This window comes from Rhizobium sp. NZLR1b, assembly GCF_019685155.1.
Taxonomy (GTDB): Bacteria; Pseudomonadota; Alphaproteobacteria; order Rhizobiales; family Rhizobiaceae; genus Rhizobium.
In genome coordinates this window covers 1-56,175 of record NZ_JABDWC010000002.1, presented here as the reverse complement: position 1 = coordinate 56,175, position 56,175 = coordinate 1, and the positions used below count along the sequence as shown (strand labels likewise).

Genomic DNA, 56,175 nt, shown 5'->3' with positions numbered 1-56,175 from the left:
CTTGTGCTCGGTATGGATCATGTGGGTGAGCAGGTCGTCGCGTGGCTCGGCGCGGCGCTCTGCGATCACCGTCCGGACATAGTCGGAAAATTCCTTCGCCGCCCGTTCGGCCTCGTCTTCTTGCTCGCGCGTGCGGCCGAACATGTACATGCGGACGTAGGCGTGCGACCAGGCAAGCAGCTGCGGCCCCATTTCCTCGGGAATGCCGATCATCCGGGCGATCATCGTCACCGGTATGATGTCGGCAAAGGCAGAGAGCAGCTCGACCTCACCCTTTTCCGCGAAGCCGTCGATCAGCCGGTTGGCCAAATCGGTAAGCTCTGGTTTCATCTTCTCGACATGGCGGGAGACGAAGGCGCGGTTGACCAGCGTGCGCAGCCGTGTGTGCTCCGGCGGTTCGAGTTCGAGCAGGGAATAGCGTTCCGAGAGATCGAAACTGGCAAGATGCGGCATCGGCTCGGCAAGCCCGAGCTCCTCGCGGCTGGCGATATGCAGGATCTGCCGGCCGAAGCGGCGATCGCGCAGCAAACCGTTCACATGGTCGTAGCCGGTGAAGAACCACTGCTTCTGCTCGCTCCAGTAGAACGTCGGACAATGCGCATGAAGTGCGGCATAGACGGCATTCGGATTGCTGTAGAAGGCCGGGTTGCGGGCGTCCAGCGACACATGGCGGCGGGCCGGATCGATCGAGAGAAAGGGCGGTATCATCATGCCCGAAGGCTTAGCGGATTTGCTCGGCCTCGGAAAGGTGCGGGGTGAGGGCGAGCCGCCCGGAAGCGATGCGCGCCCGGCCGGGCGCGTCAATCACTTTAAAATCTAAGTCTAACCCCGAGGATTGATTCCGGTTTTCACCGTTACCGCTAGCCGGCCCGCGACAGCGTGCCCATGCGCCGCAGGGCCTCGATCTGGTCGTCGACCGTCGGCACGAGTTCGCCGGCGGTGTTGCTCGGCGCGGCCGGCGCCGGCGCTGCTGCCTCGGCTTCTCCGAAGGTGACGGTGCAGTTGCGGCCTGCGCCCTTTGCCGCGTAGAGCGCCCGGTCGGCGGCCGAGATCAGCTTGTCGATATTGGCTTCGACCGAGGAAGCAAGCGCGATGCCGATGCTGACGGTGACGGGAACGATTGCTTCGCCGGTGCTGACGGGAAGACGGCAGAATTCGGTGCGGATCGCTTCGGCGATCGCTTCGGCCTCGGTCTGGTCGGTGACCGCGGCGAAGGCTGCGAATTCTTCGCCGCCCATACGGCCGAAGATGTGGTTCGGAATATACTGGCGGGCCATTCGCGCGAATTCGGTCAGCACGGCATCGCCGGACTGGTGGCCGAAACGGTCGTTGACGCGCTTGAAATGGTCGAGATCGAAGAGTATCACTGCGACCTGGCGCTGGTCGTCATGAGCTTTTTCCTGGATGGCGTTGAAATAACCGAGCAGGCCGCGGCGGTTGAGCACGCCCGTCAGCGAATCGGTCAGGGTGAGGGCGCGCAGGTGCCGTTCGGAGCGCTCCATGATCAGCCGGCAGGTGAACGCGAAGGCGATGGTCAGCAGGAAGGCGCTTGCCATGGCGGAGGCGCCGCCGAGATTGGTCGCCTCGACATCGCTCGGCAGCGTTAGCGCCATCGTCACCGCCGAGCCGAAGCACAGGCAGCCCTGGATGACGAACACACCCATCAGCTTGACGCGGGTACGCTCGCGGCGCATGTCGCCGGCGGCGACCGCAAGGGCAAGCGCCGTCGCACCCGTCGCCGAAGCGAGATTATAGAGCACCACCCGGTTTGAATAGTCGCTGTTGACCCAGGGCAGAAAGACCCCGGCGAGCCAGATCGCCGGCGGCAGCAGCGCCCACCATTCGATCCGTTTGCGGTCCAGCGCCAGAAAACCCGCCACCCAGGCGCTCTGGCCGAGCAGCGCAATGGCATTGCCGATCTCTATGGACAACAGGCTGGGCACTTGGCCGCGCAGCGCGATCATCGCAAAGCCGATGCCGGTCAGCAGAAAGCCGATGCCCCAATAGAGGTAGGCCTCGTTTCTGACATTGTGGCGCCAGGCGACGAACAGCACCAAAGCGAGCGTCATCGCCTCCGAACACCAGATGGCGAGACCTGTAGCAATATTGAACACGGCAGCAACCCCTTGCCCGTCGGCCTTATCTGTCGGCCGCTATTTGTTGGCCTTTATCCTTGCCGATGAAGCTCGCCACTTCCTTAATGCTTTTGCGCCGCAGCACGCTTTTGCGCTGATATCTGCCGGTAGGCTTTCTGTCGGGTAAACGCTTATAAGCGCTCTCGAATGAAGTAAGCATTCCTTCATCCTGTCGTAGAGAAAAGCCGGGGGCGATGCTGCCAGGGCCTCGCCGTTAACAGGCGTTTGGGGGAAAGAGGCTGCCAGCTAGAGCCGCCTTGCCCCGCCATCTTAACGTTATCCTCATGCGTGTCTTGAAGAGGAGGGCAGTGACACTCTATGTAGGGATAGACATTTTCTTTGATTCCCGGCGCCGGCCGGCGAGACGTTGACAAAGGACGCACATGAGAAACCCAGTCGATACCGCAATGGCCCTCGTGCCGATGGTCGTGGAACAGACCAACCGCGGTGAACGCTCCTACGACATCTATTCCCGCCTGTTGAAGGAACGCATCATCTTCCTGACGGGTGCCGTCGAAGACCATATGGCGACGCTCGTCTGCGCCCAGCTTCTCTTCCTCGAGGCCGAAAACCCGAAGAAGGAAATCGCCCTCTACATCAATTCGCCCGGCGGCGTCGTCACCGCCGGCATGGCGATCTACGACACGATGCAGTTCATCAAGCCCGCGGTTTCGACGCTCTGCATCGGCCAGGCCGCATCCATGGGCTCGCTGCTGCTGGCTGCCGGCCACAAAGATATGCGCTTCGCCACGCCGAATTCCCGCATCATGGTGCATCAGCCCTCGGGCGGCTTCCAGGGACAGGCTTCGGACATCGAGCGCCACGCCCGCGACATCCTCAAGATGAAGCGCCGCCTGAACGAGGTCTATGTCAAGCACACCGGCCGCACCTACGAGGAAGTTGAAAAGACGCTCGATCGTGACCATTTCATGGATGCCGACGAGGCCCAGACTTGGGGCGTGATCGACAAGGTTCTGACCTCGCGCATCGAAATGGAAGGCGAACAGGCCTAGTAATTAATAGGGATGGTGTTTTCGTCGCCACAGTTCTATCCCATTTGTGATTGAACAAGGGCTTTCAACAGGCGACGAAGACGCTAATAGTAACTATTAATGCTATGTTGAATTTTTATGACATAGCATTCGGCATTCGAAGGGGATTCGTTGCCGCCGGGAGCCGGACATGATTTGTTGGGCCTGGTTCGTAGCCCCTGAAGCCCTTCTCGGCAAAGGCTCCGGAAACGGAGTGCCGCCAGGAGCTGATAGAGTGGACCGCGATTTCGCCTTGAAATGCGGCGTGCTGGAAGGAAAGTGAAATGAGCAAGGTCAGCGGCAGCAACGGCGGCGACTCCAAGAACACACTCTATTGTTCGTTCTGCGGAAAGAGCCAGCACGAAGTCCGGAAACTGATTGCCGGACCGACCGTCTTCATCTGCGATGAATGCGTCGAATTGTGCATGGACATCATCCGCGAGGAGAACAAGTCCTCGATGGTCAAGTCCCGCGACGGCGTTCCGACGCCCCAGGACATCATCAAGGTCCTCGACGAATATGTCATCGGCCAGCGGCAGGCGAAGAAAATCCTGTCGGTCGCCGTTCACAACCATTACAAGCGCCTGGCGCACGCCTCGAAGAACGGCGAAGTCGAGCTGGCGAAATCGAACATCATGCTCGTCGGCCCGACCGGCTGCGGCAAGACCTATCTTGCCCAGACGCTCGCCCGCATCATCGACGTTCCCTTCACCATGGCCGATGCGACGACGCTGACCGAGGCCGGCTATGTCGGTGAGGATGTCGAAAACATCATCCTGAAGCTGCTGCAATCGGCCGACTACAATGTCGAGCGTGCGCAGCGGGGCATCGTCTACATCGACGAAGTCGACAAAATTTCGCGCAAGTCCGACAACCCGTCGATCACACGCGACGTCTCGGGTGAGGGCGTGCAGCAGGCGCTGCTGAAGATCATGGAAGGCACGGTCGCTTCCGTTCCGCCGCAGGGCGGCCGCAAGCACCCGCAGCAGGAATTCCTGCAGGTCGACACGACCAACATCCTGTTCATCTGCGGCGGCGCCTTCGCCGGCCTCGATAAGATCATCTCCGCCCGCGGCGAGAAGACCTCGATTGGCTTCGGCGCTACCGTCAAGGCCCAGGACGATCGCCGCGTCGGCGAAGTCCTGCGCGAACTGGAGCCGGAAGACTTGGTCAAGTTCGGCCTCATCCCCGAGTTCATCGGGCGTTTGCCGGTTCTGGCGACCCTCGAAGACCTCGATGAAGATGCGCTGATCCAGATCCTGTCCGAGCCGAAGAACGCGCTGATCAAGCAATATCAGCGCCTGTTCGAGATGGAAGACGTGGAACTGACCTTCCACGAGGATGCTCTGCGCGAAACAGCCCGCAAGGCGATCGTCCGCAAGACCGGCGCCCGCGGCCTTCGCTCGATCATGGAGAAGATCCTGCTCGACACGATGTTCGAACTGCCGACGCTCGAAGGCGTGCGCGAGGTCGTCATCTCCGAGGAAGTGGTTCGCGGTTCGGCCCGTCCGCTATACATCTATGCCGATCGTCAGGAAGAAAAGGCCAACGCTTCGGCGTAACCTTTGCGCTTTCGCACGATTATTTTGGGGGCTTGCCATCGGCGGGCCCCTTTCTATTTGAAAAACCATCCGAGGCACTGTTAGTATTTTGCCGGTGGGAACCGGAATTGCCTTTGCCGATGTTGCGCAAGGGAGAGTGCTTGGCAATGATGCCGTGATTCCGTAAGCCTATTGCTGGCGTTTGTATTTTAGCCGGGTCGGAAGTGGTAAGCGCCGGTCCAGCCACGCGCTTCATAGTGTTGGCGTTCCGTTGTAATGAAGCTGTCACATCCGGGGAACGCGGGCGTTAGCGTGGCTTGAAAAGCGTAGTCAGAACCTCCACTTGTAGAGCCAAGTGAGAGTGCCGGCCGGTCCCAAGCGGCCGCGCAGAGAGCCCGGTAACGGGACGATGGAAAGGACTTAAAATGACGAAGAAAACGTCTGTAGCGAGCAGTACTGCCTACCCTGTTCTGCCCCTGCGCGACATCGTGGTTTTCCCGCATATGATCGTGCCGCTGTTCGTCGGACGGGAAAAGTCGATCCGTGCGCTCGAAGAGGTCATGGGTTCCGATAAGCAGATCATGCTTGTGACGCAGATCAACGCCAGCGACGACGATCCGGATCCCTCCGCGATCCACAAGGTCGGCACCGTGGCGAACGTGTTGCAGCTGTTGAAGCTGCCCGACGGCACCGTCAAGGTTCTGGTCGAAGGCCGCGCCCGCGCGGAGATCGACACATATACCAGCCGCGAGGATTTCTATGAGGCGCTCGGCCATGTGCTCGAGGAGCCGCACGACGATCCGGTCGAACTGGAAGCCTTGTCGCGTTCGGTCGTCTCCGAATTCGAGAGCTATGTGAAGCTCAACAAGAAGATTTCGCCCGAAGTGGTCGGCGCCGCCAGCCAGATCGACGACTATTCCAAGCTCGCCGATACGGTCGCCTCGCATCTGTCGATCAAGATCACCGAGAAGCAGGAGATGCTGGAAACCACCAGCGTCAAGGCTCGCCTCGAAAAGGCCCTCGGCTTCATGGAAGGCGAGATTTCGGTCCTGCAGGTCGAAAAGCGCATCCGTTCGCGTGTCAAGCGCCAGATGGAGAAGACCCAGCGCGAATACTACCTGAACGAACAGATGAAGGCGATCCAGAAGGAACTCGGCGACGGCGAGGAAGGCCGCGACGAGATGAGCGAGCTGGAAGAGCGTATCTCCAAGACCAAGCTGTCCAAGGAGGCCCGTGAAAAGGCCGATGCGGAGCTGAAGAAGCTGCGCCAGATGAGCCCGATGTCGGCCGAAGCCACCGTCGTGCGCAATTATCTGGACTGGCTGCTCGGCATTCCGTGGGGCAAGAAGTCGAAGATCAAGGCCGATCTCAACAATGCCGAGAAGATCCTCGAAGCCGATCACTTCGGTCTCGACAAGGTCAAGGAGCGCATTGTCGAATATCTGGCCGTGCAGGCTCGCGCCACCAAGATCAAGGGCCCGATTCTCTGCCTCGTTGGCCCTCCGGGTGTCGGCAAGACCTCGCTCGCCCAGTCGATCGCCAAGGCGACCGGCCGTGAGTATGTCCGCATGGCGCTTGGCGGCGTTCGCGACGAAGCCGAAATCCGCGGTCACCGCCGCACCTATATCGGCTCGATGCCCGGCAAGGTCATCCAGTCGATGAAGAAGGCGAAGAAGTCCAACCCGCTCTTCCTGCTCGACGAGATCGACAAGCTCGGCCAGGACTATCGCGGCGATCCGTCTTCGGCCCTGCTCGAGGTACTCGATCCGGCACAGAACTCGACCTTCATGGACCATTATCTTGAGGTCGAATACGACCTGTCGGATGTGATGTTCATTACGACGGCGAATACGCTGAACATCCCGGCGCCGCTGATGGACCGCATGGAGATCATCCGTATCGCCGGCTACACCGAAGATGAAAAGCGCGAGATCGCCAAGCGGCATCTGCTGCCGAAGGCCATCAAGGAACATGCGTTGCAGCCGGAAGAATTCTCGGTCAACGACGACGCCCTGATGTCCATCAGCCAGCACTACACCCGTGAAGCCGGCGTACGCAACTTCGAGCGCGAACTGATGAAGCTTGCCCGCAAGGCGGTCACCGAGATCATCAAGGGCAAGACGAAGTCCGTGCATGTGACGGCTGCCAACATCTCCGACTATCTGGGCGTCCCGCGCTTCCGCCACGGCGAAGCCGAGGGCGAGGATCAGGTCGGCGTTGTCACAGGTCTTGCCTGGACGGAGGTCGGCGGCGAGTTGCTGACCATCGAAGGCGTGATGATGCCGGGCAAGGGCCGCATGACGGTCACCGGCAATCTGAAGGAAGTCATGAAGGAATCGATCTCGGCGGCGGCCTCCTATGTCCGCTCGCGCGCTGTCGATTTCGGCATCGAGCCACCGCGCTTCGACAAGAGCGACATCCACGTGCACGTGCCGGAAGGCGCGACGCCGAAGGATGGCCCCTCGGCCGGCGTCGCCATGGCGACCGCGATCGTCTCGATCATGACCGGTATCCCGGTGAACAGGCACGTGGCCATGACCGGTGAGATCACCCTTCGCGGTCGTATTCTGCCGATCGGCGGTCTCAAGGAAAAGCTGCTCGCAGCCCTTCGCGGCGGCATCAAGAAGGTGCTGATTCCGGAGGAGAACGCCAAGGATCTGGCGGAGATTCCGGATAACGTGAAGAACAGCATGGAGATCATCCCGGTATCCCGCATGGGCGAGGTGATCAAGCATGCGCTGATCCGGCGGCCGGAGCCGATCGAATGGGACGGCACGGTGGAAACGCCGGTCATCGCATCGGTCGAAGGCCTCGACGAGACGGGCGCAACCATAGCGCATTGAGTGGCCTCGGCCACATTTATGCCCCATTGGCTGAAAACTCGGAAAAAGGCTGGCGAAAACGCCAGCCTTTTTTGTGAAAACGTCATGTAGACGCTTGCTTTTCCTTGATTTGCAGGGCTTTTGGGTTCCCGGCGGGCCTGATGATACCTATTCGGCGCCTAGCTTATATTGAGTCGTTTCGTACCATTTAGAAAGGGGTGGAAACATGAACAAGAATGAACTCGTGTCCGCAGTCGCCGAAAAGGCAGGACTGACGAAGTCTGACGCGGCTTCCGCTGTTGACGCGGTTTTCGACGTTGTCCAGGGTGAACTCAAGAACAAGGGCGACATCCGCCTTGCAGGGTTCGGCAGCTTCACCGTTTCTCATCGTGCCGCATCGAAGGGCCGCAACCCGTCGACGGGCGCTGAGGTAGACATTCCGGCTCGCAACGTGCCGAAGTTCACGCCCGGCAAGGGCCTGAAGGACGCCGTCAACGGCTGATCTGAGATTATCCGCCAGCCGTAAAGGAGACCGGCTGTGCAGGATTTGGAAAGGGGTTCGGCTTTGTCGGACCCCTTTTGCTTTGCTGGGCCCTTGCTTTCGTGGCTTGCCGCCATGCGGGCTTTGATCTACGACATTTCTGTTCTCAGGGCGGGGTGAAACTCCCCACCGGCGGTATGGGTTTCTGCCTGAGCCCGCGAGCGCCGCCTTCCGCGCCAATGCTGGGGGAGGGTCAGCAGATCCGGTGCGAATCCGGAGCCGACGGTTAAAGTCCGGATGGAAGAGAATGAGTGTCGGCCGTGCGAAGGGCGGGGTGTCCTGCGTCGCCTGTTCGTGGCTCATGCGTCCTGATTTATGTTGGTCCCTGGTTTTGGATGAAAGACATGAGTCAGAATTCTCTTGCGGTCGAGCCGTCCCGCGCCATTGTCGGTGCACTCTGGATGGTCCTTGCCGGCATCGCCTTTTCGCTTCTTAACGTCGTCACCCAATGGCTGACGATGAAGCTTGCCTTTCCCTCGGCCTCGGCCGCCTTCTGGCAATATGGCTTCGCCTTCCTGTTTTCGCTGCCGTTCCTGCGCAGGCTCGGCCTGGCGGCGATGCGCACGCACTATCCCTGGCGTCACCTGGCGCGCGTCGTGCTTGCCGCGCTCGGGGTCGAGGCCTGGGTCGCCGGCCTTGCCGCGGTGCCGATCTGGCAGGCGATCGCGCTGGTGATGACCTCGCCGTTCTTCATCATTCTCGGCGCCCGGCTCTTCCTGGGTGAGCGCGTCGGTCCGGCCCGCTGGGCGGCGACCGCAGCCGGTTTCACCGGCGCGATGATCATCCTGCAGCCATGGTCGGACGGCTTTGGCTGGGCAGCACTCTTGCCGGTGCTCTCGGCGCTGCTGTGGGGCGCCTCGTCGCTGATCACCAAGAGCCTGACGGGCATCGAACGACCGGAGACGATCACCGTCTGGCTGCTCGTTCTGCTGACGCCGATAAACGGAGGGCTGGCGCTTGCGGCAGGCTTTGCAGTGCCGACGGGTACAACACTTGCCTTGTTCCTGCTGGCGGGGCTGCTGACCGCCGCAGCGCAGTATTTCCTGACGCTTGCCTATTCCGCAGCGGATGCCGCCTACATTCAACCTTTCGACGATCTGAAGCTGCCGCTGAATGTGCTGGCTGGCTGGCTGTTCTTCGGTTATGCGCCGGCCGGCTACCTCTGGCTAGGCGCAGTGCTCATCCTTTCCGCCTCACTCTTCATCATGCGAAACGAGATGCGCAAAGAGCGGAAACCCGCCTGAGGTACCCTAACCTTCTCCCCCGGAAAACGGGGAAAAGGGGAGGTGCCATGCTAGATGTGGGCAGGGAACCGAGTGGTTGCGGCACATCCCCTTCGTCTCGTTTACGAGGGACGGGCCGAAACCCATGGCTCGACCCCGGCCGGTGGCGGCAGCCGGATGAGGGCCTGACTCGACTTGCCGCAGCCCTGACAAAATAGCGACGCTCCAGCCCTACCAGCGCTGATGCACATGCGGCGCGATCAGCCGCGTGTAGATCTCGCGTGTTGCCGCCATGACACCGGCCGTAAGGGGCGCCAGATCGGCTGCGGCCGCATTGGCTTTGGCTTGTTCGGCATTGCGGGCGCCGGGGATGACGACGGTGACGGCTTCAGCCATCAGGATCCAGCGCAGCGCAAAGGCCGCCATGGTGGCGCCCTGAGGCACCAGCTTGCGCACCTCTTCCACCGCTTGCAGGCCGACCTCGAAGGGCACGCCGGCAAAAGTCTCGCCGACATCGAAGGCTTCGCCGTTGCGGTTGAAATTGCGATGGTCGTCGCTGGCAAAGTGGGTGTCCCGGGTGATCTTGCCGGAGAGAAGGCCGCTGGCCAGCGGCACGCGGGCAATGATCGCCACGTTCCTGCGGCGAGCTTCCTGGAAGAACAGGTGGTCGGGACGCTGGCGGAAGATATTGTAGATGATCTGGATGCTGACGACGCCAGGATATTCGATCGCCTTCAGCCCGTCTTCGACCTTTTCGACGCTGACGCCGTAACCTTTGATCTTGCCGGCCGCCTGCAGCGCGTTCAGGTTCTCGAAGACCTCAGGCTGGTAAAACACCTCGCGCGGCGGGCAGTGCAGCTGCACGAGGTCGAGGCTGTCGACGGCAAGATTCTCACGGCTGCGGTCGATGAAGCCTTCGAGGTTCGCTTTGGTATAACCTTCGGCGACATGCGGGTTGAGCCGGCGGCCGGCCTTGGTGGCGACCATCGGGCGCTGGCCGCCGCGCGCCTTCAGCACGTCGGCGATGATTTTTTCCGAGCGGCCGTCGCCATAGACGTCAGCCGTATCGATGAAGGTCATGCCGGCATCGAGTGCGGCGTTAAGCGCCGCGCGTCCATCCACCTCGCTGATATCGCCCCAGGAGCCGCCGATCTGCCAAGCGCCGAAGCCGACATCGGTGACGGTGAAAGGCATGCGGCCGAAAGCATGGTGTTTCATGAAAAATCCTCCAGGTGATGAAAGATATTGGCCTATCAGGCGGACAACTATGCGGCAATTGTCAATCCGGCCTTGATTGGTTGCCTCGATGAAATATCGTTCCGCGACAAGGCTTCAACCGCAATGAATGGAAAAGGAAAGATCATGGAGATCAAACCTGTCGGCTCTCGCCCTTCGATGAAGCCGCCGGCCGATTATTTCACCGGCGCCGTTCGCCAGGATCCGTTGATGGAGACGCCCGAACCGGCCCGGATGCGGGCAACCTCGGTCACCTTCGAACCCGGCGCCCGCACCGCTTGGCATACGCATCCGCTCGGCCAGACGCTGATCGTGACCTCTGGCAGGGGCCTCGTCCAGAGCTGGGGCGGTGAGATAAGCGAGATCCGCGCCGGCGACACGGTATGGTTTTCGCCGGGCGAAAAACATTGGCACGGTGCCGCCGCGGACACGGCGATGACGCACATCGCCATTCACGAGGCGCTGGACGGCAAGCATGTCGACTGGTTGGAGCAGGTCACCGACGCGCAATATTCCGGCATGAGCTAAATCACAGCCGCTTCAGGCAATAGGAAAAATGCGCGTGTGATTCGACCGTCAGGAACTCGAATTGCCAGCGGTAATCCTTGCAGAATTTGGTGACCGCCTCGACGACGCCATAGACGATCGGCTTGACGGTATTGCCGGTGCAGAAATCATGCCCGGCAATCCGCCCCGTCCGCTTCACCTTCTTGTCGCAAAGCAGCAGTTCCTGCCAGGTGAGCTCGAAGGAATGGTCGGTATCGATATAGGCCCAGTCGAGGAAATCGTCTTCGAACTCGGCGAGCTTGTCGAGCGATGTGCCCTGCATCAGATGCAGCCTGCCGGCCTCGATCTCGGCAGAAAACGTCGTGTGGATTGCGTCGAGGCCGGAGCTGTAGCGATCCATCGACCAGGGATCGACGAGGTAGAGCTGCGCCGGGCGATTCTTTTCCAGGATCTCCGCCGTATATTCGCCGAAGGCCGCTCCCACTTCGACGCCGATGCCGCCGTTCGGGATTCGGTAGAGCAACTCGCCACGATCCGGCAGCAGACGGGCGTTTTCCATATGATGGGCGCTGAGCGGAGTGCGCGGCGTGCTCGCCCGGAGCGCCTGCCTGTCTTCACGTGTCTTCATCTCTGATCTCGGGATTACGGGCGTCTGACGGCCCTGATGTGGTTTGCGGCGAACGTAGGAGCAGCCGACGCCGATGACAACCACATGACGGGAATTTGCTTCTTTCGAACAAATCGCTAAGTTTCACATGTGGACTGACGAGAGCTCGGGAGGAGCGATTTCATGAGACGCATGTGGCCTGAAGAGTTCAACGCCATCGTTAACGGGGCCGAGGAGGTGATGTTAGAATCACCGGCCGAGGCCGGCGAAGCACCGCTGCACCGCAAGGCGCTGAAGGCACGCATCAGCATGGAGGATTACGAACGGATCTGGCCGTTTGCCGAGATGCGCTTCCGGCTTGGTGAGGAAGCCCTAGAAGGCAAGGCCATCACGCTGATCACCACCAACCCGCATTACCACACCTGGCACCCGAAGGACGGCGGCAGCGTCGAATCCGTGTCGGACAGCGGCCGCCATTTCAAGACGGATTATATCATTGTGCACTTCCTGCTCGACGACGTGAAGGAAACATCCCCCGCCTGAGAGGTCTCATCCCGGCACAGGCCGCTAAAGCGCATCGCGTGGAACTGATTCACGCGGCGCTTTAGCTCTTCGTTTTGATGCATGTCGCTATCCCGGAACCGCTGCTGACGCGGAATTGATTCCGACGCTGATGACAACGGCGGCGATATCGCTAAGTTTGGCGAATATGTTCCCACAAAATTGGAGGTTCCCGTGACGGCGAACGTGTTGGATATTCCTGTGAAAACAGTGGATGGTCGTGAAACCGCGCTCAACGAATACAAGGGTCGCGTGCTCCTGGTCGTCAATGTCGCCTCGAAATGCGGGCTGACGGTTCAATATGAGGGGCTCGAAAAGCTCTATGGCGAAAAGCGCGAACGCGGCTTCGTCATCGCCGCTTTCCCCGCCAACGACTTCAAGGGTCAGGAGCCCGGCACCGATGCCGAGATCCTCGATTTCTGCACCAGTACCTACGACGTCACCTTCCCGATCTTCTCGAAGATCTCGGTCAAGGGCGAAGCCCAGCATCCGCTCTACCGGCAACTGACGAAGTCTGGCGTGAAGACGACAGGCGAGGGCCCGATGCGTGAACGGCTGAAATCCCACGGCATGTCAGGTGGCGACGAGGATGACATTCTTTGGAACTTCGAAAAATTCCTGATCGGCCGCGACGGCAAAGTCGCCGCCCGCTTCGCGCCGGATGTGACGGCGGATGATTCGCGGCTGGTTTCGGCGGTGGATAAAGAACTGGCGAAGGGGTGAATGGTGGGCGATGAGCCTCGACTGTCACGATTCTAGAACGCCACTTCGGAATCCCGAAATTCCCCGCTTCGGGATTCCGAAATCCGCGGCGCTTCGCGAGGTGCCGACAGAAAAAAACATGCAATGATTTCAATCCCGCAACCAATTTCGGGATTCCGAAGTGCTATATAGAGTCTGGTGGGGAGTTCAGAGCAAAGGCGTTCGACCACGATCAGAGACTCTGTCGCAGTCAAAGAGCATGGATCCCCTCGGGCTACCAAGCGCGTCTGGACCGCGATGATTCGCAAAGAGGCTGAGCAGGATCTTCAGATCCCAAGCACGGTCACAAGCGGGGGCGTAAAGTCCTTGAAGCCCACTCTCGGCCAGTCGCACCTTCTGTCGAATCGCGTCTTCGGTTCGTGGCGCTCGCATGCCGGATTCGTCTTGAATGCGTATCCGGGCAGGCTGACGTATCTGGCGCTTGGCGTGCTAAGGGCGATTGCGATGCACAACGTCAATGCGGAGCAGAGAGTCCTCATGGCACACCTCTAGGCGTCGTAAGCCTTCAAGCGCGGAGATTTTCCGGGCGACGAATTCTCCCACTTTTGCCGGCCCCCATCCATTCGCCCAATAGGAGGTGGCTGCAGCGGCCGGGAGTAGTCCGTTTTGGTGGAGCGTTGGCTTTAGACGGCGCGCCGCATCTGGCCCTGCTGGGCGCTTCCACTGGATCAGTGGCCGATTAGAATTCCAAATAGGTGACAAAGCCATGCGGGCGTCTGCCTTCGAAGCCTCAACATCACACCAGCTATTTGACACTTTAGGGGAAGAATAAATGGTGGGCGATGAGAGACTCGAACTCCCGACATCCTCGGTGTAAACGAGGCGCTCTACCAACTGAGCTAATCGCCCATCGCAAACGAAGCCGGATCGGCCTGCCGCGTTGGTGGCCGTGATCTATGCGGATCGCGGCAAAACCGCAAGAGTGTTTGTGAAGATTTTTTGATTTTTTTGACAGCGCTCCTGTCCCTTGCGGGGCAGGTGGGCGCGGCAAGGCTGTGGATAAAGGGGAGGGGGCATGTCGGCTTCGACTGTGCCGGCGGCTTCGATCCGGCCTCGGTGCTGCAGCGGGAAACGGAATTGACGGCTTTTCCTTCATTCCGCGCGGCCTTGCCAAAACAATTCAACGGCTGTCATGGTTTTGTCTCCAAACCTGCTTGACACTAAATGGCGAACCCCGTAGTTAGCCGCTCATCGAAACGGGCAGCCGTTTTGGTAAGGGTGCGAAGGCATCCGGACTGCTTGAAATGAATTGCGGGTGTAGCTCAGTTGGTTAGAGTGCCGGCCTGTCACGCCGGAGGTCGCGGGTTCGAGCCCCGTCACTCGCGCCATTTCAAGTCTTGTAAAAACGCAAAGCGATTTGTCGTTTGTCCGGTTTTCTTCATCCTCGCGGCCGCAAATGGCCGATTAATGCGCGGGTGTAGCTCAGTCGGTTAGAGTGCCGGCCTGTCACGCCGGAGGTCGCGGGTTCGAGCCCCGTCACTCGCGCCATTTTCTTCACCAAGCCATGCAGTTTCCAGTGGTCAGACATGCAGCTTCACACGGCTTGGGCGGATTTGTCGCGACATCGTTGCATCTGCTTGATAATGTCCGCGCGCCACGCGTCGAATTGCCTCTGTAAATCTCTTGCGCCGGGGCTTCGGCTGCGCTAACCACGGCTTGTTGCAACGCACGTTCGCTTGCCGGGCATTTGCCCAAATGTGCCGTCTGGCGCCTCCGGCAAGCAGGGATGAACATGATGACTGAACTGCTCAGTTCCTATATTCCGATCGCTATCTTCATCGCTATCGCGCTTGTTATCGGCCTGGCGCTGCTTATTGCGCCGTTCGCCGTGGCTTTCAAAGCGCCTGATTCGGAAAAGCTCTCGGCTTACGAATGCGGCTTCAACGCGTTCGACGATGCCCGTATGAAATTCGACATTCGCTTCTACCTCGTGTCGATCCTCTTCATCATCTTCGATCTTGAAGTCGCTTTCCTCTTCCCCTGGGCCGTTTCCTTCGGCGCCATCGGCTGGTTCGGCTTCTGGTCCATGATGGTCTTTCTCTTCGTGCTGACCATCGGCTTTATCTATGAATGGAAGAAGGGAGCCCTGGAATGGGAGTAGCCCCTGTGAGCAATCAGCCGCTCGTTGCCCAGCAGCCGAAAGGGATCATCGATCCCTCGACCGGCAAGCCGATCGGCAGCAACGACGCATTTTTCGGCGAGATCAACAATGAGCTTGCCGATAAGGGTTTCCTCGTCACCTCGACCGACGAGCTGATCAACTGGGCCCGTACCGGCTCGCTGATGTGGATGACCTTCGGCCTTGCCTGCTGCGCCGTCGAAATGATGCAGCTGTCGATGCCGCGTTATGACGTCGAGCGCTTCGGTTTTGCGCCGCGCGCTTCGCCACGCCAGTCCGACGTGATGATCGTTGCCGGCACGCTGACCAACAAGATGGCGCCGGCGCTGCGCAAAGTTTACGACCAGATGCCCGAGCCGCGCTACGTCATCTCGATGGGCTCCTGCGCCAATGGCGGCGGTTATTATCACTATTCCTACTCGGTGGTGCGCGGCTGCGACCGCATCGTGCCGATCGACATCTACGTGCCGGGCTGTCCCCCCACGGCAGAGGCGCTGCTTTACGGCGTGCTTTTGCTGCAGAAGAAGATCCGGCGCACCGGCACGATCGAACGCTAAGGGTTAAGGACAAGGCATATGAGTGAAGCCCTGACTGAGCTTGCGTCCTACCTTGGCGAAGCGCGCGGTAACCTGATCGCCGCATCGCAGATGAAGTATGGCGAGCTGACGCTGACCGCAACGGGTGAAAACCTGATCCCGCTTTTGACCTTCCTGCGTGACGACGCCAAATGCGGTTTCGTCAACCTGATCGATATTTGCGGTGTCGACTGGCCGCAGCGCGAGCTGCGTTTCGACGTCGTCTATCACCTGCTGTCGCCGAAGCAGAACCTGCGCGTCCGCGTCAAGGTGGCAACCGACGAAGATACGCCGGTTCCCTCGGCCTGCGGCGTCCATCCCGGCGCCGACTGGTTCGAGCGCGAAACTTGGGACATGTACGGCGTGCTCTTCACCGGCCATCCGGACCTGCGCCGCATCCTGACCGACTACGGCTTCGAAGGCCACCCGCTGCGCAAGGACTTCCCGACCACCGGCTTCGTCGAGGTTCGTTATGACGATGCGGCAAAGCGCGTCGTTTACGAGCCGGTCGAACTGAAGCAGGAATTCCGCAACTTCGACTTCATGTCGCCCTGGGAAGGTACTGAATACGTGCTGCCTGGGGATGAGAAGGCCAAGCAGTGAGTGGTGATTAGTCGGTAGTGAGTAGTGGGCAGATATTTGGGTGACGAACGGGAAAATCAGCTCCTATCGTGATTTGAAAGTCTGGCAATTTGCTATCGAGCGATCTGTTGTTTGTTATGAGGTGACGAGAACCTTCCCGCGGGAAGAGATCTATGGAATGACCAGCCAGATTAGACGATCTTCCGCTTCCGTGACCGCGAATATCGCGGAGGGATATGGAAGAGAAAATCGAGGCTCGTTTGCCCAATTTCTCAAGATCGCACAGGGCTCGTTGAAAGAGTTGGAGACGCATTTGATCATCGCCGGACGATTTGGCTTTCTTCAAGCCTCGGCTTTGAACGAATTGCTCGACCGATGCGACGAAATTGGAAAGATGCTGGGATCGCTTATCCGAAGCGTTCAGCACAGGAAAGCTGACGAATAGTGAGCGGATGAAAACTAACTACTACTCACTAATCACTACTCACTCTAAGCGAGTTAATCGCCATGACCGAACATAACGTCCGCAACTTCAACATCAATTTCGGACCGCAGCATCCGGCGGCGCATGGCGTTCTTCGTCTTGTCCTGGAGCTTGACGGCGAAATTGTGGAGCGGGTTGATCCGCATATCGGCCTGCTGCACCGCGGCACTGAGAAGCTGATCGAGACCAAGACCTATCTTCAGGCCTTGCCCTATTTCGATCGGCTCGATTACGTCGCGCCGATGAACCAGGAACATGCCTATGCGATGGCTGTGGAAAAACTGCTCGGCATCGACATCCCGATCCGCGGCCAGCTGATTCGCGTCCTCTATTCGGAAATCGGCCGTATCCTCTCGCATCTGCTGAACGTCACGACGCAGGCCATGGACGTCGGCGCGCTGACGCCGCCGCTCTGGGGCTTCGAAGAGCGTGAAAAGCTGATGGTGTTTTATGAGCGCGCCAGTGGCTCGCGCATGCATGCCGCATATATCCGTCCGGGCGGCGTTCATCAGGACCTGCCGGAACAGCTCGTCCAGGATATCGGCGACTGGTGCGACCCGTTCCTGAAGGCGCTCGACGACATCGACAATCTGTTGACCGGCAACCGCATCTTCAAGCAGCGCAACGTCGATATCGGCGTCGTCTCGCTGGAGGATTGCTGGGCCTGGGGCTTCTCCGGCGTCATGGTGCGCGGTTCGGGCGCTGCCTGGGACCTGCGTCGCGCCCAGCCTTACGAATGTTATTCCGATCTCGAATTCGACATTCCGATTGGCAAGAACGGCGATAATTATGACCGCTACCTGATCCGCATGATCGAGATGCGCGAATCGGTCCGCATCATGAAGCAGTGCGTCAATCGCCTGCTGTCGGATGCCAAGACCGGTCCTTTCTCGTCGATCGACGGCAAGGTCGTGCCGCCGAAGCGCGGTGAGATGAAGCGCTCGATGGAAGCGCTGATCCACCACTTCAAGCTCTATACCGAAGGCTACCATGTGCCGGCCGGCGAGGTTTACGCCGCCGTCGAGGCGCCGAAGGGCGAGTTCGGCGTCTATCTCGTCTCCGACGGCTCCAACAAGCCGTATCGCTGCAAGATCCGCGCTCCGGGTTATGCGCATCTGCAGGCGATGGACTTCATGTGCCGCGGCCACCAGCTTGCCGACGTCGCGGCCGTGCTCGGCTCGCTCGACATCGTCTTCGGCGAGGTGGACCGCTGATGCAGCGTCTGCCGCTTGCCGTCGCCCTTCTTCTTGCGGCATCCGGGGTTTCGGCCCAGGAGACCGATACGCTCGGCACGCCGCTGGGTCGTAAGGAAGTGACGCCGCCGGCGGCGCAAACATCCATGGGCGATCTTTTGTCCAAGGGCTATCAGATCAAGGCTGCCATTCCGAATGGCGGCAAATTCGTAGTGTTTATGCAGAAAGACCAGTCGGCCTATGCCTGCGAAATGCAGTCTTTGACCGCTTCGCGGTGTGGAACCCTAAACTGACAAGGCGTGAGGAAGAATGTCCGTTCGTCGATTAGCCGAAGATCAATTTCAGCCTGCCGCATTCGCTTTCAGCGATGAAAATGCGGTCTGGGCGGACAAGACGATCCAGAAATACCCCGCCGGCCGCCAGCAATCGGCGGTCATCCCGCTGTTGATGCGGGCGCAGGAGCAGGATGGCTGGGTCACGCGCGCGGCGATCGAAAAGATCGCCGACATGCTCGACATGGCCTATATCCGCGTGCTCGAGGTCGCGACCTTCTATACGCAGTTCCAGCTGCATCCCGTCGGCACCCGCGCCCACGTCCAGGTCTGCGGCACGACGCCCTGCATGCTACGCGGCTCGGAAGCGCTGATGTCGGTCTGCAAGAGCAAGATCCACGCCCATGCCTTCGAGCGCAATGCCGAGGGAACACTGTCCTGGGAAGAGGTCGAATGTCTTGGCGCCTGCGTCAACGCCCCCATGGTGATGATCGGCAAGGACACCTATGAAGACCTGACGCCGGCGCGCCTCGAAGAGATCATCGATACCTTTGCCGCCGGCAATGGCGCGAGCATTAAGCCGGGCACCCAGATCGACCGGGTATTTTCGGCGCCGGAAGGCGGCTTGACCTCGCTGACGACGGCAGAGCCGAAGACAAGGACGCGCGCCAAGAAGGCCGATGCCGAAAGCGTGTCGGCTCCGGTCGTCGACGCCGCTCCGATCCCGCCCTCCGAGGCCGCCCGCCCGAAGAGCACCGATGCCGAGACCAATGCCGCGCTGAAGACGCCGGCAACGGCGCCGAAGGCGGCTGCCAGGAATGCCAAGGCAGCCGAGCAGCAGCCGGTTTCCGGCACCGCGGCTGCCGAACCGGCGCCGGCACCCGCCGTCAAGGCCGAAGCCGCCCCGGCGGCAAAGCCAGCGCTCACCGACAAGAACCGTCCGGCCGGCATCGAAAAGCCCGCCGCATCGGATGATCTGAAGATGATCTCGGGCGTCGGCCCGAAGATCGAGGCGACGTTGAACGAGATCGGCATCTTCACCTTCTCGCAGGTCGCGGGCTGGAAGAAGGCCGAGCGCGAATGGGTCGACGGCTACCTGAACTTCCGCGGCCGCATCGAGCGTGACGACTGGGTCAAGCAGGCCAAGGCGCTCGCCAAGGGCGGCGAAGCGGAATATATCAAGGTCTTCGGCAAGAAGCCGCGGTAAAGAGGTGAAGCATGTTACAAGATAAAGACCGCATCTTTACCAACATCTACGGCCTCAAGGACAAGTCCCTGAAGGGCGCGATGAGCCGCGGCCACTGGGACGGCACCAAGCAGATACTCGAAAAGGGCCGCGATTGGATCATCAACGAGATGAAGGCGTCCGGCCTTCGCGGCCGCGGCGGCGCCGGATTCCCCACGGGTCTCAAATGGTCCTTCATGCCGAAGGAAAGCGACGGTCGCCCGCACTACCTCGTCGTCAATGCCGACGAATCGGAGCCCGGTACCTGCAAAGACCGCGACATCATGCGTCACGATCCGCATACGCTGATCGAAGGCTGCGTCATCGCCAGCTTCGCCATGGGCGCAAATGCGGCCTACATCTATGTGCGCGGCGAATATATCCGCGAGCGCGAAGCGCTGCAGGCGGCGATCGACGAATGTTATGATTATGGCCTGCTCGGCAAGAACAACAAGCTCGGCTGGGACATGGACATCTACGTCCATCACGGCGCCGGCGCCTATATCTGCGGCGAGGAAACAGCCCTCCTCGAAAGCCTCGAGGGCAAGAAGGGCCAGCCGCGCCTGAAGCCGCCTTTCCCGGCCAATATGGGCCTTTACGGTTGCCCGACGACGGTCAACAACGTCGAATCGATCGCCGTTGCGCCGACGATCCTGCGCCGCGGTGCCGGCTGGTTCTCGGCCATCGGCCGTCCGAACAATGTCGGCACCAAGCTGTTCATGCTCTCCGGCCACGTCAACAAGCCGTGCACGGTCGAAGAGGAAATGGGCATCACCTTCCGCGAACTGGTCGACCGCCATGCCGGCGGCATCCGCGGCGGCTGGGACAATCTGCTCGCCGTCATTCCGGGCGGAGCATCCTGCCCGATCGTTCCGGCCAAGGACATCATCGACTGCCCGATGGATTTCGACGGCCTGCGCGGCGTCGGCTCCTCCTTCGGCACAGCCGCCGCGATCGTCATGGACAAATCCACCGACGTGATCAAGGCGATCGCCCGTATCTCCGCCTTCTTCAAACACGAGAGCTGCGGCCAGTGCACGCCTTGCCGCGAAGGCACCGGCTGGATGTGGCGGGTGATGGAGCGCATGGCCAAGGGCAATGCCCAGAAGCGCGAGATCGACATGCTGTTCCAGGTGACCAAGCAGATCGAAGGCCACACCATCTGCGCGCTCGGCGACGCCGCCGCATGGCCGGTGCAGGGTCTGATCCGTAACTTCCGTCCCGAGATCGAAAAGCGCATCGACCAGTATACGGCAAGCGCCCTTGATCACGGCGCGGTTCTGGAGGCGGCTGAATAATCATGGCGGACAACGCATCGAAGAGTGGAAAGAAGGAAGACGCCGCCGATTTCGCGGCCGGCTTCGGCCGTCTTGCCGCCGAGATGCTGGAAAATGCGCGGGCAATGCCGATGCATCCGCTGATGGCGCATCCCGCCGCAGCCTTTGCCGCCGCAACAGCGATCGGCTTCGGTCTCTCGACCCAGATGGCGGGCGCCTTTTTCGGCGCCTTCCAGAGCGCGCTGGAAACGACCGGCAAGGTCGCGGCAGCGCTCGATGATACGCCGCCGGACGAGCCGATGCCCGCCGTCGATATCCGGCCGGAGAATATCCGCCCTGAGGTCAAGGCTGTGGTCAAGCCGGTGGCCGCGAACAAGCCGGCGGCGGAGACCAAGCCTGATGTCGAGAAGAAGACAAGGCCGAAACTGACTGTTGTAACACCGGTCAGCGAACCGGTCCCTGCCAGCCAGCCGGCTGTGAAGGCAAAACCGGCCCAGCGGGCGAAAAAGGTCGACGATCTGAAGCTGATCGCCGGCATCGGCCCGAAGCTGGAGCAGGTGCTGAACGACAGGGGCATTCGCAGCTTCGCCGAGATTGCTGCCTGGAGCACCGAGGACATCGCCCGGCTCGACGCCGAGCTTGGCGTCAACGGCCGCATCGACCGTGACGACTGGATCGGCCAGGCAAAAGTTCTGGCAGGGCGGGCGCGCCGAAGGAAATGAACTGTCCGGCCGTGCAATCGGCCGGAAATATGGGCAGATCGGCGGACGGGCGGGGGCCCCACGCCGCAGATGCCGGTGCGGGTTCCGGACCTGGAACGCGCGACAGAGAATTTGGGCGACATCAAATGTCGGCAGGACGAAAGATCCGGCTTGGCAATGAGAGTGTTGCAAAAATAGGTTTGTTTGCCGTCATCAGGCAAACGGGAAACAGGACTGAGCGACGATGGCAAAACTGAAGATTGACGGCAACGAAATCGAGGTTCCGGATCACTACACGCTGTTGCAGGCGTGCGAGGATGCCGGGGCCGAAGTTCCGCGCTTCTGCTTCCATGAGCGGCTGTCGGTTGCCGGCAATTGCCGCATGTGCCTTGTCGAGGTGAAGGGCGGCCCGCCGAAGCCCCAGGCTTCCTGCGCCATGAGCGTGCGCGACATCCGCGGCGGCCCGAACGGCGAACTGGCCGAGGTCTTCACCAACACCCCGATGGTCAAGAAGGCCCGCGAAGGTGTGATGGAATTCCTGCTGATCAACCATCCGCTTGATTGCCCGATCTGCGACCAGGGCGGCGAATGCGATCTGCAGGACCAGGCGATGGCCTTCGGCATCGACACTTCGCGTTACCAGGAAGACAAGCGCGCCGTCGAAGACAAGTATATCGGCCCGCTGGTCAAGACGGTGATGAACCGCTGCATCCATTGCACGCGCTGCGTCCGCTTCACCACCGAGGTCGCCGGCATTTCCGAACTCGGCCTGATCGGCCGGGGCGAGGATGCCGAGATCACCACCTATCTCGAACAGGCGATGACCTCCGAGCTGCAGGGCAACGTCGTCGACCTTTGCCCGGTCGGTGCACTCACCTCCAAGCCCTTCGCCTTCACCGCGCGCCCCTGGGAATTGAACAAGACCGAATCGATCGACGTCATGGATGCCGTCGGTTCGGCGATCCGCGTCGATACCCGTGGCCGCGAAGTCATGCGCGTCCTGCCGCGAGTCAACGAGGCGATCAATGAAGAGTGGATCTCCGACAAGAGCCGCTTCATCTGGGACGGCCTGAAGACCCAGCGCCTCGACCGGCCCTATGTCCGCCGCGACGGCCGCCTGCAGCCTGCCAGCTGGGCAGAAGCCTTCGGCGCCATCAAGGCTGGCGTTGCCGCTACCTCCGGCGACAAGATCGGCGCAATCGCCGGCGATCTTGCTTCCGTTGAGGAAATGTATGCGCTTTCCGAACTGGTGAAGTCGCTTGGGTCGACCAATCTCGACTGTCGCCAGGATGGGGCGGCGCTCGATTCGTCGCTCGGCCGCGCAAGCTATCTCTTCAACCCGACCATCTCGGGCATCGACCAGGCCGACGCGCTGCTGATCATCGGCGCCAATCCGCGCTTCGAGGCGGCAATCCTCAATACCCGCATCCGCAAGCGCTGGCGCCGCGGCAAGTTCCCGATCGGCGTGATCGGCGAGCCGAGCGAATTGCGCTACACCTATGACTATCTCGGCGGTGGTCCGGACACGCTGAAGGATCTGGTCGACGGCGGTCACGCCTTTGCCGAGGTCCTGAAGAACGCCGCCAAGCCGATGATCATCATCGGCCAGGGCGCGCTGTCACGCACCGATGGCGCCGGCGTACTCGCCAGTGCCGCCAAGCTTGCCGGTTCGGTCGGCGCGGTCGTTGAAGGCTGGAATGGCTTTGCCGTCCTCCATACGGCCGCCTCCCGTGTCGGCGGCCTCGACCTCGGTTTCGTGCCGGGTTCCAAGGGCGTCAATGCCGCCGAAATGCTGACGGCGATGGATGTGCTCTTCCTGCTCGGCGCCGACGAACTCGACTTCACCGCCAAGAAGGCCAAGCTCACCGTCTATATCGGCTCGCATGGCGATAACGGCGCGCATCATGCCGACGTCATCCTGCCGGCCGCAGCCTATACCGAAAAGTCCGGCACCTGGGTCAACACCGAAGGCCGCGTCCAGATGGGCAATCGTGCAGGCTTTGCACCGGGCGATGCCCGCGAAGACTGGGCGATCATCCGTGCCCTTTCCGACGTGCTCGGCAAGAAGCTTCCCTTCGATTCGCTCAGCGAATTGCGCGTCCGGCTCTATGCCGCTTTCCCGCATTTCGCCGCCATTGACGAGATCGCCGAAACCGATAGCGCCCAAATTGCCGCAGTTGCGAAAAAAGCCGGCAAGATGAACAAATCCGGGTTTGCGTCGCCGGTGAAAGACTTCTATTTGACGAACCCGATAGCGCGTGCCTCGGCTGTCATGGCGGAGTGCTCGGCATTGGCCCGCAACAACTTCAAAGTCGCGGCAGAGTAAGGGCAGGGGACTATGGATTCTTTCTTTTCGACCTATGTCTGGCCGGCGATCATCATGATCGGTCAGTCGCTGCTGCTTCTCGTCTGCCTGCTTATCTTCGTCGCCTATGTGCTGCTCGCCGACCGCAAGATCTGGGCGGCCGTGCAGCTGCGCCGCGGCCCGAACGTCGTCGGCCCCTTCGGCCTCTTCCAGTCCTTCGCCGACCTTCTGAAGTTCGTCTTCAAGGAGCCGGTCATTCCGGCTGGCGCCAACAAGGTGGTATTCCTGCTCGCCCCGCTGGTGACCGTGCTTCTGGCGCTTGCCACCTGGGCGGTGGTGCCGTTGGCTGATGGCTGGGTGATCGCCAACATCAATGTCGGCATCCTCTATATCTTCGCGATCTCCTCGCTCGAGGTCTACGGCATCATCATGGGCGGCTGGGCTTCGAACTCGAAGTATCCGTTCCTCGGCGCCCTGCGCTCGGCGGCACAAATGGTGTCCTATGAAGTCTCGATCGGCTTCGTCATCGTCACCGTGCTGCTCTGCGTCGGCTCGCTGAACCTGACCGACATCGTCAATGCGCAGCATACCGGCCTCGGCACCATGCTCGGCCTGCCGTCGTCGTTCCTCGACTGGCACTGGCTGTCGCTTTTCCCGATGTTCATCATCTTCTTCATTTCAGCACTTGCCGAGACGAACCGTCCGCCCTTCGACCTTCCGGAAGCCGAATCCGAACTCGTTGCCGGCTTCATGGTCGAATACGGCTCGTCGCCATACATGATGTTCATGCTCGGCGAATACGCGGCCGTCTGCCTGATGTGCTCGCTGACGACGATCCTCTTCCTCGGCGGCTGGTTGCCCCCGGTCGACATCTGGATCCTCAACTGGGTTCCGGGCATCATCTGGTTCATGCTGAAGGCCTGCTTCGTGTTCTTCATGTTCGCGATGGTCAAGGCTTTCGTCCCGCGCTACCGCTATGACCAGCTCATGCGCCTCGGTTGGAAGGTCTTCCTGCCGCTGTCGCTCGCCATGGTCGTCATCGTTGCATTCGTGCTGAAACTGATGGGTTGGGCATGATAATGTCAGCTCTCGTTTCCGGCAATATTGGAGGTTGAAGATGGCAAGCTTGTCCGGCTCCATCAGCTCGCTGTTTCTCAAGGAATTCGTCGGCGCGTTCTTTCTGTCGATGCGTTACTTCTTCCGCCAGAAGGCGACGATCAATTATCCCTTCGAAAAGGGCCCGGTCTCCCCGCGCTTTCGCGGCGAGCATGCGCTGCGCCGTTATCCGAACGGCGAAGAGCGCTGCATCGCCTGCAAGCTCTGCGAGGCGATCTGTCCTGCCCAGGCGATCACCATCGAAGCCGGTCCCCGCCGCAATGACGGCACCCGCCGCACGGTGCGTTACGACATCGACATGGTGAAGTGCATCTATTGCGGCTTCTGCCAGGAAGCCTGCCCGGTCGACGCCATCGTCGAAGGCCCGAATTTCGAATTCGCGACGGAAACCCGCGAAGAGCTTTATTTTGACAAGTCGCGGCTTCTGGATAACGGAGACCGGTGGGAGCGCGAAATCGCCCGCAACATCGCGATCGACTCGCCGTACCGCTGATCGAGTTTTTGAAATGCCGTAAGGGAGCTTAGCTGCTTCGGTCGCGGTCAATATGCACAGGAGCTTTGCCGGTCAGCCGCGCAAAACTCTATCGGGCAGAAAAACTCCCGGCTGCCCGGGGGGAAGATGAAAAAGGCACCAACATGGGTCTGCAGGCTCTATTTTTCTACCTTTTCGCCTTTGTCGCGGTGGCGTCGGCGTTCATGGTCATCTGGGCGAAGAACCCGGTTCACTCGGTTCTGTTCCTGATCCTGGTGTTCTTCAATGCGGCCGGCCTCTTCCTGCTGCTCGGTGCCGAATTCCTGGCGATGATCCTGCTCGTCGTCTATGTCGGCGCCGTTGCCGTGCTCTTCCTCTTCGTGGTGATGATGCTCGATATCGACTTCACCGAACTGAGGGCCGGCGTTCTCGAATATGCGCCGATCGGCGGGCTGATCGGGGTGATCCTCGCGGCCGAGCTGATCGTCGTCATTGGCGGCAGCGTCATCTCGCCCGAGATCGCCAAGACGGTCGCCATGCCGATCCCGGCGCTGACGGAACGCACCAATACGGCTGCCCTCGGCGACGTGCTCTACACCAACTACGTCTATTTCTTCCAGATCGCCGGTCTGGTGCTGCTGGTCGCCATGATCGGCGCGATCGTGCTGACGCTGAGGCACCGCACCAACATCAAGCGGCAGAATATTCCCAGGCAGGTTGCCCGCACGCCCGCCACCGCCGTCGAGGTGGTTTCGGTCAAGCCCGGGCAGGGCGTTTAAGGCAGGTCAAGGAACAAAGAACATGGTCATCGGACTTTCCCACTACCTGACGGTCAGCGCCATCCTCTTCACGCTCGGCGTCTTCGGCATCTTCCTGAACCGGAAGAACGTCATCGTCATCCTGATGTCGATCGAGCTGATCCTGCTTGCTGTCAACATCAACATGGTCGCCTTTTCCTCCTTCCTGAACGACATCGTCGGCCAGGTCTTCGCGCTGTTCATCCTGACGGTCGCGGCTGCCGAAGCGGCGATCGGTCTTGCAATTCTCGTTGTCTTCTACCGCAACCGCGGCTCGATCGCGGTCGAAGACGTCAATATGATGAAGGGCTGAGTGGCTCATGTTCCTCTATAAGGCTATCGTCTTTCTTCCCTTGATCGGCGCGATCGTCGCCGGCCTTTTCGGCCGCGCCATCGGCGCCAAGGCTTCGGAATATGTCACCAGCGGCCTGATGATCATCGCCGCCATCCTGTCCTGGGTGGTGTTCTTCACCGTCGCCATGGGGCATCCTGAAGGCGGCCCGATCAAGGTCGAGGTGCTGCGCTGGATCCAGTCCGGCGGCATCGACGTCTCCTGGTCGCTGCGCGTGGATACGCTGACCTCCGTCATGCTGATCGTCGTCAACACGGTCTCGACGCTGGTTCACGTCTATTCGATCGGCTACATGCATACCGATCCGCATCGCCCGCGCTTCTTCGCCTATCTCTCGCTTTTCACCTTCGCCATGCTGATGCTGGTGACCGCCGATAACCTTGCCCAGATGTTCTTCGGCTGGGAAGGCGTCGGTCTCGCCTCCTACCTGCTGATCGGCTTCTGGTTCAAGAAGCCGTCGGCAACGGCTGCGGCGATGAAGGCCTTCATCGTCAACCGCGTCGGCGACTTCGGCTTCGTGCTCGGCATTGCCGGCGTCTTCGTGCTGTTCGGTTCGATCAATCTCGACACGATCTTCGCCAATGCCTCGAACTTCGCCCCGCATGAAGGCGGCGGCGAGGCGAGCGAAGTGATCCTCAACCTCTTCGGCATGCAACTCGACAAGGCGCATGCGCTGACCGGCATCTGCCTGCTGCTGTTCATGGGCGCGATGGGCAAGTCGGCGCAGTTCCTGCTGCACACCTGGCTGCCCGACGCCATGGAAGGCCCGACCCCGGTCTCGGCCCTCATCCATGCCGCCACCATGGTCACTGCCGGCGTCTTTCTCGTCGCCCGCATGTCGCCGCTCTTCGAACTGTCGCCGGATGCGCTGGTCGTCGTCACCGTCATCGGTGCGATCACCGCCTTCTTCGCGGCAACCGTCGGCCTGGTGCAGAACGACATCAAGCGCGTCATCGCCTATTCCACCTGTTCGCAGCTCGGCTACATGTTCGTGGCGCTCGGGGTAGGGGCCTACGGCGCGGCGATCTTCCATCTGTTCACGCATGCCTTCTTCAAAGCGCTGCTCTTCCTCTGCGCCGGCTCGGTCATCCATTCCGTCGATGGTGAGCAGGACATGCGTTACATGGGCGGCCTGTATCCGCATATCAAAGTTACCGGCATCCTGATGATCATCGGCACGCTGGCGATCACCGGCGTCGGCATTCCGTTCACGCCGATCGGCTTTGCCGGCTTCTTCTCCAAGGACGTGATCATCGAGGCGACCTATGCTTCGCATTCGCCGGTCGCAGGCTTTGCCTTTTCGCTGCTGGTCATCGCGGCTCTCTTCACCAGCTTCTATTCCTGGCGCCTGATCTTCATGACCTTCTTCGGCAAGCCGCGCGCTTCGCACGAGGTCATGCACCATGTCCACGAATCGCCGCAGGTCATGCTGGTGCCGCTCTATCTTCTGGCGATCGGCGCGGTGTTTGCCGGCGTGATCTTCGAAGGACGGTTCTACGGCGAGGAATATGCCGCGTTCTGGAAGGGCGCGCTGTTTACCGGGGCCGAGAACGAACTGGTCGAACAGTTCCATCACGTGCCGGCGCTCGTGGGCCTGAGCCCGTTCATCGCCATGCTGCTCGGCTTCGTCCTCGCCTGGTACATGTATATCCGCTCGCCGCAGACGCCGCGCACCCTCGCCAGGCAGCACCGCATTCTCTACCAGTTCCTGCTGAACAAGTGGTACTTCGACGAACTCTACGACTTCCTCTTCGTCCGCACGGCCAAGGCGCTCGGCCGCTTCCTGTGGAAGAAGGGTGACGTCGGCGTCATCGACACCTATGGCCCGAACGGCGTTGCCGCCCGCGTCGTCGCCGTCACCGACCGCGTCGTCCGCCTGCAGACCGGTTACCTCTACCACTATGCCTTCGCCATGCTGATCGGCATTGCGGCGCTTGTCACCTGGATGATGCTCGGGAGTTCCTTCTGATGACCGATTGGCCTATTCTTTCAACGGTCACCTTTCTGCCGCTCGTCGGCGTGGTGCTCCTGCTATTGATGAACGGCGAAAGCGAAACCGGCCGGAAGAACGTGCTGTGGGTCTCGCTGATCACCACCGTCTTCACCTTCGTCGTCTCGCTTCTCATCTGGACCGGTTTCGACAATGCCAATCCGGGTTTCCAGATGCTCGAAAAGCATGACTGGCTCGGCACCGGCATCGGCTACCATCTGGGCGTCGACGGCATCTCGATGCTGTTCGTCATCCTGTCGACCTTCCTCATGCCCTTCTGCGTGCTGGCGAGCTGGCTCTCGATCGAGAAGCGCCTGAAGGAATATATGATCGCCTTCCTCATCCTCGAAACGATGATGGTCGGTGTTTTCGTCTCGCTCGATATCGTGCTCTTCTACGTCTTCTTCGAGGCGGGCCTCATTCCGATGTTCCTGATCATCGGCGTCTGGGGTGGCAAGGACCGTGTCTACGCGAGCTACAAGTTCTTCCTCTATACGCTGCTCGGCTCGGTGCTGATGCTGCTCGCCATCATGGCGATGTACTGGCAGGCCGGCACGACCGACATCACCGCGCTGCTCGCTTATAAATTTCCGCCGGCGCTGCAGACCTGGTTATGGCTTGCCTTCTTTGCCTCCTTCGCGGTGAAAATGCCGATGTGGCCGGTTCATACCTGGCTTCCGGATGCCCACGTTCAGGCGCCGACGGCAGGCTCGGTGATCCTGGCCGGCGTGCTGTTGAAGCTCGGCGGCTACGGTTTGATCCGCTTCTCGCTCGGCATGTTCCCGGTCGCGTCCGACTATTTCGCGCCGTTCGTCTTCGCCCTGTCGGTCATTGCGATCATCTATACCTCGCTGGTGGCGATGATGCAGGACGATATCAAGAAGCTGATCGCCTATTCCTCGGTGGCCCACATGGGCTACGTGACGATGGGCATCTTTGCCGCCAACATGCAGGGCGTTCAGGGTTCGATCTTCCAGATGCTGTCGCACGGCATCGTCTCCGGCGCGCTCTTCCTCTGCGTCGGCGTCGTCTACGACCGCACTCACACCCGCGAGATCAACGCCTATGGCGGTCTCGTCAACAACATGCCGAAATATGCCGTGGCGATGATGGTCTTCACCATGGCCAATGTCGGACTTCCCGGCACTTCGGGCTTCGTCGGCGAATTTCTGACGCTGATCGGCGTCTTCCGGGTCAACACTTGGGTCGCGCTGTTTGCCGCCACCGGCGTCATCCTCTCGGCCGCCTATGCACTCTGGCTTTATCGCCGGGTGATCTTCGGCGCGCTGGAGAAGGAAAAGCTGAAGGCGCTGCTCGATCTTTCCAGACGCGAGCAGCTGATCCTCTACCCGCTGGTCGCGCTGACCATCTTCTTCGGCATTTACCCGGCCCCGGTCTTCGATGCGACCGCCGCCTCGGTGGACCTGCTGGTCAACAACTACACGGCCGCCGTGCACGCAGCGCAGAATATTGCGCTGTCTATGAATTGATGACGGGACTTATCGGACATGACCGCTGAAACAATTCTCCTCAGTCTGCATCTTTCCGCGCCGGAGCTCATCCTCGCGGTCGGCGCCCTTGTCCTGTTGATGGTCGGCGTCTTTTCAGGCGAGCGGTCGGGCCTCGTCGTCACCGGCCTCGCCATCGTGCTGTTGCTGGCCGCCGGCCTGTGGCTGCTCTTCGTGCCCGCTGAAGGCCTCGCCTATGGCGGCGTCTACATGGCCGACGGCTTCTCCCGCTTCATGAAGCTGGTGGCGCTCATCGGTTCGCTGGTCGCGATGTTCATGTCGATCGGCCACGCACGCGAAAACCAGCTCGACAAGTTCGAGTTCCCGGTTCTGCTGGTGCTTGCGACCCTTGGCATCCTGCTGATGATCTCGGCCAACGACCTGATCTCGCTCTATCTCGCGCTGGAACTGCAGTCGCTGGCGCTCTATGTCGTCGCCGCGATCAACCGTGACAGCCTGAAGTCGACCGAAGCCGGCCTGAAATATTTCGTTCTCGGCGCGCTTTCCTCCGGCATGCTGCTCTACGGCATGTCGCTGGTCTACGGCTTCACCGGCCACACCCACTTCTCCGAGATCGCCCAAGCGCTTTCCGTCGAGGGTGCGCGTTCGCTCGGTCTGATCTTCGGCCTGGTCTTCATCCTTGCCGGCATCGCCTTCAAGATCTCCGCCGTTCCCTTCCATATGTGGACGCCCGATGTTTATGAAGGCGCGCCGACGCCGGTCACCGCCTTCCTCGCAGCAGCCCCCAAGGTTGCCGCCATGGCGATGATGACCCGTATCGTGATCACGGCCTTCCAGCCGGTTCTGGCAGACTGGCAGCAGGTCGTCGTCTTCATCTCGATCGCCTCGATGGTGCTAGGCGCGTTTGCCGCGATCGGCCAAAAGAACATCAAGCGGCTGATGGCCTATTCGTCGATCGGCCACATGGGCTATGCGCTGGTCGGTCTTGCCGCCGGAAACCAGACCGGCGTGACCGGCGTCATGCTGTATATGGTCATCTATATGGTGATGACGCTCGGCACCTTTGCGATCATCATGTCGATGCGCCGCAAGGATGGCACCGTCGTCGAAAACGTCGACGATCTCGCCGGCCTTTCCACCACCAACCCGTTTATGGCCGTGGTGCTGACGGCGCTGATGTTCTCGCTCGCCGGCATCCCGCCGCTCGCCGGCTTCTTCGCCAAGTACTTCGTCTTCGTCGCCGCCATCGAAGCCAAACTTTATGCGCTCGCGATCATCGGCGTTCTCGCCTCGGTGGTCGGCGCCTATTATTATCTGCGCGTCATCAAGCTGATGTGGTTCGATGAGGCGACCGGCGAATTCGCCCGTGTCTCCGGTTCGTTGCGTCTGGTCTTCGGTCTCTCCGGTCTATTCGTCACCGCCTATGTCTTGATCGGCGGCCCGATCGGCGGTGCGGCCGAGCTTGCCGCCGCGACGCTCTTTTGATGACTTCCGACGGACGGCGCCGGATATCGCTCGGCGATTTCAGGCACGAGGCTCTGTCGGAAACATCGTCCACCAACAGCGAATGCCTCGCCCGGGCTCGGGCGGGTGATGGCGGCAATCTCTGGGTGACGGCCGAACGGCAGACCGGCGGCCGCGGCCGCCGCGGCAGGCTTTGGGTTTCCGAAAGCGGCAATCTCTACGCCTCTCTTCTGCTGATCGACCCGGCGCCAATGGAGCGCCTGAGCTCTTTGCCGCTTGCCGTTGCCGTTGCCGTGCACCAGGCGATCCGTCAGGTGCTGCCGCCGGGCGCCGAGCCGCTCGAGATCAAATGGCCGAACGACATCCTCATCGGCCGAAAGAAGACTTGCGGCATTCTCGTCGAAGGCGAGGGGCTCCCGGATGGTCGCTACGCGCTGATCGTCGGCATCGGCATCAACGTCTCGGTGATGCCGGACAATCCGCTCTACCCCGTCACCTGCCTGCGTCAGCACGCAAGTGCGGCCTCGCTGGAGGAGCTTTTCGCCCATCTCTTCGCGGCGATGGCGGAGGTGCTTGATCAATGGGACCAGGGCCGCGGCGTCGGCGAGATCACGGCGCGTTGGCGCACCATCGCCTGCGGCATCGGCGAAAAGATCACGGTGAATTTGCCGGACCGATCGATTTCCGGACAATTCGCCGGAATTGATGATAATGGCTTGTTGATGCTCGATACCGGCACTGGCAGGATGATGCCCATTGCTGCCGGTGATGTGTTTTTTAGATAGCGGAAAAAACGAAAATTATGGCGAAACAGGACGAGTTGGTATTCCTGCCTCTGGGCGGCGTTGGCGAGATCGGCATGAATCTCGCTCTTTATGGCTACGGCCCGCCCGAGCATCGCCAATGGATCATGGTCGATTGCGGCGTTACCTTTCCCGGCCCCGACCTGCCGGGCGTCGACCTCGTCCTGCCCGATATCCGTTTCCTCGCCAGTGAACGCAAAAACCTCAAGGCGATCATCATCACCCATGCCCATGAAGATCATTATGGCGCGCTCGCCGATCTCTGGCCCGGGCTCAACGTGCCTGTCTATGCCTCGGGCTTTACCGCTGGTCTGCTCGAAGCCAAGCGCAATTTCGAAAAGGCCAGGATCGGCGAAGTGCCGGTGACGCCGTTCAAGGCAGGCGACACCATCAATGTCGGCCCCTTCAGCATCGAAGGTGTGGCCGTCAACCATTCGATCCCCGAGCCGATGTCGCTGATGATCCGCACGCCAGTCGGCAATGTCATCCATACCGGCGACTGGAAGATCGACCACGAGCCTTCGCTCGGCCCTCTGACCGATGAGACGCGGTTCCGTCAGCTCGGCGACGAGGGCGTTCTGGCGCTGATGTGCGATTCCACCAACGCGCTACGCGACGGCGTTTCGCCCTCCGAAAAGGATGTGTCGGAAAGCCTGCGCAAGATCATCGAGAATGCCGAAGGGCGGGTGGCGATCACCACCTTCTCGTCGAATGTCGGGCGCATCCGCACTGTTGCCGAGGCTGCCGAGGCGGCAGGTCGCGAAGTGCTGCTGCTCGGCAGCTCGCTGAAGCGGGTCGTCGACGTTGCCCAGGATATCGGCCTGATGGAGGGCGTGAAGCCTTTCATCTCCGAGGACGAATACGGCTACATCCCGCGCGACAAGGTCGTCGTCATTCTGACCGGCAGCCAGGGCGAGGCGCGGGCAGCGCTTGCCAAGCTTTCCCGCGACGAGATGCGCAATGTGGCATTTGCGGCCGGCGATATCGTCGTGTTTTCCTCGCGCTCCATTCCCGGCAACGAGAAGGCGATCCAGGACATCAAGAACGGCCTCGTCGAGCAGGGTGTGCACATCATCACCGATACCGAGGCGCTGGTTCACGTCTCCGGCCATCCCCGCCGCAACGAGTTGCAACGGATGTACGAGTGGACGCGGCCGAAGATCGTCGTGCCGGTGCATGGCGAGGCGACGCATCTGACGGCGCACAAGGAGCTTGCCGAGCAATCCGGCATCGCCCTGGTGCCGCGCGTGCGCAACGGCGATATTCTGCGGCTGGCGCCCGGTCCCGCCGAGGTGATCGGCCAGGCGCCACATGGCCGCATCTACAAGGACGGTACGCTGATCGGCGATTTCGACGAGATGGGGATCGGCGAGCGCAAGAAGCTTTCCTATGTCGGTCATGTCGCGGTCAGCGTCGTGCTCGACGCCCGCTATGACATCGTCGGTGATCCCGATCTCGTTTCGATCGGCCTGCCGGTCTACGACGTCGAGGGCGAGGAGATGGAAGATACGCTCTTCGAAGCGGCGATCAGCGCCATCGAAAGCATTCCGCGCGCCCGTCGCAAGGATATCGACATGCTGCAGGAGGCCGTGCGCCGGGCCATCCGCTCGGCCGCGAACCAGGTCTGGGGCAAGAAGCCGGTCGTCACCGCCTTCGTCACCAAGGTCTGACCATGCTTGGCCGCGTGAACCATGTCGCCATTGCCGTCGCCGATCTGGCCGCGGCAACGGCCGCCTATCGTGACACGCTAGGCGCTGCCGTATCGCAGCCGCAGGCTCTGCCGGAACACGGCGTCACCGTCGTCTTCGTCGAATTGCCGAACACCAAGGTCGAATTGCTGCAACCGCTCGGCGATACCTCGCCGATCGGAGCCTTCCTCGAAAAGAACCCGTCTGGCGGGATGCACCATATCTGCTACGAGGTGGATGATATCATTCTCGCCCGTGACCGGTTGGTCGAGGCCGGGGCAAGGGTACTCGGCGACGGCCAGCCGAAAACCGGCGCGCATGGCAAACCGGTGCTGTTTCTGCATCCCAAGGATTTCTTCGGCACGCTGATCGAACTCGAACAGGCGTGACCCCTGCGGCAGAATGCCTCCGAGGCGGCTATGCGCGTCATCCGCTTTGAGTTGGCTGCCATTCCGCCGTATAAGGGCGCCTAACTCAAAGTGACAGAACGTCTGTTGCCGTCCTCTAAAGCATGTCGCGCAAAAGTGTGCAGCGGTTTTGCGGCAACGACATGCGTAAAACAAAGAGCTAAAGCGCAAGGAGCGAATCTGAAAGATCGCGACGCGCTTTAGCGCGACACCACCGGGAACCACAATGCTCCAGACATTTCTTCAGGGATTTGCCGTCTACTTCATCGTCTGGTGGATGACGCTGTTTGCCGTCCTGCCGATCGGCCTGCGCACCCAGGCTGAGGACAATGACGTCGTTTTCGGCACCGTTCCGAGCGCGCCCAGCCGGTTTCGTGCCGCCTTCGTCTTTTCACTGACGACGGTGATTTCCGCTCTGATCTACGGCCTCTGGTATGTCTGCGACACCTATTTCGGCTGGGGCTTCGATGCTCTTCCACAACTCGGGCCGAGCTTCTATTAAGAGCTAGCTTTTGCCCAAACTTTGGGCAGATGTATATCACTAAAAAGCGAACTTCGTCACACCAGCGTCATGCGATTGCGGCAAAGAGCTGGCGTAAGGGAATGAGGATCATTCCCTTACGGGAGTTGTTTGGATTTTTAGGGTAGGTGAAGTCGAAAAGCCAAAAAAAAACAAGGCTAAAAGCCTTGTTTTAAGTATCGCGTGATCTGTAACCGTTGCCGGGGCAGCGACGAGCGCGCCTAAGATCTGATCCTCCCAAGACTTGACCGCGAATTTGGCAAGAATTTATCTCTCTTGCCTGTTTTGTGAGCTAAAGCTAGCTCAAACATTGGGCTTTGTCATTAGCTTTTTTTGCATTTTTGCTACACTCTAGTAAAATTTTTCTGTTGACAAGATTTTCGTTCAAGTCCTTATAAACACGCGCTTTTCGACGCCCTTCCATTTTGGGGCTGCGAACATGCGCTCCGGGGAGGTTGCCAACGTTCGTTGCGGGTTTCCTTCCTGCCGCGAAGCGGCTATGAACGCTCCCGACATCCACCACTGTCTTTCGATTCCGCTTACGGCGGGATCTCAACTGCTTCGGAATCCGCCATGCGTCTGTCCCGCTATTTCATGCCCATCCTCAAGGAAAACCCCAAGGAGGCGGAAATCGTCTCCCACCGGCTGATGTTGCGCGCCGGCATGATCCGCCAGCAGTCGCAGGGCATCTATTCCTGGCTGCCGCTCGGCAAACGCGTGCTCGACAAGGTCAACGCCATTATCCGCGACGAGCAGAACCGCGCCGGCGCCATCGAGCTTTCGATGCCGACCCTGCAGTCGGCCGAACTCTGGCAGGAGAGCGGCCGCTACGACGCCTACGGCAAGGAGATGCTGCGCATCAAGGACCGCCAGGATCGGCCGATGCTCTATGGCCCCACCAACGAGGAGATGGTGACGGATATTTTCCGCTCCTCCGTCAAGTCGTACAAGGACCTGCCGCTCAATCTCTATCACATCCAGCTGAAGTTCCGCGACGAGATCCGCCCGCGCTTCGGCACCATGCGCTCGCGCGAATTCATGATGAAGGATGCCTATTCCTTCGATCTGACGCGTGAAGCGGCGGAGCATTCCTACAACAAGATGTTCGCCGCCTACCTCAGAACCTTCGACCGGCTCGGCCTGCGCGCCATTCCGATGCGCGCCGATACCGGCCCGATCGGCGGCAAGCTCAGCCATGAATTCATCATTCTCGCCGACACCGGCGAATCCGAGGTTTTCTGCCACAAGGATTTCGTCGACTTCAATATTCCCGACGAACGCACTGATTTCGACAGTGTCGAAGCCCTGCAGGCGATCTTCGACAAGTGGACCTCGCTCTATGCGGCGACCTCGGAAATGCATGACGAGGCGGCCTTCAACGCCGTTCCCGAAGGCGACCGCCTATCGGCACGCGGCATCGAGGTCGGCCACATCTTCTATTTCGGCACGAAATATTCGGAGCCGATGGGCGCGAAAGTGCAGGGACCCGACGGCAAGGAACATTTCGTTCACATGGGTTCCTACGGTATCGGCCCGACACGCCTTGTTCCCGCCATCATCGAAGCCTCGCATGACGACAATGGAATCATCTGGCCGGCATCGGTGGCGCCCTTCGATGTCGTGGTGATCAACATGAAGGCAGGCGATCAGGCCTGCGACGATACCTGCGAGCTGATCTATGCCGCGCTGACCAAGGCCGGCAAGGATGTGCTCTACGACGATACCGACGACCGGGCCGGCACGAAATTCGCGACCGCCGACCTGATCGGTGTGCCCGTCCAGATCATCGCCGGCCCGCGCGCGGTCGCAAACGGCGAAGTCGAGGTGAAGGACCGCAAGACCGGCGCCCGCGAAACGATGACCATCGAAGCGGCGATCAACAGGTTCGTGGCTTAAGGAAACGGAGGCGAAATGGCAGAGGCAGCAGTGGACCGGAGTTCAAAATCCGGCTTGGGTCCGGCTGGCAAGCCATTTTCCACCTTCGAACGCCTCGTGGCGTGGCGCTATCTGCGCGCCCGCCGCAAGGAAGCCTTCATCTCGGTCATCGCCGGCTTTTCCTTCGTCGGCATCACGCTCGGCGTTGCGACGCTGATCATCGTCATGGCGGTGATGAACGGCTTCCGCACCGAGCTCGTCTCGCGCATCCTCGGCATTAACGGCCACATGATTGTCCAGCCGTCCGATGGTCCCTTCACCGATTATCCCGACCTCTCCAGCAGGCTGGCCGCCGTGCCCGGCGTCAAAATGGCGCTGCCCTTGGTAGAAGGCCAGGTGCTTGCCTCCGCCCAAGCTGGCGGCAGCACCGGTGCTTTGGTGCGCGGCGCCCGCGCCGAGGACTTGACCAAGCTGAAGACCATCTCCGACAACATCAAATCAGGCGACATGGTGGGTTATGCCTCCGGCCAAGGCGTGCTGATCGGCACCGGCATGGCCAACCAACTCGGCCTGAGCGTCGGCGACCTCATCACCCTGACCTCGCCGGATGGTGACATTACGCCGATGGGCGTCAGCCCGCGCGTCAAGTCCTACAAGATCTCCGGCCTCTTCGAGATCGGCATGTCGGAATATGATTCCTCGATCATCTTCATGCCGCTCGAGGAAGCGCAGCTTTATTTCAATGCCGAGGGACTGGTGCAGTCGATCGAGCTTTTCGTCGACCACCCCGACGATATCGACACTCTGAGGCCCAAGGTGGAGGAAGCGGCAGGCCGCCAGATCAACCTCACCGACTGGCGCCAGCGCAATCAGACCTTCTTTTCGGCGCTGCAGGTCGAGCGCAACGTCATGTTCATGATCCTGACGCTGATCGTGCTTGTCGCGGCGTTGAACATCATCTCCGGCCTCATCATGCTGGTGAAGGACAAGGGCAGCGATATCGCCATTCTGCGCACCATGGGCGCCAGCGCCGGCGCGATCATGCGCATCTTCTTCATGACCGGGGCGGCGATCGGTATCGTCGGCACCGTTGCCGGCGTTCTGCTCGGCGTCCTCGTCTGCGTCAACATCGAATCCATCCGCCAGTTTTTCTCCTGGATTTCGGGCACCGTGATCTTCAATCCGCAGGTCTATTTCCTCAGCCAGCTGCCGGCCGAGATGGATCTCAGCGAAACCATCTCGATCGTCGTCATGGCGCTGACGCTCTCCTTCATCGCGACCATCTTCCCGGCCTGGCGCGCCTCCAGGCTCGATCCGGTGCAGGCCCTGCGCTACGAATAAGGAATGCCGCCTTCATGAAACGCAACGTCGTTCTCAAGCTTACCGGCGTCGAGCGCCATTACGGGCAGGGCGATACGCTGCTCCCGATCCTGAAGAGCGCGGATTTCTCGCTGTCGAAAGGCGAGATCGTCGCTCTCGTTGCCCCCTCCGGCACGGGCAAGTCGACCCTGCTGCATGTCGCCGGCCTCTTGGAACATCCCGATGGCGGTGAAGTCAGCATCAACGGCCATGCCTGCGACGGCCTGAGCGATGAGAAACGTACCGCGATCCGCCGCAGCGAGATCGGCTTCGTCTATCAATTCCACCACCTGTTGCCGGAATTTTCCGCACTCGAGAACATCATGATGCCGCAGCTGATCGCCGGGCTGTCCTGGAAGGAGGCCGGTGAGCGGGCGGGCCAGCTTCTCGATTATATGCGCATCGGCCATCGTGGCGCCCATCGCCCTGGCGAGCTTTCCGGCGGCGAGCAACAGCGCGTCGCGATCGCCCGCGCCGTCGCCAATGCGCCGAGCTTGCTTCTTGCCGACGAGCCGACCGGCAACCTCGACCCGGAAACGGCAAGCTACGTCTTCGATGCGCTGGAGGCGCTGGTGCGCCAGTCCGGCCTCGCGGCCCTCATCGCCACCCACAATCATGAACTCGCCCGTCGCATGGATCGGCGCGTGACGATCGCGGATGGCAAGGTCGTCGATTTCTAGAGCATGTCGCCCGGACGTGTGCAGCGGTTCCGGGATAACGCTGCAGAAACAAAAATCTAAGGCAGCGATTACGGGAGGACCAGCCCGCCGCGATAATCGAGCATATAGGCCTTCTGGCCGTTTACCATGATGCATTCGTGGCCGCTGAACCGCTCGCAACCGCCTTCGCTGCGGTCGAGATAGCGGCCGGTTGGATGATCGAATTCCATCCCGCCGAGAAAGCGCTCCTGCCGATACATGGCTGAAAGTGCCGCTTTGATCACTGCCCCGGCGGCAGCGCCGTCGATGAGATCTGGTGCGACGATCCAACCGAAATAGTTCATCACCCACACGGGCTCGCCGGCAAACCACACCACCTCCTGTCCAGCGAAATCGGTGCCGCCGAAATAGCTGTCGAGATAGCGCCAGTCGCCGCGCTCATAGCCCATATCGTGGGCACCCGGCCGGCAGGGCGCGCGCGGCACGCCGCCGCCGACATAGGTCGCAGCCTTGGCCTCTACGACGAATTCGTTCAGCATCGCAATGTCGAGCATGTCGTTCTCCTCTCGGCCGGATGCTGGCAAATATGCAGTGATCTGTAAAGAACAAAAAAAGAACATCAGCCGAGACAAGCGGGTCGTCTTGAGAGGAGGTCGGCCGTCTGGCGACCATGTCACGATCTACGGCAGATCGCGAAACAACATCGCTCCTCATCAGATCGCGTCCCGGACCTTACCGAATCGCAATGCGCATCCCGGGATTTTCTAACGCAAGAAAGAAGGAAAAGATTCCTGTTGACAACGGAACAAACATCGAACAAATTGAAAACATAACAAGTAAGGGAGAGCCAAATGACTGACATGATCCGTGATATCGCAGCATTCACCTCCATCGCAATGTTCGTTGCCAGCTTCTCGCTCATCGTCATGGCAATCTAAAGTTTTCAGGGGACCGCATGGCAGTCATGCGGTCCGGACGCGGGACTTCTTCTGGACATCTTCGCCCTCTATGCCGACAATGCGTCCGATTCATTCGGGTGATTGGGAAGGCATGGCATGGCGGATACGGCAAAGGGTTCAACGGCTGAGGTGACCGGCGGCACGCCGGGCTTCATCCACCTGAGGGTCCACTCCGCCTATTCGCTTCTCGAAGGCGCCTTGCCGCTGAAGAAGATCCTTTACAAGGCGACCGGCGACAGCCAGCCGGCGATCGCCATTACCGACACCAACAATCTGTTCGTCGCGCTGGAATTCTCCCAGAAAGCGATGGAGGAGGGCCTGCAGCCGATCATCGGCTGCCAGGTCTCGATCGACATGGAAGACGGGCTGGAAACGGAAAAGCGCGGCGGCCAGCAGGCCCTGATCAAGCTGCCGTCGATCGTTCTTCTCGCTGCCACCGATGCCGGTTACGAACGGCTCGTCGACCTCGTCAGCCGCGCCTATCTCGGCGGCGAAAGCAACCAGGCCATTCATATCAAGGCCTCCTGGCTGGAAGAGGCCGGCACAGAAGGGTTGATCGCCCTGACCGGCGCCCTGACCGGGCCTGTCGACGTGGCGATCAAGGAGGGCCATGCAGCCCAGGCGGAAGTCCGGCTGCTTGCGCTGAAGCGTCTCTTTGGCGACCGGCTCTATGTCGAGCTGCAGCGGCACGGTACCTACGACAAGCGCCATGAGCAGAGGATCGTCGGGCTTGCCTATATCAACGACCTGCCGCTGGTTGCGACCAACGAGGCCTTCTTTCCGACACGCGACGATTACGACGCCCATGATGCGCTGATGGCGGTCGCCCACAATGCCATCGTCTCCGACGATAGCCGCTTTCGCCTGACCCCGGACCATTATCTGAAGAGCCGGGCCGAGATGGCCAAGCTCTTCGCCGATCTGCCGGAAGCGCTGGAAAACACCATCGAGATCGCCAAGCGTTGCTCCTTCGTGCTGAAGACGCGAAAGCCGATCCTGCCGCGCTTCACCGGTGCGACCGACGATCCCGAGGAGGCCGAACGCGCCGAGGCGAGCGAACTGCGCCGCCAGGCAGTCGAAGGGCTGGACATGCGGCTTTCGACGCTCGGCATGTCGCCGGGTTACGAGGAAAAGGAATATCGCGAGCGACTGGATTTTGAACTCAGCGTCATCGAGCGCATGCGTTTTCCCGGGTACTTCCTGATCGTTGCCGACTTCATCAAATGGGCCAAGCAGCAGGATATACCGGTCGGCCCGGGCCGCGGTTCGGGCGCAGGTTCCCTGGTCGCCTACGCGTTGACGATCACCGACGTCGATCCGCTGCGGTTTTCGCTGCTCTTCGAGCGCTTCCTCAATCCGGAACGCGTCTCGATGCCGGACTTCGACATCGACTTCTGCCAGGACCGCCGCGAAGAGGTGATCCGCTACGTCCAGGCCAAGTATGGCCGCGAGCAGGTGGCGCAGATCATCACCTTCGGTTCGCTGCAGGCGCGCGCCGCCCTTCGCGATGTCGGCCGCGTGCTGGAAATGCCTTACGGCCAGGTAGACAAGATCTGCAAACTCGTGCCGAACAATCCGGCCAATCCGACGCCGCTGTCCAAAGCGATCGAGGAGGAGCCGAAGCTGCAGGAGGAGGCGGCGAAGGAGCCGGTCGTCGCGCGCCTGCTCGACATTGCCCAGAAGATCGAGGGGCTTTACCGCCATGCCTCGACGCATGCCGCCGGCATCGTCATCGGCGACCGCCCGCTTTCCAAGCTGGTGCCGATGTATCGCGATCCGCGCTCCGACATGCCGGTCACCCAGTTCAACATGAAATGGGTAGAGCAGGCCGGCCTGGTCAAATTCGACTTTCTTGGCCTGAAGACGCTGACGGTGCTGAAGGTCGCGGTCGATTTTGTCGCCAAGCTCGGCGTCAAGGTCGATCTCGCGGCGATCCCTCTCGACGACAAGAAGACCTACGAGATGCTGTCGCGCGGCGAGACGGTCGGCGTGTTCCAGGTGGAAAGTGCCGGCATGCGCAAGGCGCTGATCGGCATGAAGCCGGACTGCATCGAGGACATCATCGCCCTGGTGGCGCTCTACCGTCCGGGTCCGATGGAGAACATCCCGACCTACAATGCCCGCAAGCACGGTGAAGAAGAGCTGGAATCGATCCATCCGATGATCGACCACCTGCTCAAGGAAACCCAAGGCGTCATCGTCTACCAGGAACAGGTGATGCAGATCGCCCAGGTCCTGTCCGGTTACTCGCTCGGAGAAGCCGATCTTCTGCGCCGCGCCATGGGCAAGAAGATCAAGGCCGAGATGGACCAGCAGCGCGAACGCTTCGTCGTCGGCGCCGTCAAGAACGGCGTATCGAAGCCGCAGGCCGACAATATCTTCGAACTGCTGGCGAAGTTCGCCAATTACGGCTTCAACAAGTCGCATGCCGCTGCCTACGCCATCGTCTCCTACCAGACGGCCTATATGAAGGCGCATTATCCGGTCGAATTCCTCGCCGCCTCGATGACGCTCGACATGTCCAACACCGAAAAGGTCAACGATTTCCGCCAGGATGCCAAGCGCCTCGGTATCGAAGTGATCGCACCCTCGGTGCAGACCTCCTTCCGCCATTTCCAGACCGGCGCCAACCGCATCTATTATGCGCTCGCCGCCCTCAAGGGCGTCGGCGAATCCGCCGTCGACCATATCGTCGAGGTGCGTGGCGACAAGCCTTTTGCCGGCATCGAGGATTTCTGCCTGCGCATCGATCCGCGCCAGGTCAATCGCCGCGTGCTTGAAAGCCTGATTTTTGCCGGCGCCTTCGATTGTTTCGGCACCGACCGCGCCCAGCTTTCGGCCGGCCTCGACCGCATCCTCGGTTATGCCCAGCGCGCCCAAGAGAACAAGCTGAGCGGCCAGTCGGACATTTTCGGCAGCACCCTGACCTCGGGGCCGGAAAAAATCTCCCTGCCGCCGTTCTCGCCCTGGCTTGCCTCCGAGCGGCTGCTCAAGGAATTCCAGGTGCTGGGCTTCTATCTCACAGCCCACCCGCTCGATTCCTACAGCAACCTCCTGCAGAAGATGCGGGTGCAGACCTTTGCCGAATTTTCCCAAGCAATCAAACAGGGCGCCTTCAATGCGCGCCTCGCCGGCACCGTCATTTCGAAGCAGGAGCGCAAGACCCGCACCGGCAACAAGATGGGCATCATCGTCTTTTCCGACTCCTCCGGCCAGTTCGAGGCGGTGCTGTTTTCGGAAATGCTCAACCAGTATCGCGACGTGCTGGAGTCGGGAAAATCCTTCGTGCTGACCGCAACCGGCGAGGAGCGGCCGGAAGGCATCGGCTTGCGCATCCAGACGATCCAGTCGCTGGAGGAAAAGTCGCTGCAGATGCAGAAGGCGCTGCGCGTCTATGTCCGCGATTCCGGACCGCTGAAGATGGTCGCCGGTCATCTCAACGCCAAGGGCGACGGCCTCGTGTCCTTCATCGTCATCAAGGAGGAGGGCAAACGCGAGGTGGAAGTGGCGCTGGCGGAGAAATACCGCATCACCCCGGAGATCGCCGCCGCTCTTCGCGCCGCCCCCGGTGTCGTCGATGTCGAGCTTGTCTGATCACCCCGGCTGATGGTGATCAAATCTGGGTGATCGTGATCAGCCACGCGTAATGGTGATGAAATCCGTGCCGTCGCCGGTGTCACGGCCAAGGCCGGTATCGGAGATCGTCAGCGTCGAGCCGGGCGCGATCAGCGCGTCGATCCTGCGGCGGGTCTCCTCCGGGATCGTGATGCGGCTGAGCGACCGGACAATCGGCCTGCCGGTGATGATCGAGCTTTCCTGGTTGGTGATGCCGAGCCGCTTCATCGTCTCGCGGGAGAGATTGTTTTCCAGCGTGATGCCGAGCCAGTCCGCCGTGCCGGCCGTTTCATCGACCGCATGCAGCGTGAAGAAATGTGTGCCAAGCGCCAAGCCCGGATCGGCGATGGTCACCGGCGCTTCGAAGATCGGCTTGAACGCCCGGCGCACCATGATGACGCCGTTCGGCGGTTCACCCTTGCCCGCCGCGGCATAGACTTCCCTCAGGAGCGCGTCGGAGACCAGACTTCTGTCACCGACAAATTCGGCCGGCCGCAGCGTCTTGAAAGTCTTGATCGCCTGCACGGTCGACGGCCCGAGCAAGCCGTCCGGATCGCCGGCGGAAAAGCCGAGCTGGTTGAGCAAGGCCTGGATGTCGATGATCGTCTCGCGCAGCGTGCGGCGGGTGATCAGCATGCTGATCGGCTCGGACGGCGGCTCGGGTTCGTGCGCGGTGATCGGCGAAGCTGCCGGCATCGGCATGGCCGCCGTATCGTTCATCGCCACCTGCACCGGTGTGCCCGGACTGTCGGGCATCGAGGGCCGCAGTTCGACATCTGAAAGCAGCAGCATCGGCGCCGGCGCTTGCCGATGGAAAAGGGTCGGATGGTCGATCGGCTGCGGCGCCACTTGGCCGTCGCTGATGATGACGGGAATGCCGGGCTCGGTCATCCCGTAGAGCATCTTTGCAAAGGCGCCCGGCATGCGCACGCAGCCATGTGAGGCCGGATAACGCGGCACGGAATTCGATTCGTGCAGCGCAATGCCGGACCAGGTCAGCCTTTGCATGAACGGCATCGGCGCCGCCGAATAGAGATTGGATTCATGGTATTTCTGCTTTTCGAGCACCGAGAAGATGCCGCTCGGCGTCGTGTGCCCGTCCTTGCCGGTCGAGACCTTCGAGGTCGCGACGACCTCGGTACCGTCATAGACCGCAAGCGACTGCCTGTCCTTCGAGACGATGATCTGCAGCGTGCGCGCATCTGCGGCAAGGGCAGGGTGCACGAGTGCGGTGGCCGACAGCAAGCCGAGGCCGAAGACGAGACGCGAGAACATGATACCCAACCATACGCAATACTTGCAGGGCACACTATGGGACGAAGTTTAAGGAAGATTTTATAGGCTGCGCGGCAGCCCGGGCTCACGCCTTAGTGATCGCGCTTGCCGCTGCCGAAGGTGTAGCCGGTCTCGACCGTGTTCTTGCCGAACTTGTCGCGCAGCTTGTCCATCGCCGCTTCGGCGGCCGCTCGCCGGCCGGAGTGCCGGTCGATGAGATCGGGCGGATCGGCGCGCGCGGCATCGCCGAGATCGCTGACGCCGATGCCGATCAGTCGGAACTTCGTGCCATCAGTTTCTTTTTCGAGAAGCTCGAGCCCGGTGCGGAAGATCCTGTCGGCAAGCTGGGTCGGGTCTTCGAGCTTGCGGTTGCGGGTGCGCGATTTGAAATCGGCGCTCTTCATCTTCAGGACGACGGTCTGGCCGGCAATGCCGCTTTTCTTCAGCCGCCAGGAGACCTTTTCGGAGAGGTTGCGCAGGATCGGCACCAGATCGTCATAACGCCAGATGTCGTCGAAGAAGGTCGTCTCGGACGAAACGCTCTTGGCCGCATCGTTGAGATGCACTTCACGGTCGTCGATGCCACGCGACAGCCGGGCGAGCCGCTGGCCGATGCTGCCGTAGCGGCGCATCAGGTCGTTTTCCTCCATCTGCTGCAACTGGCCGATGGTACGGATGCCATCTGCCTCCAGCGTCGCCGCAAAGGCCTTGCCGACGCCCCAGATGGTGGTGACGGGGCGCGGCGCCAGGAACTCGACCGCTTCTTCACGGCCGATGACGGAAAAGCCGCGCGGCTTGTGCAGGTCGGAGGCAACCTTGGCGAGGAATTTGCAATAGGAAAGCCCGACCGAAACGCTGATGCCGATTTCCTTTTCGACCCGGCGGGCGAATTTGGCGAGGGTGCGCGCCGGCGGATCGTGATGCAGCCTCTCGGTGCCACCAAGCTCGAGGAAGGCTTCGTCGATCGACAGCGGTTGCACCAGCGGCGTCAGATCCTGCATCATGGCGCGCACCTGGCGCCCGACCCGGACATATTTCTCCATGTCGGGCCTGATGACGATCGCCTCGGGGCATGCTTCCAGCGCTTTGAACATCGGCATCGCCGAACGCACGCCGTGGATGCGGGCGATATAACAGGCGGTGGAGACGACGCCGCGTTTGCCGCCGCCGATGATCACCGGCTTGTCGGCAAGTTCCGGATTGTCGCGTTTCTCGACGGCCGCGTAAAAGGCGTCGCAATCAATATGCGCAAGCGTCAATGCGTAGAGCTCGCGATGGCGCACCAGGCGGGGGCTGCCGCAGGACACACAACGGCGCGCCTCGCCCTTCTGCTCGGCAAGGCAGTCGCGACAGAAGCCGGGTGTCTTGTCGGGCGTGGGCGTCATCATGAGAACAAAGATTGAACGCCGCAACATTACGCCCTAAGCTTCCGAGTCTCAAGAGAGGCGGGAGCTTTGCCTTTGGATAACGATCTTCGTTTCGAGCCGGTAACGCCAGAACGCTGGGGCGACTTCGAAATCCTGTTCGGGCCGCAAGGTGCCTTCTATAATTGCTGGTGCGTCGCGCTGCGCCTGCCGCATGCGATAAGAACGAAGATGGCGACCGAGGAGCGCAAGGCGCATATGCAGGACCGGATCAAGGCGGGGCCGCCGCCGGGCATTCTCTGTTATGCGGATGGCGCACCGGTTGCCTGGGTGCAGGTCGGGCCGCGCCATGACGTGCCGCAGTTCAATTCGCCGCGCACCGTCTCGCGGCCGCTGGAGGATGGTGATGCGCATGATCCATCCATCTGGGCCGTCAGCTGCTTCTTCCTGCTGCCCGGACTGCGTGGCAAGGGAATGAGCCATCGCCTGCTTTCCCTTGCGATCGACCATGCGCGGCGCCAGGGAGCGCGGCTGCTCGAAGCCTGTCCGATCGATCATGTGAAGCAGTCGAAATCCGTGACCCTCTGCGTCGGCTCGACGGCGATCTTCGATGCGGCCGGTTTCGAGATGGTGGCACGGCGCAAGGATGGCCGTCCGCTCATGCGGCTGGAACTGCGCGCATGAGAGCGCCGGAAAGAAAATGCGCCTCGATCAATTCGGCCGCATGCGTCCAGTCGCTGGCGCGGCTGATGTCGTCAGCGGCAGCCGGTGCGAAACGATGGACGGGCGAGTTCGGCATCAGATGAATCAGCAGGCAATCGGCGACGTGATCCCTGACGGAATGCAGATTGCGCGCCATATCATCGATGAAGACGACGGGAAGGGAGCGGCTGGCATGCAAGGCGTGAACGATCGGCCCCTTCGGCTGCTCGGTGGCAAGCAGCGGAAAAAGCAGGCCCAGCCTGTCGAGCAGGCGGCGGCGCTGATCCTGGAACCGCGGCTGCATCGCCGTCAGGAAAAGCACGTCGGCCTCCTGCGAAAGCCGGTCGAGCGTTTCGACGACGCGGTCGAGCGGCGTCTGCCACAGCTCCTGCGCCTCGAAGAATTCCTCGATCAGCCGGCTGACCTGCGGATCCTCGATCTCCGCGCCATCCTCCTGCGAGACGATGTTGCCGTGAAGCTTAAACGATCGCGGCAGAAACGCGTGTCCCTGGCTTTGAAGGAAAAGCTGGAAAGGACCGATGAACTGCAGCACGACGTCGTCGACGTCGCAGACGATCAACGGGCGTTCGCCGAGGCGGATATGCGAGACATCGAGGTCCGGAGTGCAGGCCACGGTCAGTATTCTCCGGAATCGAGACCCGGCGAAGAGAAATGCCGCCAGGCGGCGGTCACCGTCTCCGGGCTGATGCCGCTCGCAGCGCAGAAAGCCATCGCCGTCGGTTCGTGGTTCATCAGGAAATCCATCATGCCGGCAAGGAATCCCGGGTCGTCGACGGCGTTGCGCACCTGGCCGGGCGCGACACCCGTCAGGGCGAGGAATCGGCCGAACATGTCGGGATCGCCGGCGAGCCAACCGAGCACGGCGATCGCGGTTGCGTGCGGGTCGGCGGCCTGTTGTTTCGAAGTCTTGAAGTTGCTTTGCATTTCGAGGGGTAAGTTACCTTTTCTTCAACCAAATACCGCTAGCGTGCGCTATCGGTTTCACGGAGCTATTGTCCGCATGTGCCTTTCTCATGGGACCAACCGCTGCTTGAACGGACGTAGGGACAGCTTGCCATGCCCAAACAGGTGATGATTGTAGAAGATAACGAGCTCAACATGAAGCTCTTTCGCGACCTCATCGAGGCGTCCGGGTACACCACGATCCAGACCAGAAATGGCATGGAGGCGCTCGATCTGGCGCGCAAGCATCGCCCCGACCTCATCCTGATGGATATTCAGCTTCCCGAGGTTTCCGGCCTCGAAGTCACGAAATGGCTGAAGGAAGACGACGAGCTGCACGTCATTCCCGTCATTGCCGTCACGGCTTTCGCGATGAAGGGCGACGAGGAGCGGATCCGCCAGGGCGGCTGTGAGGCCTATGTTTCCAAGCCGATCTCGGTTCCGAAATTCATCGAGACGATCAAGACCTATCTGGGCGATGCCTGACGCATCGGAAAGACACCTATGACTGCGCGAATACTGGTGGTGGACGATATTCCGGCCAATGTGAAGCTGCTCGAAGCGCGGCTGCTCGCGGAGTATTTCGACGTCATGACCGCGGCCGACGGCTACACGGCGTTGGCGATCTGCGAGCGCAACCAGGTCGATCTCATCCTGCTCGATATCATGATGCCCGGCATAGATGGTTTCGAGGTCTGCGAGCGGCTGAAAGCCAGCCAGAAGACCGCGCATATTCCCGTCGTCATGGTCACCGCGCTCGACCAGCCGGCCGATCGCGTCCGCGGTCTGAAGGCTGGCGCCGACGATTTCCTCACCAAGCCGGTCAACGATCTGCAGCTGATCTCACGGGTGAAGAGCCTGCTGCGGTTGAAGACGTTGAGCGACGAGCTGCGCATTCGCGCCGACACCGCCCATACGATGGGCATCGACGACCTCACGCGGGCAGTCGAGGGCCGCGCCGACGAGACCGCTCAGGTCCTGCTCGTCGACGGCCGCGCCAATTCGCAGGAGCGCCTTATCAGAGCGCTGAAGCCCGTTGCCGACGTGCTTGCCCTCTCCGATCCGCAGGCCGCCCTCTTCGAGGCGGCCGAAAGCGCGTTCGATCTCGTCATCGTCAACGCCAATTTCGACGATTACGATCCGCTTCGCCTCTGCTCGCAGCTGCGCTCGCTGGAGCGCACGCGCTTCCTGCCGATCCTGATCATCACCGAGCAGGGCGCTGACGAGATGGTCGTGCGCGCGCTCGATCTCGGCGTCAACGACTACATCATCCGCCCGGTCGATCCCAACGAGCTGGTTGCCCGCAGCCTGACGCAGATCCGCCGCAAGCGCTACAACGACCGTCTGCGCGCCAGCGTCAAGCAGACGATCGAGCTTGCGGTAACCGATCCGCTGACCGGCCTCTATAACCGGCGCTATCTCGACAATCATCTGAACGTGCTCTTCAACCGTTCAATGGCGCGCGGCCGGCCGCTTTCGGTGCTGATCACCGATATCGACCGCTTCAAGCAGGTAAACGATACCTATGGCCATGACGGCGGCGACGAAGTCCTGCGGGAATTTGCAAATCGCGTCCGTTCGACCATTCGCGGTGCCGACCTTGCCTGCCGCTACGGCGGGGAGGAATTCGTCGTTGTAATGCCCGACACCTCGCCTGAGATAGCCGCCGCTGTCGCCGAGCGCCTGCGCACGGCGATCGAAAGCGCTCCCTTCATGCTGAAACACGCCGGTGAGGCGCTGAACGTCACCGCGTCCTTCGGCATCGCCTCGCGTATTGCAGCGGTGCTGACTCCGGACCAGCTGATGAAGCAGGCCGATCTGGCTCTTTACGAGGCCAAGAATACCGGCCGCAACCGCGTTGTCGCCGCAGCCGCCTGACGAATCATCTGTCGCCTTCTGTGCCGTCTACGGGTTTTCCACAGTGGTAAGCGAATTATTACCGATTTTTAATGCCCGCCCGCATGGCGCGGGGTGAAAATTTTGCCGCCAAATAGCCCAAAAATGGATTTCCGGCTTTGCTGCCGATGCGCCGCTGCCCGATAGTCTTGAAAGTGTGCGGCCATAGCTAAAAATGAAATAGCGACTATAAAAAATTCCCCATGCCGATAGGGCGAAATACAGTGCGATGGAGCCACCTCACCTAAGGGGAGGGGATGGGTAAGTTATTACGTTATAGTGTAGAATTTCTTCGAAGCGTGGATGCCTACGCTTCGAGCCCAAGCAGAGCCGACCAATCTTTGTATGCACCAAAACTGGACTTTTAACCATAGAATCAAGTCCGCAAAAATCATCATTAAGAATTTGTTGATTTTCTTTCATTTTTGCGCAAATTATCGGCTCATAAGAGAAGCGCTCCCGTTGAGGAGTTGTCGATACCCCATGATGCTCAGGTCCGCCGCATCTCCTGGGTCGTGGGGTCGGTCGGCTAGTAGGCAAGTTATAGCGGTTCCTCGTGCCGTTTTGCATGCTGGCCGACCCCCTTTCAAGAAAACGCCGCCACTTCCCGAAGATGGAAGGGCGGCGTTTTTCTGTTTGCGCTATCATCTTTAAAGGCGATCACCTGGACAACAAAAAACGCGCAACCCGAGGGCGCGCGCTTTTTTGAAATCCTGAGATCAAGTGACTACTTGATCTTGGTTTCCTTGAACTCGACGTGCTTCCGTGCAACCGGGTCGTACTTCGTCTTCGTCATCTTGTCCGTCATCGTACGGCTGTTCTTCGTCGTGACATAGAAGAAACCGGTGTCGGCTGTCGACAGCAGCTTGATCTTGATTGTTGTAGCCTTGGCCATGGTCGTCCTGCCTTTAAGGAAAATGAAAGCCGTGGAAACCGGATGGGCTCCACGGCAAATTCTGGCGCGAAACTACGAATCTCGCCCGAAAAGTCAAGTCCGTTTTCGAATGAACATCAGTCTGATGCCGGAAAGTAGGGCGTAGAGACCGAAGAACGCGGCAATCGCCCAGGCAAAACCGTTATTTCCGGCGACATCGATCGCTGCGCCGATCGCCTGCGGCCCGGCGACGGTTCCCATAGCGTAACAGAAGATGAAGGCGGCATTGGCCGCCGCAAGGTCGGAGCCCGTCAGCCGCGAGCCGAGGTGGCTAAGCCCGACCGTATAGAGACCGGAGACGCAGCCGCCCCAGAAAAGCAGCAGCCCGGCCATCAGCAGCCAGTTGTCGAGCAGCACCGGCAACACCATCGCGCCGATGAACCCCATCAGCGCCATGCCGGCCAGAAGCGGCCGCTTATCGGCGATGCGGTCGGAGAGCAGGCCGAGCGGGATCTGAAAGATGACGTTGCCGACGCCCATCATGGTGAGCAGAAGTGCTGCCTGCGATTCGGTAAAATGGGCCCGCACAGCAAAGATCGGGAAAAGCGACAGGCCGCCCGCTTCGACCGCGCCGAAGATGAAGACCGCCGCCGTCGCCGTCGGCACCAGGAAAACGTAGCGCATGAAATGCAACTCCGGTTTTTCCTCGAGCACCGGGCTTTCGTCGCGGGCTATGAAGATCGGAATGGCGGCCAGCAGGATGGCGCAGGCGCCGATCAGGAAGGGGAAGATGCCGTCGCTGCCGAGAATCGAGAACAGCAGCGGCCCGGCCGCGAAGCCGAGGGAAAGCACGGTCGCGTAGATGCCGAGCACGAAGCCGCGTTTGGAAGGCGGCGAAGCGGCATTGATCCAGAATTCGGAGAGGATGAACAGCGTCGTCGTCGCGCCATGGAAAGCGAAACGCAGTGGAAACCACATCCAGAAATCCTGGGCATAATAAAAACCGAGCGCGCTCAGCGCCGAAATCAGCACGGCCCAGAGCATTGTCGGCGCAACGCCGTATTTATGGGCGAGCCTAGTGGTGATCGGCGCGGCGGCCATCGCCGCGACCCCGGCCATTGCCGTGTTGAGCCCGATCAGGGTGGACGAGATGCCGCGTTTTTCGAGGATGATGCTGAGAAGCGGAAGTCCGAGGCCGATTGCTATGCCAACGGCAGAAATGGACGAGATGGCTGCCACCAGAGAAGGCCAATGGATTTCTTCGACATCGCCCGGTGTGCCGTTTCTGGGCTGAGACATTTATCCATCCTTAGAAAGCTACGCGCGCGAATCGGCCGGTCACCTCACACAGATAGACACAGACGTGCCAAATCCGGGTGACGGGCAGCGTTTCGCAATATGTCCGATGTGAGTGACCACCTGCGGAATGTAAAGCCTGTTCAGACAAGAAAAGCTTACCATGTCAAATCGTTGAGGATCGTCGGCCGCCGCGTTCGGGTGGTGATCGGTGGAGCGCTGGCACTACACGTCAAATATGTCTGGAAGGTGAAGGCGCTAATCCGGCCGGCCGGGGATGTCATAATCGTCGGAACCGTCACTCTCTCCACCGAAACCGTGCATGCGCAACGCCCATTGCAGGCCGATGACGCCGCCCTTGATCGGCTGGATCGAGGCAAGCGCGGTGATGACGGTGATCGGCGCCCAGATGGCAAGATGCGCCCATACCGGCAGCACGAAGGTCATGTCGGTCAGCATATAGCCACCGACCACGACGTGGCCGAGAACGAGGATGACGATATAGGGCGGCAGGTCGTCCGCGCGTTGGTGATACATCGCCTCGCCGCAGGCTGCGCAATGATCGACCGGCTTCAGAAAGGCGCGAAAGAGCTTGCCGCTGCCGCAAGCCGGGCAGCGGTTCATCAGCCCCCGCATGATGGAGCGCCCAACCGGACGCTCGACCTCAGGCATATCCCCGTAGCGGACAGCCGGATCGGTCGGTGTGCGCATCGCATGTTCCTCTTCGGAGCTAAAGAATGTCATTTGAGCCTTCTGATGCGATGAAATACAGGTTAAACGCAAATGAATCAAACGTTTGGCAACGAGCCTCGCCCCAGCGTGCCACAGTTCACGCAGCTGCAGGGCCAATATCTGGCCTCCATTTATGCCTACACCAGGATCTTCAAACGCCCTCTCGCAGAAGCCGATATGCATGGCCACTTTGAGGTGACCGCACCGTCTGTCCACCAGATGGTGCTAACGCTGGAAAAAGCCGGTCTCATTCAACTTGTTGCGACGGCGGCTATCCCGCTGTTTCGCCAGTGCTGCTCCGAATATCCCAAGGGCCCGAAACGGCGCTTCGATCTCAATGCCTAACGGCGTCAAGGTATATGCCTTCCGGCTTTCAACATCGATTTGCGCCACGAGTGCTGCCGTCTCGAGCTCTCTCAGATTCCGGGTCAACTCCTTGGCACTGATGCCTTCGATCGCCACGAGCAGCGCATTGTATCGACGCGGTCCGGAAAGCACTAGTACGCGCAAAATATGGAGCTTCCACCGTCCGCCGATGGTGTTGATCGCGACATCAAGCGGGCAGGATGCGGGGTCGTGCTCGGAGGACTCTGGCTCTGAGACCAATAAGGGAACCTCGCGGTGCGTTGAGGCACCTGGGTGCAGCTCGCTAATATCCTCCAATGATGATCTCCGAAGAACCAACAGTACCCGCCGAGTTTAGCGGTCCCGCCCTTTCGATGCCAGCACTTTCGATGCCGGCATGGGTTGACCGTGAAGCCTATCCATTCACCTCAAAGTGGTTCGATCTTCCCGATGGAAGGATGCACTATATTGATGAGGGCGAGGGTGATATTCTCCTATTCGCGCACGGCAATCCCAGCTGGTCGTTTGAATACCGCCACCTCATCCGTCATTTTTCTTCGACTCATCGCTGCATTGCGCTCGATTATCTCGGGTTCGGCCTTTCCGACAAGCCGCCTCACCTGTCCTATCTCCCTCAATTCCACTCGGCCAATCTTGGTCGATTCATCGAAGAGCTCGATCTCAAGAACATTACCCTCGTCTTTCAGGATTGGGGCGGTCCGATCGCGCTCAGCTACGCGGTCGCCAATCCATCGAGAGTGAGTCGGATCATCGCATCGAATAGCTGGTTCTTCGATGTGCGGGAGTATCCGGCCGTTCGACGCTTCAGCCATATTATCGGAAGTGCGTTCGGACGGATGCTGTGCAAGCACCTCAATTTGTTTCCTCGCGTGCTTCTTAAAGCCTCGTTCGGAGATTCCTCGAGGCTGGGTCCAGAGGTCCACGCGCAATATCTGGCGCCGTTTCCAACGGCGGCCGAGCGCAAGGGCACATGGGTTTTCCCGCGCGCCATCGTCGGGGAAAGCTCTTGGATGGCTGAGATCTGGGCGCGGCGTCACACCCTAAAGGACCGGCCAACACTCCTGATCTGGGGAATGAAGGACCCTGGTTGCACGCCGCTGCTTCCACGCTGGACGGAGGTGTTCACGGACCACCGTCTCATTACGCTCGACGATGTCGGTCACAACGTTGCTGAGGAAGCTGGGCGGCACCTTATCGGCCCGATTGCGAGCTTTCTTTCGGATCGATCACCGTCATGACCTGTGTAGCGATACTAGGTGGCAGCGGCCGCTTGGGCAGCCGCATCGTCGCAAACCTTATCCGGCAGAAGATGCAGGTTCGGGCCCTCGTCCATAGCCACGGACTCGCCGCGGCTGAAAGCGACTATACGGCGGTATATGGCGATGCCCATGACCCTTCTGCGATTCGAGCCTTACTCATAGGTGCCGACGCGGTGATTTCCACGCTCGGAAGTGCCGGTGCACAGATCGCGGACGTCACCTCTGCCGCCGTCAGGAACCTGATCCCGGAGATGACTGCGCTCGAGATCACGCGCATCGTTTCCGTCACGGGATCGGCTGTGCGCGACGACATTGAGGTTGGCAGGGAGCATCCCCACATGGCTGAACGGCGTGCCGCTCTTATGCAGCACATACCCGGACTGGTTCTTGACGGCGAGGGGCATCTGCGGCTGCTGCGGCAATCTACCCTCAATTGGACGGTCATACGATTACCTCGGATGACATCCGATCCCGCCCGGCCAGCCACTCTTCGGGTCGATCCGCCGGTGCCGGCCGAGACGATCAGCTACGAGGCCGGTGCCGAGGCGATTGTTGAAGAGCTCATTTATGCCAGGTGGGTTCGAAAAGCTCCGTTCGCTTCAGAAGCTTAACGGCAGAAGCTTAACGGCTTGTCACAGCGCTTCGCTATGCCGTGCTCGCTGCTGACACGCAAGCTTCGCCGGGCGACAGCCATGGGCACCGTAAAGTTAACCCTTCGGCGACAGGCGGTGCAATCTTTCGGCATGACACCAGCCGCTCGTGATCCCCTACTCGAGAAGAAGTTGGCAGTAGCCACGCTCGAGGACTGGGCCTTGGCCATCGTTGCGGGGTCCACAATGCTCCAGGCGCGGTATCCGGAAGAGCGAAGATCCTCAGAAGCGCGCTGCCGCTCTTGACCTATTAAAGAGGACGATTCAGCGCAAGGGCTCGACTAAGACACCAACGATCCAACGTGCAAGCGGCATCAGCATGAGGAGGCTCGGGAAGGCTACGAGCCACGACACCGCCCATGCGCCGGGCCAGTGCGCGAAAAAAGCGCTTCCAGCACTCATGCCAGTTGCCACAGCCGAGACTATTGCAGACATCATTAGGGATAGAACGAACGGGATTAGAAGTTTGGAGTAGCCTGCTGGCAGCTTCTTCCATCTGGGATTTTTATTGCGCCGATCGGTCATCGCGATACCACGTTTGTTCCAATTGGCCATATCAATATTGTCCCGCCTTGAGGTCGCCAATGAACTGGTGCAAGGAACGCGGCTCGCGGCCCAAAGCCGCCCTTAGCGTAAGACTGTTACCGCCGAGCCCAAACCTTGCATAATGCTCGTGAACCTTTGAAAGGAGATGCAGCTGATGGTCGTTGTACGGCAAATTCCCGCTCGATGCCCACTCGGCAAAGGAAGGTTCCAGAGCCTCGACGTGACGTCCAAGCGCTTCCGACATCATTTCGGCAATATCGCCTCTGTGGCAAAGTCCTTCAGAGCAAAGCTCGAGAGTGGCGAAAGCCAGTCGATCGCTAGTCAGAGCCTCGGCAGCGACGTCGGCAACGTCTCGATAATCAACACGCGCAATGCGCGCGGTCTTGGGGAATGGCTCGGAAAATGTACTCGTCTCCAGCACGTTCGGCCACGCGAGGGCGATGTTCTGCATGAAGTTCGCGGGGTGAAGGATCGTGTACTGTAGACGCGATGAATAGAGCGCTTCTTCCACAGGTATTTTGCTCGCGTGGTTCTCGAGCCGCGTATTTGTTGGCTGAATAACCGATGAGAAAACAAATTTGCGCACTCCGCTGCGCTCAGCGGCCTCGATCATTGAGACACCCATCGCGGCTTCGTCCGGCGCAAATGCTGGTCCGATATAAAAAACGCCATCGACGCCATCACATGCCCGGTCAAGACTTTCTGCATTGCGCAAGTCACCCTCAATAACATCAACCGTGGCGCCCACCTGGGTCTGCACATCTTTTGCGAGATATCGTACTAGCGCCCGAACCGTGACGTTTCGGCGTGCTAGCAGGCTGCTGAAATTCGCTCTGCGTTGGCGCAGTTGCTTGCTGTGGGTCTGATTTTTTTACAGACTGGCTGTCGTGCGGTGGGATTTTGGCCGATTGAGGCGGGTTTTCTGGCCATATCGGCTTATTGATCTCCCTCAAGACACACTTCGCCCGTCGATCCGATCAATTTGGGAAGGCGGATGATGTTGTACGC

General features: G+C 60.5%; 56 protein-coding genes, 3 tRNA genes and 1 riboswitch (1 of these 60 only partly in view). Of the genes, 41 read left to right on the top strand and 18 right to left on the bottom strand.

Going from position 1 to position 56,175, the window contains the following annotated elements; genetic code table 11:
* The 3 genes from HJB84_RS02560 to HJB84_RS02550 all read right to left on the bottom strand — a co-directional run.
* Positions 1-711, bottom strand: partial view of a cytochrome P450 gene (locus tag HJB84_RS02560; protein ID WP_221115198.1) — the 5' portion only. The gene continues 534 nt to the left of window position 1, outside the view; 711 of the gene's 1,245 nt are visible here — the first part of the coding sequence; the start codon lies at positions 709-711; its stop codon lies beyond the left edge, outside the window.
* 149 nt (positions 712-860) lie between these two features.
* Entirely contained in the window at positions 861-2,114 is a 1,254-nt protein-coding gene (locus HJB84_RS02555) for a GGDEF domain-containing protein (RefSeq protein WP_207583777.1), read from the bottom strand.
* Between the two features lie 25 nt (positions 2,115-2,139).
* A complete protein-coding gene (locus HJB84_RS02550; RefSeq protein WP_221115197.1) occupies positions 2,140-2,295 on the bottom strand; it encodes a hypothetical protein in 156 nt (51 codons plus the stop codon).
* Between the two features lie 223 nt (positions 2,296-2,518).
* Here HJB84_RS02550 and clpP point away from each other — a divergent pair, with 223 nt between their 5' ends.
* The 5 genes from clpP (at position 2,519) to HJB84_RS02525 (ending at position 9,314) form a co-directional block, all read left to right on the top strand.
* Complete coding sequence (gene clpP, locus HJB84_RS02545; RefSeq protein ID WP_007626207.1) at positions 2,519-3,148, top strand: ATP-dependent Clp endopeptidase proteolytic subunit ClpP; 630 nt, start codon at positions 2,519-2,521, stop codon at positions 3,146-3,148.
* Between the two features lie 302 nt (positions 3,149-3,450).
* Entirely contained in the window at positions 3,451-4,728 is a 1,278-nt protein-coding gene (clpX, locus tag HJB84_RS02540) for an ATP-dependent Clp protease ATP-binding subunit ClpX (protein WP_007626206.1), read from the top strand.
* Positions 4,729-5,132: 404 nt separating this feature from the next.
* On the top strand, positions 5,133-7,550 hold the full coding sequence (gene lon / locus HJB84_RS02535; RefSeq protein ID WP_221115196.1) for an endopeptidase La: 2,418 nt from the start codon (positions 5,133-5,135) through the stop codon (positions 7,548-7,550).
* A gap of 205 nt (positions 7,551-7,755) precedes the next feature.
* On the top strand, positions 7,756-8,031 hold the full coding sequence (hupB, locus tag HJB84_RS02530; protein ID WP_003573937.1) for a DNA-binding protein HupB: 276 nt from the start codon (positions 7,756-7,758) through the stop codon (positions 8,029-8,031).
* Between the two features lie 137 nt (positions 8,032-8,168).
* A riboswitch (FMN riboswitch) is annotated at positions 8,169-8,323 on the top strand.
* 91 nt (positions 8,324-8,414) lie between these two features.
* Complete coding sequence (locus HJB84_RS02525) at positions 8,415-9,314, top strand: DMT family transporter (RefSeq protein ID WP_221115195.1); 900 nt, start codon at positions 8,415-8,417, stop codon at positions 9,312-9,314.
* Between the two features lie 210 nt (positions 9,315-9,524).
* On the opposite strand, the gene HJB84_RS02520 is transcribed toward HJB84_RS02525, so the two are convergent.
* Positions 9,525-10,511: an aldo/keto reductase gene (locus HJB84_RS02520; protein WP_207583781.1), complete on the bottom strand. Its 987-nt coding sequence runs from the start codon at positions 10,509-10,511 to the stop codon at positions 9,525-9,527.
* 123 nt (positions 10,512-10,634) lie between these two features.
* Between HJB84_RS02520 and HJB84_RS02515 the strand changes: the two genes are divergently transcribed.
* Positions 10,635-11,057 carry a cupin domain-containing protein gene (locus HJB84_RS02515; protein WP_207584289.1) on the top strand — a complete coding sequence of 141 codons (423 nt, stop codon included), beginning with the start codon at positions 10,635-10,637 and terminating at the stop codon, positions 11,055-11,057.
* A gap of 1 nt (position 11,058) precedes the next feature.
* Here HJB84_RS02515 and HJB84_RS02510 read toward each other — a convergent pair whose 3' ends face one another.
* Complete coding sequence (locus HJB84_RS02510) at positions 11,059-11,664, bottom strand: class I SAM-dependent methyltransferase (RefSeq protein ID WP_221115194.1); 606 nt, start codon at positions 11,662-11,664, stop codon at positions 11,059-11,061.
* A gap of 162 nt (positions 11,665-11,826) precedes the next feature.
* Between HJB84_RS02510 and HJB84_RS02505 the strand changes: the two genes are divergently transcribed.
* On the top strand, positions 11,827-12,186 hold the full coding sequence (locus HJB84_RS02505; protein ID WP_221115193.1) for a hypothetical protein: 360 nt from the start codon (positions 11,827-11,829) through the stop codon (positions 12,184-12,186).
* A 192-nt stretch (positions 12,187-12,378) separates the two neighbouring features.
* Positions 12,379-12,927, top strand: a complete 549-nt coding sequence (locus HJB84_RS02500) for a glutathione peroxidase (RefSeq protein WP_209885433.1) — start codon at positions 12,379-12,381, stop codon at positions 12,925-12,927.
* A 305-nt stretch (positions 12,928-13,232) separates the two neighbouring features.
* Here the strand turns inward: HJB84_RS02500 and HJB84_RS33955 are convergent, their stop codons facing one another.
* A complete protein-coding gene (locus tag HJB84_RS33955) occupies positions 13,233-13,445 on the bottom strand; it encodes a hypothetical protein (protein WP_311043797.1) in 213 nt (70 codons plus the stop codon).
* Between the two features lie 294 nt (positions 13,446-13,739).
* Positions 13,740-13,815 (bottom strand) — tRNA-Val (locus HJB84_RS02495).
* 90 nt (positions 13,816-13,905) lie between these two features.
* Between HJB84_RS02495 and HJB84_RS02490 the strand changes: the two genes are divergently transcribed.
* From HJB84_RS02490 to HJB84_RS02360, 27 genes are all read left to right on the top strand, one after another.
* A complete protein-coding gene (locus tag HJB84_RS02490; protein ID WP_221115192.1) occupies positions 13,906-14,124 on the top strand; it encodes a hypothetical protein in 219 nt (72 codons plus the stop codon).
* A gap of 93 nt (positions 14,125-14,217) precedes the next feature.
* A tRNA-Asp gene (locus tag HJB84_RS02485) sits at positions 14,218-14,294 on the top strand.
* 83 nt (positions 14,295-14,377) lie between these two features.
* Positions 14,378-14,454: transfer RNA gene (locus tag HJB84_RS02480), tRNA-Asp, on the top strand.
* 247 nt (positions 14,455-14,701) lie between these two features.
* Entirely contained in the window at positions 14,702-15,067 is a 366-nt protein-coding gene (locus tag HJB84_RS02475; RefSeq protein WP_007626195.1) for an NADH-quinone oxidoreductase subunit A, read from the top strand.
* A complete protein-coding gene (locus HJB84_RS02470) occupies positions 15,058-15,642 on the top strand; it encodes an NADH-quinone oxidoreductase subunit B family protein (RefSeq protein WP_003578567.1) in 585 nt (194 codons plus the stop codon). The genes HJB84_RS02475 and HJB84_RS02470 overlap by 10 nt, the downstream gene beginning before the upstream one ends.
* A gap of 18 nt (positions 15,643-15,660) precedes the next feature.
* On the top strand, positions 15,661-16,263 hold the full coding sequence (locus HJB84_RS02465; protein ID WP_221115191.1) for an NADH-quinone oxidoreductase subunit C: 603 nt from the start codon (positions 15,661-15,663) through the stop codon (positions 16,261-16,263).
* 55 nt (positions 16,264-16,318) lie between these two features.
* Positions 16,319-16,687: a four helix bundle protein gene (locus tag HJB84_RS02460; RefSeq protein ID WP_405049237.1), complete on the top strand. Its 369-nt coding sequence runs from the start codon at positions 16,319-16,321 to the stop codon at positions 16,685-16,687.
* A gap of 62 nt (positions 16,688-16,749) precedes the next feature.
* The gene (locus HJB84_RS02455; protein ID WP_207583787.1) at positions 16,750-17,940 is read left to right on the top strand and encodes an NADH-quinone oxidoreductase subunit D; all 1,191 of its coding nucleotides are present in this window, start codon (positions 16,750-16,752) and stop codon (positions 17,938-17,940) included.
* Positions 17,940-18,212 (top strand): hypothetical protein, encoded by a 273-nt coding sequence (locus tag HJB84_RS02450; RefSeq protein ID WP_007626190.1) that lies wholly within the window; start codon positions 17,940-17,942, stop codon positions 18,210-18,212. Before HJB84_RS02455 ends, HJB84_RS02450 begins: the two co-directional genes overlap by 1 nt.
* Before the next feature lie 16 nt (positions 18,213-18,228).
* Positions 18,229-19,398: an NADH-quinone oxidoreductase subunit E gene (locus HJB84_RS02445; protein ID WP_207583788.1), complete on the top strand. Its 1,170-nt coding sequence runs from the start codon at positions 18,229-18,231 to the stop codon at positions 19,396-19,398.
* A gap of 11 nt (positions 19,399-19,409) precedes the next feature.
* Complete coding sequence (nuoF, locus tag HJB84_RS02440; protein WP_003573907.1) at positions 19,410-20,714, top strand: NADH-quinone oxidoreductase subunit NuoF; 1,305 nt, start codon at positions 19,410-19,412, stop codon at positions 20,712-20,714.
* A gap of 2 nt (positions 20,715-20,716) precedes the next feature.
* On the top strand, positions 20,717-21,415 hold the full coding sequence (locus HJB84_RS02435; protein ID WP_221115189.1) for a 5' DNA nuclease: 699 nt from the start codon (positions 20,717-20,719) through the stop codon (positions 21,413-21,415).
* A gap of 223 nt (positions 21,416-21,638) precedes the next feature.
* Positions 21,639-23,720 (top strand): NADH-quinone oxidoreductase subunit NuoG, encoded by a 2,082-nt coding sequence (nuoG, locus tag HJB84_RS02430; protein ID WP_221115188.1) that lies wholly within the window; start codon positions 21,639-21,641, stop codon positions 23,718-23,720.
* Positions 23,721-23,732: 12 nt separating this feature from the next.
* A complete protein-coding gene (gene nuoH / locus HJB84_RS02425) occupies positions 23,733-24,776 on the top strand; it encodes an NADH-quinone oxidoreductase subunit NuoH (RefSeq protein ID WP_207583791.1) in 1,044 nt (347 codons plus the stop codon).
* Positions 24,777-24,816: 40 nt separating this feature from the next.
* Positions 24,817-25,308 carry an NADH-quinone oxidoreductase subunit NuoI gene (gene nuoI, locus HJB84_RS02420; protein WP_164008961.1) on the top strand — a complete coding sequence of 164 codons (492 nt, stop codon included), beginning with the start codon at positions 24,817-24,819 and terminating at the stop codon, positions 25,306-25,308.
* A gap of 143 nt (positions 25,309-25,451) precedes the next feature.
* Complete coding sequence (locus tag HJB84_RS02415) at positions 25,452-26,066, top strand: NADH-quinone oxidoreductase subunit J (RefSeq protein ID WP_207583792.1); 615 nt, start codon at positions 25,452-25,454, stop codon at positions 26,064-26,066.
* 22 nt (positions 26,067-26,088) lie between these two features.
* A complete protein-coding gene (gene nuoK, locus HJB84_RS02410; protein WP_003547388.1) occupies positions 26,089-26,397 on the top strand; it encodes an NADH-quinone oxidoreductase subunit NuoK in 309 nt (102 codons plus the stop codon).
* 7 nt (positions 26,398-26,404) lie between these two features.
* Positions 26,405-28,405 carry an NADH-quinone oxidoreductase subunit L gene (gene nuoL / locus HJB84_RS02405; RefSeq protein ID WP_207583793.1) on the top strand — a complete coding sequence of 667 codons (2,001 nt, stop codon included), beginning with the start codon at positions 26,405-26,407 and terminating at the stop codon, positions 28,403-28,405.
* Positions 28,405-29,916 carry an NADH-quinone oxidoreductase subunit M gene (locus tag HJB84_RS02400; RefSeq protein ID WP_221115187.1) on the top strand — a complete coding sequence of 504 codons (1,512 nt, stop codon included), beginning with the start codon at positions 28,405-28,407 and terminating at the stop codon, positions 29,914-29,916. The genes nuoL and HJB84_RS02400 overlap by 1 nt, the downstream gene beginning before the upstream one ends.
* 18 nt (positions 29,917-29,934) lie before the next feature.
* Complete coding sequence (gene nuoN / locus HJB84_RS02395; protein ID WP_221115186.1) at positions 29,935-31,380, top strand: NADH-quinone oxidoreductase subunit NuoN; 1,446 nt, start codon at positions 29,935-29,937, stop codon at positions 31,378-31,380.
* On the top strand, positions 31,380-32,144 hold the full coding sequence (locus HJB84_RS02390) for a biotin--[acetyl-CoA-carboxylase] ligase (protein WP_221115185.1): 765 nt from the start codon (positions 31,380-31,382) through the stop codon (positions 32,142-32,144). Before nuoN ends, HJB84_RS02390 begins: the two co-directional genes overlap by 1 nt.
* Positions 32,145-32,161: 17 nt before the next feature.
* The gene (locus HJB84_RS02385) at positions 32,162-33,832 is read left to right on the top strand and encodes a ribonuclease J (RefSeq protein WP_207583797.1); all 1,671 of its coding nucleotides are present in this window, start codon (positions 32,162-32,164) and stop codon (positions 33,830-33,832) included.
* Positions 33,833-33,834: 2 nt separating this feature from the next.
* Positions 33,835-34,239, top strand: a complete 405-nt coding sequence (gene mce, locus HJB84_RS02380; protein ID WP_207583798.1) for a methylmalonyl-CoA epimerase — start codon at positions 33,835-33,837, stop codon at positions 34,237-34,239.
* Positions 34,240-34,483: 244 nt separating this feature from the next.
* A complete protein-coding gene (locus HJB84_RS02375) occupies positions 34,484-34,759 on the top strand; it encodes a DUF1467 family protein (protein ID WP_207583799.1) in 276 nt (91 codons plus the stop codon).
* Between the two features lie 591 nt (positions 34,760-35,350).
* Entirely contained in the window at positions 35,351-36,673 is a 1,323-nt protein-coding gene (gene proS, locus HJB84_RS02370) for a proline--tRNA ligase (RefSeq protein WP_221115184.1), read from the top strand.
* A 15-nt stretch (positions 36,674-36,688) separates the two neighbouring features.
* Positions 36,689-37,993, top strand: a complete 1,305-nt coding sequence (locus HJB84_RS02365; RefSeq protein WP_221115183.1) for a lipoprotein-releasing ABC transporter permease subunit — start codon at positions 36,689-36,691, stop codon at positions 37,991-37,993.
* Between the two features lie 14 nt (positions 37,994-38,007).
* Complete coding sequence (locus HJB84_RS02360; protein ID WP_207583802.1) at positions 38,008-38,691, top strand: ABC transporter ATP-binding protein; 684 nt, start codon at positions 38,008-38,010, stop codon at positions 38,689-38,691.
* A 68-nt stretch (positions 38,692-38,759) separates the two neighbouring features.
* Here HJB84_RS02360 and HJB84_RS02355 read toward each other — a convergent pair whose 3' ends face one another.
* Positions 38,760-39,224 carry a DUF5680 domain-containing protein gene (locus HJB84_RS02355; protein WP_221115182.1) on the bottom strand — a complete coding sequence of 155 codons (465 nt, stop codon included), beginning with the start codon at positions 39,222-39,224 and terminating at the stop codon, positions 38,760-38,762.
* 501 nt (positions 39,225-39,725) lie between these two features.
* Here HJB84_RS02355 and dnaE point away from each other — a divergent pair.
* A complete protein-coding gene (dnaE, locus tag HJB84_RS02350; RefSeq protein WP_207583804.1) occupies positions 39,726-43,223 on the top strand; it encodes a DNA polymerase III subunit alpha in 3,498 nt (1,165 codons plus the stop codon).
* 39 nt (positions 43,224-43,262) lie between these two features.
* On the opposite strand, the gene HJB84_RS02345 is transcribed toward dnaE, so the two are convergent.
* Together HJB84_RS02345 and HJB84_RS02340 are read right to left on the bottom strand one after the other, a co-directional pair.
* Positions 43,263-44,519, bottom strand: coding sequence for a L,D-transpeptidase family protein (locus HJB84_RS02345; RefSeq protein ID WP_221115181.1), 1,257 nt, complete (start codon positions 44,517-44,519; stop codon positions 43,263-43,265).
* 92 nt (positions 44,520-44,611) lie between these two features.
* A complete protein-coding gene (locus HJB84_RS02340; RefSeq protein WP_207584290.1) occupies positions 44,612-45,904 on the bottom strand; it encodes a DNA polymerase IV in 1,293 nt (430 codons plus the stop codon).
* Positions 45,905-45,979: 75 nt separating this feature from the next.
* Between HJB84_RS02340 and HJB84_RS02335 the strand changes: the two genes are divergently transcribed.
* A complete protein-coding gene (locus tag HJB84_RS02335) occupies positions 45,980-46,567 on the top strand; it encodes a GNAT family N-acetyltransferase (protein ID WP_221115180.1) in 588 nt (195 codons plus the stop codon).
* Here HJB84_RS02335 and HJB84_RS02330 read toward each other — a convergent pair.
* Positions 46,542-47,219 (bottom strand): hypothetical protein, encoded by a 678-nt coding sequence (locus tag HJB84_RS02330; RefSeq protein WP_221115179.1) that lies wholly within the window; start codon positions 47,217-47,219, stop codon positions 46,542-46,544. The genes HJB84_RS02335 and HJB84_RS02330 overlap by 26 nt on opposite strands.
* Positions 47,220-47,221: 2 nt before the next feature.
* Positions 47,222-47,530 carry a DUF3572 domain-containing protein gene (locus HJB84_RS02325; RefSeq protein ID WP_207583808.1) on the bottom strand — a complete coding sequence of 103 codons (309 nt, stop codon included), beginning with the start codon at positions 47,528-47,530 and terminating at the stop codon, positions 47,222-47,224.
* Between the two features lie 132 nt (positions 47,531-47,662).
* On the opposite strand from HJB84_RS02325, the gene HJB84_RS02320 reads away from it, so the two are divergent.
* Both HJB84_RS02320 and HJB84_RS02315 read left to right on the top strand, forming a co-directional pair.
* The gene (locus tag HJB84_RS02320; protein ID WP_003547430.1) at positions 47,663-48,034 is read left to right on the top strand and encodes a response regulator; all 372 of its coding nucleotides are present in this window, start codon (positions 47,663-47,665) and stop codon (positions 48,032-48,034) included.
* Positions 48,035-48,052: 18 nt separating this feature from the next.
* Entirely contained in the window at positions 48,053-49,426 is a 1,374-nt protein-coding gene (locus HJB84_RS02315) for a PleD family two-component system response regulator (RefSeq protein ID WP_221115178.1), read from the top strand.
* A gap of 745 nt (positions 49,427-50,171) precedes the next feature.
* On the opposite strand, the gene rpmG is transcribed toward HJB84_RS02315, so the two are convergent.
* From rpmG to HJB84_RS02295, 4 genes are all read right to left on the bottom strand, one after another.
* The gene (gene rpmG, locus HJB84_RS02310; RefSeq protein ID WP_007626161.1) at positions 50,172-50,339 is read right to left on the bottom strand and encodes a 50S ribosomal protein L33; all 168 of its coding nucleotides are present in this window, start codon (positions 50,337-50,339) and stop codon (positions 50,172-50,174) included.
* A gap of 93 nt (positions 50,340-50,432) precedes the next feature.
* Positions 50,433-51,617 (bottom strand): MFS transporter, encoded by a 1,185-nt coding sequence (locus tag HJB84_RS02305; protein WP_207583810.1) that lies wholly within the window; start codon positions 51,615-51,617, stop codon positions 50,433-50,435.
* A gap of 255 nt (positions 51,618-51,872) precedes the next feature.
* Complete coding sequence (locus tag HJB84_RS02300) at positions 51,873-52,325, bottom strand: DUF983 domain-containing protein (RefSeq protein WP_207584291.1); 453 nt, start codon at positions 52,323-52,325, stop codon at positions 51,873-51,875.
* 246 nt (positions 52,326-52,571) lie between these two features.
* Positions 52,572-53,009: a helix-turn-helix domain-containing protein gene (locus HJB84_RS02295; RefSeq protein WP_207583811.1), complete on the bottom strand. Its 438-nt coding sequence runs from the start codon at positions 53,007-53,009 to the stop codon at positions 52,572-52,574.
* On the opposite strand from HJB84_RS02295, the gene HJB84_RS02290 reads away from it, so the two are divergent.
* Both HJB84_RS02290 and HJB84_RS02285 read left to right on the top strand, forming a co-directional pair.
* Positions 53,009-53,950: an alpha/beta fold hydrolase gene (locus HJB84_RS02290; RefSeq protein WP_221115177.1), complete on the top strand. Its 942-nt coding sequence runs from the start codon at positions 53,009-53,011 to the stop codon at positions 53,948-53,950. The genes HJB84_RS02295 and HJB84_RS02290 overlap by 1 nt on opposite strands.
* A complete protein-coding gene (locus tag HJB84_RS02285; RefSeq protein ID WP_259671008.1) occupies positions 53,947-54,582 on the top strand; it encodes an NAD(P)-dependent oxidoreductase in 636 nt (211 codons plus the stop codon). The genes HJB84_RS02290 and HJB84_RS02285 overlap by 4 nt, the downstream gene beginning before the upstream one ends.
* Before the next feature lie 303 nt (positions 54,583-54,885).
* Here the strand turns inward: HJB84_RS02285 and HJB84_RS02280 are convergent, their stop codons facing one another.
* Together HJB84_RS02280 and HJB84_RS02275 are read right to left on the bottom strand one after the other, a co-directional pair.
* Positions 54,886-55,146: a DUF2798 domain-containing protein gene (locus HJB84_RS02280; RefSeq protein WP_221115358.1), complete on the bottom strand. Its 261-nt coding sequence runs from the start codon at positions 55,144-55,146 to the stop codon at positions 54,886-54,888.
* Positions 55,147-55,177: 31 nt separating this feature from the next.
* Positions 55,178-55,984: an NmrA family NAD(P)-binding protein gene (locus HJB84_RS02275; RefSeq protein WP_259671016.1), complete on the bottom strand. Its 807-nt coding sequence runs from the start codon at positions 55,982-55,984 to the stop codon at positions 55,178-55,180.
* Between the last annotated feature and the right edge of the window lie 191 nt (positions 55,985-56,175).

Bases quoted from the DNA above. Each gene is read 5' to 3' on its own strand.
- HJB84_RS02550 (WP_221115197.1), bottom strand. From the start codon at position 2,295: ATGCTTACTTCATTCGAGAGCGCTTATAAGCGTTTACCCGACAGAAAG.
- clpP (WP_007626207.1), top strand. From the start codon at position 2,519: ATGAGAAACCCAGTCGATACCGCAATGGCCCTCGTGCCGATGGTCGTG.
- clpX (WP_007626206.1), top strand. From the start codon at position 3,451: ATGAGCAAGGTCAGCGGCAGCAACGGCGGCGACTCCAAGAACACACTC.
- lon (WP_221115196.1), top strand. From the start codon at position 5,133: ATGACGAAGAAAACGTCTGTAGCGAGCAGTACTGCCTACCCTGTTCTG.
- hupB (WP_003573937.1), top strand. From the start codon at position 7,756: ATGAACAAGAATGAACTCGTGTCCGCAGTCGCCGAAAAGGCAGGACTG.
- HJB84_RS02525 (WP_221115195.1), top strand. From the start codon at position 8,415: ATGAGTCAGAATTCTCTTGCGGTCGAGCCGTCCCGCGCCATTGTCGGT.
- HJB84_RS02520 (WP_207583781.1), bottom strand. From the start codon at position 10,511: ATGAAACACCATGCTTTCGGCCGCATGCCTTTCACCGTCACCGATGTC.
- HJB84_RS02515 (WP_207584289.1), top strand. From the start codon at position 10,635: ATGAATGGAAAAGGAAAGATCATGGAGATCAAACCTGTCGGCTCTCGC.
- HJB84_RS02510 (WP_221115194.1), bottom strand. From the start codon at position 11,664: ATGAAGACACGTGAAGACAGGCAGGCGCTCCGGGCGAGCACGCCGCGC.
- HJB84_RS02505 (WP_221115193.1), top strand. From the start codon at position 11,827: ATGAGACGCATGTGGCCTGAAGAGTTCAACGCCATCGTTAACGGGGCC.
- HJB84_RS33955 (WP_311043797.1), bottom strand. From the start codon at position 13,445: ATGAGGACTCTCTGCTCCGCATTGACGTTGTGCATCGCAATCGCCCTT.
- HJB84_RS02475 (WP_007626195.1), top strand. From the start codon at position 14,702: ATGACTGAACTGCTCAGTTCCTATATTCCGATCGCTATCTTCATCGCT.
- HJB84_RS02470 (WP_003578567.1), top strand. From the start codon at position 15,058: ATGGGAGTAGCCCCTGTGAGCAATCAGCCGCTCGTTGCCCAGCAGCCG.
- HJB84_RS02465 (WP_221115191.1), top strand. From the start codon at position 15,661: ATGAGTGAAGCCCTGACTGAGCTTGCGTCCTACCTTGGCGAAGCGCGC.
- HJB84_RS02455 (WP_207583787.1), top strand. From the start codon at position 16,750: ATGACCGAACATAACGTCCGCAACTTCAACATCAATTTCGGACCGCAG.
- HJB84_RS02450 (WP_007626190.1), top strand. From the start codon at position 17,940: ATGCAGCGTCTGCCGCTTGCCGTCGCCCTTCTTCTTGCGGCATCCGGG.
- HJB84_RS02445 (WP_207583788.1), top strand. From the start codon at position 18,229: ATGTCCGTTCGTCGATTAGCCGAAGATCAATTTCAGCCTGCCGCATTC.
- nuoF (WP_003573907.1), top strand. From the start codon at position 19,410: ATGTTACAAGATAAAGACCGCATCTTTACCAACATCTACGGCCTCAAG.
- HJB84_RS02435 (WP_221115189.1), top strand. From the start codon at position 20,717: ATGGCGGACAACGCATCGAAGAGTGGAAAGAAGGAAGACGCCGCCGAT.
- nuoG (WP_221115188.1), top strand. From the start codon at position 21,639: ATGGCAAAACTGAAGATTGACGGCAACGAAATCGAGGTTCCGGATCAC.
- nuoH (WP_207583791.1), top strand. From the start codon at position 23,733: ATGGATTCTTTCTTTTCGACCTATGTCTGGCCGGCGATCATCATGATC.
- nuoI (WP_164008961.1), top strand. From the start codon at position 24,817: ATGGCAAGCTTGTCCGGCTCCATCAGCTCGCTGTTTCTCAAGGAATTC.
- HJB84_RS02415 (WP_207583792.1), top strand. From the start codon at position 25,452: ATGGGTCTGCAGGCTCTATTTTTCTACCTTTTCGCCTTTGTCGCGGTG.
- nuoK (WP_003547388.1), top strand. From the start codon at position 26,089: ATGGTCATCGGACTTTCCCACTACCTGACGGTCAGCGCCATCCTCTTC.
- nuoL (WP_207583793.1), top strand. From the start codon at position 26,405: ATGTTCCTCTATAAGGCTATCGTCTTTCTTCCCTTGATCGGCGCGATC.
- HJB84_RS02400 (WP_221115187.1), top strand. From the start codon at position 28,405: ATGACCGATTGGCCTATTCTTTCAACGGTCACCTTTCTGCCGCTCGTC.
- nuoN (WP_221115186.1), top strand. From the start codon at position 29,935: ATGACCGCTGAAACAATTCTCCTCAGTCTGCATCTTTCCGCGCCGGAG.
- HJB84_RS02390 (WP_221115185.1), top strand. From the start codon at position 31,380: ATGACTTCCGACGGACGGCGCCGGATATCGCTCGGCGATTTCAGGCAC.
- HJB84_RS02385 (WP_207583797.1), top strand. From the start codon at position 32,162: ATGGCGAAACAGGACGAGTTGGTATTCCTGCCTCTGGGCGGCGTTGGC.
- mce (WP_207583798.1), top strand. From the start codon at position 33,835: ATGCTTGGCCGCGTGAACCATGTCGCCATTGCCGTCGCCGATCTGGCC.
- HJB84_RS02375 (WP_207583799.1), top strand. From the start codon at position 34,484: ATGCTCCAGACATTTCTTCAGGGATTTGCCGTCTACTTCATCGTCTGG.
- proS (WP_221115184.1), top strand. From the start codon at position 35,351: ATGCGTCTGTCCCGCTATTTCATGCCCATCCTCAAGGAAAACCCCAAG.
- HJB84_RS02365 (WP_221115183.1), top strand. From the start codon at position 36,689: ATGGCAGAGGCAGCAGTGGACCGGAGTTCAAAATCCGGCTTGGGTCCG.
- HJB84_RS02360 (WP_207583802.1), top strand. From the start codon at position 38,008: ATGAAACGCAACGTCGTTCTCAAGCTTACCGGCGTCGAGCGCCATTAC.
- HJB84_RS02355 (WP_221115182.1), bottom strand. From the start codon at position 39,224: ATGCTCGACATTGCGATGCTGAACGAATTCGTCGTAGAGGCCAAGGCT.
- dnaE (WP_207583804.1), top strand. From the start codon at position 39,726: ATGGCGGATACGGCAAAGGGTTCAACGGCTGAGGTGACCGGCGGCACG.
- HJB84_RS02345 (WP_221115181.1), bottom strand. From the start codon at position 44,519: ATGTTCTCGCGTCTCGTCTTCGGCCTCGGCTTGCTGTCGGCCACCGCA.
- HJB84_RS02340 (WP_207584290.1), bottom strand. From the start codon at position 45,904: ATGACGCCCACGCCCGACAAGACACCCGGCTTCTGTCGCGACTGCCTT.
- HJB84_RS02325 (WP_207583808.1), bottom strand. From the start codon at position 47,530: ATGCAAAGCAACTTCAAGACTTCGAAACAACAGGCCGCCGACCCGCAC.
- HJB84_RS02320 (WP_003547430.1), top strand. From the start codon at position 47,663: ATGCCCAAACAGGTGATGATTGTAGAAGATAACGAGCTCAACATGAAG.
- HJB84_RS02315 (WP_221115178.1), top strand. From the start codon at position 48,053: ATGACTGCGCGAATACTGGTGGTGGACGATATTCCGGCCAATGTGAAG.
- rpmG (WP_007626161.1), bottom strand. From the start codon at position 50,339: ATGGCCAAGGCTACAACAATCAAGATCAAGCTGCTGTCGACAGCCGAC.
- HJB84_RS02305 (WP_207583810.1), bottom strand. From the start codon at position 51,617: ATGTCTCAGCCCAGAAACGGCACACCGGGCGATGTCGAAGAAATCCAT.
- HJB84_RS02300 (WP_207584291.1), bottom strand. From the start codon at position 52,325: ATGCGCACACCGACCGATCCGGCTGTCCGCTACGGGGATATGCCTGAG.
- HJB84_RS02290 (WP_221115177.1), top strand. From the start codon at position 53,009: ATGATGATCTCCGAAGAACCAACAGTACCCGCCGAGTTTAGCGGTCCC.
- HJB84_RS02285 (WP_259671008.1), top strand. From the start codon at position 53,947: ATGACCTGTGTAGCGATACTAGGTGGCAGCGGCCGCTTGGGCAGCCGC.
- HJB84_RS02280 (WP_221115358.1), bottom strand. From the start codon at position 55,146: ATGACCGATCGGCGCAATAAAAATCCCAGATGGAAGAAGCTGCCAGCA.